The organism is Kitasatospora sp. NPDC056446, assembly GCF_042796115.1.
Taxonomy (GTDB): domain Bacteria; phylum Actinomycetota; class Actinomycetes; order Streptomycetales; family Streptomycetaceae; genus Kitasatospora.
In genome coordinates this window covers 1-51,776 of the sequence record NZ_JBHTRF010000064.1, presented here as the reverse complement: position 1 = coordinate 51,776, position 51,776 = coordinate 1, and the positions used below count along the sequence as shown (strand labels likewise).

The following is a 51,776-nucleotide window of genomic DNA, read 5'->3' as shown; positions in this document are numbered from 1 at the left end:
GCCGGGTGCCCCGGTGGCGCCGTTCGCTGCTCCGCCGGTGGCGCCCGGTGCTCCGGTGGACCATGCGGCGACCATGCTGGCCCCGCCCGGTGGCCTGCCCGGCCTCGACGGACTGCCGGGTGCCCCGGTGGCGCCGTTCGCTGCTCCGCCGGTGGCGCCCGGTGCTCCGGTGGACCATGCGGCGACCATGCTGGCCCCGCCCGGTGGCCCGCCCGGCCTCGACGGCCTGCCGGGTGCCCCGGCGGCCGTCCAGCCCGTGGGCGGGACGCCGCAGGGCGGGCTCGGCCGTGCCCCGGCCTCGGCCCCGCCGCCGCCCCCGCCGGGCGCGCTGCGCGGCGGCCCCGCCGGTGCCCCCGCTGCCGCCCCTGGTGCCGCCCCCGGCGGGATGGGCCGTGCGCAGGCCTCGGCCCCGCCGCCGCCTCCGCCCGCCGGGCTGAAGCCCACCCCGGGCTCCGGCACGCCGGCCGGTGCTCCCGGCGCCCCCGGTGGCCGGACGGCCGGTTCGACCCCGCCGCCCCCGCCCCCGGCGGGCCTGCGCGGCGGTGACGCCCCGGCCCCCCAGGGCGCTCCGGCCGGTGGCGCGCCCTCCTCCGGGGTGGCGTACGAGGCGACCCAGCTGGCGAGCGCGATCGATCCGGCGCTGCTGGCGGCCCCGGCCGCCCCGGCGGACCCGGGCACCCCGCCGTCCGGCGGCCCCGCCGTCCCGCCGCCGCCCGGTGCCCCGGGCGCGCCCGCCGCGCCCGCCGCCGGGTACGGCTACCCGAACGCGGGCGGCGCCGGGGTCGTGCCCCCGGCGGCGGTGACCGGTCCGCCGCAGCCCGCGGCGGTGCCCCCGGGGGTGCCGGTGGTCGGCCCCGGCTACTTCGCCGCGCTCAGCTACCGGGGCCCGGACGGCTCGGAGCAGAAGCTGCTGCACCGCAGCGAGCCCGGCACCCCGCACCCGGAGTGGAAGATCCTCCAGGACCTGCGGCGGCTCAACGTGCCGCCGGAGCAGGTGCTGGAGCTGTACACCGAGCTGGAGTCCTGCGACCTGCCGGGCGGCTACTGCAACCGCATGATCGCCGCGTCCTGGCCGAACGTCCGGCTCACCCACACCGCCCCGTACGGCCGCGACCACGCGTCCCGGCAGGCCGGGATGGCCGAGCTGCTCGACCACCTGGACGAGCTGCACCAGCTGGCCTCCGGCGCCCAGCGGGTCCGCCCGCTCCGGGTGCCGCTGCCCGCGCCCGGGACGGTCCAGGCGCTGCCCCCGCTCCCGCCGCAGCAGCTCGCCCAGGAGATCGGCGCTGCGTTCGGGCAGAACCTGTTCCGCTACGAGCAGCGCGCCGTCTCCCGCCAGGGCGTGCCCGAGCCGGTGTCCCAGAGCCTGATGTGGGCCGGGCTGCCGCGCGACTTCGGGCCGTTCTTCTGGGGGCAGGGGCAGGAGGGCCGGCCGATCCCGACGCTCGCCGAGCTGGCCGCCGAGCGCGGCCTGCCGGGCGGTCCGGACTTCGGCGGCTACCTGGTCCTCGGCAACGACTACGGGCGCCAGCTGTGCGTCCAGTACGGCACGGCGAACGTGGTCGCCGTGGACATCGACGGAACCGGGCAGCCGCCCCGGTTCGTCAACACCGGTGTACCGGAGTTCGTCCGCGCGCTGGCCCTGCTGGGCCGGATGTGGCGGCTCCGGTACGGGCTGACGCCGGACCAGGCCGGTCGCTGGACGACCGACTTCCAGGCCCAGCTCGCCGTGATCGACCCGGCGGCCCTGCAGAACGCGGACACCTGGTGGGCCGTGCTGCTGGAGCAGTTCTGGGACGGTCTGCTGTAGCGGACCGTCGCGGATCCTCGCAGGTGGGGAGGGGTCGTTCCGGTGTCCGGGACGGCCCCTCCGGCATGCCGTGGTGGCTGTGCCTCGTTGGGGTTTCGCCCGGATCTGCGCAAAATAGGTCAAGAGGATGGGTCTATTCGTCCGGTCCTCGACGTATTCAGGTCCGCAGGACGACTGAATCCGGCCCCGGTCTCCGAACCGGTTCCGGATCCGACCGTTCCGTCCGATCATGGGCTCCGCAGCCCGCGAAACGAGGGGAAGAGCCCATGAGCGATGCCGTCCCCCAGTACGGCTTCACCCAGGCCCGGCGTGGTTACGCGCCCGAGCAGGTCGAGCGCGCACTCGACGCGCTCACCGTGCAGCGCGACGAGGCGTGGGAACGGTTGAGTGTCCTGGGTGCCGGGATCCGGCAGATGGAAGCCCGGCTGGCCGACATCCGCCGGGCCGCCGAGGAGGCACCGGAACCCGACTACCAGGTCCTCAGCGAGCAGGCCTCCGGACTGGCCGTGATGGCCGGGAACGAGGCGCGCGCGGTCCGGGACAAGGCCGAGCGCTTCGCCGAAGACCTGCGGGACGAGGTCTACGAAGCCGGGCAGACGCTCGACCGGGAGGCCAAGGAGTACGGCACCACCACCCGTACCGAGGCCGACGCGGCGGCCCGCCGCACCGACGAGCGCACCCGGGCCGAGGCCGAGGGCCTCCGGGCCGAGGCCGACCGGGAGAGCCGCGCCGCCCGCGACGCCGCCACCGCCTACGCCGCCAAGGTGCGGGTCGCCGCCGCCGAGACCAGCGAGCAGGGCGAGGCCGAGCTGGCCACCCGGCGCCGCAAGGCCGACGAGACCTTCGCCGAGGCCCAGGCCAAGGCCGACGCCGAGGACACCGAGGTCTCCGCGACCGCCGAGCGCCGGGTCAAGGAGGCCGAGCAGCACCGGGAGACCGTGCTGAACCGGATCAAGCAGCTGGAGACGGACGCCCAGGCCAAGGCGGACCAGCTGATCGAGCAGGCCCGCCGGGAGGCCGAGAAGGTCAACGCGGCGAGCGAGCGCGAGCAGCGCGAGTTCGACACCCGGCTGGAGACGGTGCAGCAGCACCTGGACCACATCAAGGCCACCCTGGCCTCGCTCACCGGGGCGGCGGTCGGCCAGATCGACCCCGCGGCCGCGGCGGCCCTCTCGGCCTCGGTCTCCGCCTCGGGCGCGACGCCGGCCCCGGTCGCGACGCCGACGCCGGTTCCGGTTCCGGCGGAGGCTGTCGCCGACGCGGTCACCGATGCCGTCGCCGACGTGGTGCCGGTCGACTCGGAGGCGGACACCGGAGAGATCCCGGTGGCGAGCCTTCGGAAGGCCTCGGCGCGGGTCACGGCGCCGGTGCGGGACGCGTCCGGGGCCCCGGACGGTGCGCAGGCTCCCGACGGGCCGCAGGAGGACGCTGTGGTGCCGCGGACGCCGGTGGTCGGGGGCGGCGCCGCCAGGGCCGCCGCCGAGGCCGTCGCGACCGGCCCGGTGCGGCCGGCCGCCGTCCCGCCGAAGCCCGCCTCGCCGCCGGTGGAGGCGGTCCCCGCCGGGGCCGCCGGGGGCGCGGGGGACACCGGGGACGCGGGGGACACCGGGGACGCGGGGGGCGCCGGTGCCGGGACGGAGCCGGAGGACGAGACCCGAATCGTTCCCAAGATCATCATCGTGGACGACGGCGCCGGCTACGCGACCCCCAACACCGTGAGCTACCGCCGCCGCTGACCGGCTCGAACCGCTGAGCGGCTGACCCGCTCGACCTGCTGGCCGGCTCGACCCGCTCGACCCGCGCGCGGCGGCCCTACCCGGCCGCCTCGCCCGCGAGCAGCCGGGTGAGCTTCGCGTCCTGGGCCCTGACCGCCTCCCGCTGGGCGGTCAGGGCCTCCGCGTTGCGGTCGATCAGTCGGCGCTGGTAGCCGGCCAGCACGGCGAACCAGACGCCCGCCAGGTTGCTCCGCGCGGTGCAGTCCGCGTCGGCGCGGGCGGCGGCCAGCTCGGCCGGGGTGGTCTCCGGGGCGGCCTGGTACCTCCGCGGCAGCTCCTGCGGCGCGGTGGCCGCGAACCCGGCGGCCGTCATGCAGCCGCTCCACTGCCGGGTGGCCGCCATCACCCGGGCGTCCCCGGCGGTGGCCGTCATCGACTCGTCGAAGAGCCGGTCGACCAGGTCGCCGCCCGCCGCGGGGGGCGAGCCGAGTTGCTCCGTCGCCTGCCGGTCGCAGTCCACCCGGGCGGTGTCGTACACCTCGCCGGAGCCCGCCGGGGCGGTGGCCGGCCGGGGGAGCGGCCGTTTCGGCGGGTGGAAGCCCAGCGAGGCGGCGGCCTCCGGCCCGAGGTACCCCCAGGGGCCGGCCGGCAGCGCGGTCGCGTTGTCCGGGAGCTGCGCGGACTGCAGCCCGTCCCCGTCGAACGCGGCGAATCCGGCCCGGCGCATGCACGAGACGACCAGCACATTCCGCGCCTGAATCTCCTTGACGGAACTCCGGTCGTCGGCCCGATAAGCGGAGAGGGGGAGTCCGGTCATTCCGCCCCGACCGGATTCCGGAGCGGTCGGCGTACCGATCTCCGGCGGGGCCTGACCGGATTCGACGGAAATCGTGCCGGAGTTGCCCGAACACGCCGTGGACAGCACCGAAAGAACAGCCGTGAGGGCAAAGGCGGGGAATCGTCCGAATCGGGCTGGAGATGGCAATCGTCTGCTCCGATCCTCAATCAGGGCAAGGGTGTTCGGACCCTAGCGCATGCCGTCTCCATACGTTCCGGATTCGTTCCCGGGGCCGCCTCCGGGGTTCGGCTTGGCCGGAAAACAGCTGTCCGGCGCTGCCCGCTCGTGCGAATCTCTGGAGTCGCAACCGCCACTGTTGGAGGGGTTACATGATTCGCCGCACGAATCCTCGGACCAACCTTCGGAACAGAAATGCGAAGGCCCGTCGACTGGGCGCCCCGGTTCTTCTCGCGGCGGTCGCCGCGACCCTGCTCCCGGTGTCCCTGGCCCATGCCGTGGACCGGGTCGGCTGCGGAAACCGGGACGATTTCGCGAAGGTGTACAACTACGGCTACAGCGGGCAGCTCTGCTTCGCGAACGACGGCTGGATGGCCGTGCGCGTCTACAACGTCGACCGGATCGACGCCGGCAACAACAAGGTCGTCACCTATCTGGGCGGAGGTCTGGGCTCCTGGACCGTCTTCGCCTGGGACCGCTACGACTTCAACGCCGGCCAGGGGCGCGAGGTGATGATGTACGACATCAACCTGTCCCGCTGGTAGCAGCCCCCGCCGGAAGGGCGCGCGGGCCTCGCGGGGCGCAGGAGCCGGACGGGTGCGGACGTCCGGCGGAGCGGCCGGGAGCGCGCGGGTGACGAAGGCAGGGCGCGAAGGCAGGGCGCGAAGACGGGGACCGAAGGCAGGGAACGAGGGCGGGAAACGAAGTAGGCCGAGACCCGTGGCGCCCTCCAGGAAAGGGCGCCACGGTTCCCGGCGCTTGGGCGGGCGCCCCCACCCAGGGTCGCCCGGCCTCGCACCTCCGACCCCCATCGGGGGTGCGACAGTGCCGCCACAGCCATCCCCCACGGTTGGGTGCGGCGGGCACGTTCACCATGGTGCGCGATCTCCATGGACGGCCAGTGACAGGAGTATGTCCAGTTCGTGGCGGATGGCCGTGCCCGGATCGGCGCGTCGTCCGGCTGGTTCGTCCACCGGTCGGTCCGGTGTTCCGTCCAGTGGTTCGTCCCCGGCCGTGTCCCCGCCGGCGGGGCGCCCGACGACGGAGGTTCGTCCCCGCCCGGCCCCGCCGACGCGGTACGCCGCGTGCGTGTCCGTGGCGCGGCGTAGGCTGGAGACCCCCGGCCGCTCGGCGCGCCGGGCCGTTCGCGTTGCCCCGGCGGGCCTTCGACGCCCCGGGACAGCACCAGCCACGGGACGAAGAAGAGACCCCAGATGAGCCTGACCGGACTGCTCGATGTCGTCGCGCGGGACTCGGCGCTCGCCGAGGCGATCGAGGCGGCCACCGCCACCGGAGCCGCGGCCGGAGGACGCCGCCACCTGGACCTGGTCGGACCGCCGGCCGCCCGGCCGTTCGCCATCGCCGCGCTGGCCCGGGCGCTCGCCGGGGAGGCCGCCGGGGACCGGGGCCGTCCGGTGCTCGCCGTCACCGCGACCGGCCGGGAGGCCGAGGACCTCGCCGCCTCGCTGCGCTCGCTGCTGCCCGCCGACACCGTCGCCGAGTACCCGGCCTGGGAGACCCTCCCGCACGAGCGGCTGTCGCCCCGCTCGGACACCGTCGGCCGCCGGCTCGCCGTGCTGCGCCGGATCGCGCACCCGCGGGCCGACGACCCGGCGGCCGGTCCGGTGCAGGTGATCGTCGCCCCGGTCCGCTCGGTGCTCCAGCCGCAGGTCAAGGGGCTGGCCGAGCTGGAGCCGGTGGCGGTCCGGCGGAGCGAGTCGCACGACCTGGAGGAGGTGGCCCGCCGGCTCGCCGCGGCCGCCTACGCGCGCGTCGAACTGGTCGAGAAGCGCGGCGAGTTCGCCGTCCGCGGCGGCATCCTCGACGTCTTCCCGCCGACCGAGGAGCACCCGCTGCGGGTGGAGTTCTGGGGCGACGAGGTCGAGGAGATCCGCTACTTCAAGGTCGCCGACCAGCGCTCGCTGGAGATCGCCGAACACGGTCTGTGGGCGCCGCCCTGTCGCGAGCTGCTGCTCACCGAGGAGGTGCGGGCGCGGGCCGCCGAGCTGTCCGTCGAGCACCCCGGGCTGGCCGAGATTCTCGACAAGATCGCCGAGGGCATCGCCGTCGAGGGCATGGAGTCGCTGGCACCGGTGCTGGTGGACGACATGGAACTGCTGGTCGACGTGCTGCCGCTCGGCTCCGTCACCGTGGTCTGCGACCCCGAGCGGGTCCGCACCCGGGCCGCCGACCTGGTGGCGACCAGCCAGGAGTTCCTGCACGCCTCCTGGGTCGCGGCCGCCGCGGGCGGGGACCGGCCGATCGACCTGGAGACCATCGACGTCTCCGCCGCCTCGCTGCGCTCGCTCGCCGAGGTGCGCGAGCACGCCGCCGAGATCGGGCTGCCCTGGTGGTCCGTCAGCCCGTTCGCGACCAGCGAGTCCGCCGTCGACGGACTGCTGGAGTTCGACGCCAACACGCTGACCCTCGGCATGCACGCCGTCGAGGCCTACCGGGGCGACACCGCCCGGGCGATCGCCGACGCCAAGGAGCGGCTGGCCTCCGACTGGCGGGTCGTCATGGTGACCGAGGGGCACGGCCCGGCCTCCCGGCTCGCCGAGGTCCTCGGCAACGAGGGCATCCCGGCCCGCCTGGTCGCCGACCTCGCCGAGGCGCCCACCCGGGACGTCGTCCACGTCTCCTGCGGCTCCATCGAGCACGGCTTCGTCGACGAGGCCCTGAAGCTCACGGTCATCACCGAGACCGACCTGTCCGGCCAGAAGTCCTCCACCAAGGACATGCGCCGGATGCCCTCGCGCCGCCGCAACGCCATCGACCCGCTCGCGCTCGCCGCCGGCGACTACGTCGTCCACGAGGCGCACGGCGTCGGCAAGTACGTGGAGATGGTGCAGCGCACCGTCCAGGGCGCCACCCGCGAGTACCTGGTGCTGGAGTACGCCCCGGCCAAGCGGGGCCACCCCGGCGACCGGCTGTTCGTGCCGACCGACCAGCTCGACCAGGTCACCAAGTACGTCGGCGGCGAGGCCCCGACGCTGCACCGGCTCGGCGGCGCGGACTGGGCGAAGACCAAGCAGCGGGCCAAGAAGGCGGTCAGGGAGATCGCCGCCGACCTGATCAAGCTGTACTCGGCGCGGATGGCCGCCCCCGGCCACACCTTCGGGCCGGACACCCCGTGGCAGCGCGAGCTGGAGGACGCCTTCCCGTACGCGGAGACCCCGGACCAGCTGACCACCATCGCCGAGGTCAAGTCCGACATGGAGAAGTCCGTCCCGATGGACCGGCTGATCTGCGGCGACGTCGGCTACGGCAAGACCGAGATCGCCGTCCGGGCCGCGTTCAAGGCGGTGCAGGACGGCAAGCAGGTGGCGGTGCTGGTGCCGACCACGCTGCTGGTGCAGCAGCACTTCTCCACCTTCGCCGAGCGGTACGCCAACTTCCCCGTCGTGGTGAAGGCGCTGTCCCGGTTCCAGACCGACAGCGAGGCCAAGGCCGTCCTGGAGGGGCTGTTCGAAGGCTCGGTGGACGTCGTCATCGGCACTCACCGGCTGTTCTCCTCCGAGACCAGGTTCAAGGACCTCGGCCTGGTCATCGTCGACGAGGAGCAGCGGTTCGGCGTCGAGCACAAGGAGCAGCTGAAGAAGCTGCGCGCCAACGTGGACGTGCTCACCATGTCCGCGACGCCGATCCCGCGCACCCTGGAGATGGCGGTCACCGGCATCCGCGAGATGTCCACCATCACCACCCCGCCGGAGGAGCGGCACCCGGTGCTGACCTTCGTCGGGCCCTACGACGAGAAGCAGATCTCGGCCGCGATCCGGCGTGAACTCCTGCGCGAGGGCCAGGTGTTCTACATCCACAACCGGGTGGAGTCGATCGACAAGGCCGCCGCCCGGCTGAAGGACCTGGTGCCCGAGGCGCGGATCGCCACCGCGCACGGACAGATGGGCGAGACCCAGCTGGAGAAGGTCGTCGTCGACTTCTGGGAGAAGGAGTTCGACGTCCTGGTGTCCACCACGATCGTCGAGTCCGGCATCGACATCTCCAACGCCAACACCCTGATCGTCGAGCGCGGCGACACCTTCGGCCTCTCCCAGCTGCACCAGCTGCGCGGCCGGGTCGGGCGGGGCCGCGAGCGCGGCTACGCCTACATGCTGTACCCGCCGGAGAAGCCGCTCACCGAGACCGCGCACGAACGCCTGGCCACCATCGCCCAGCACACCGAGATGGGCGCCGGCATGTACGTCGCGATGAAGGACCTGGAGATCCGCGGCGCCGGCAACCTGCTCGGCGGCGAGCAGTCCGGGCACATCGCGGGCGTCGGCTTCGACCTCTACATGCGGATGGTCGGAGAGGCGGTGGCCGAGTTCCGCGAGTCGCTCGCCAACGGCGGGGAGCCGGAGGAGGAGCCGCTGGAGGTGAAGATCGAGCTGCCCGTCGACGCGCACGTGCCGCACGACTACGCGCCCGGCGAGCGGCTGCGGCTCCAGGCGTACCGCTCGATCGCGGCGGTCAACTCGGAGGAGGACATCCAGCAGGTCCGGGACGAGCTCGTCGACCGCTACGGCAAGCTGCCCGAGCAGGTGGAGAACCTGCTGATGGTCGCGGCGCTGCGGCTGTACGCCCGGCGGTGCGGCATCTCGGACATCACGCTGCAGGGCTCCAACGTCCGCTTCGGGCCGGTGGAGCTGCGGGAGTCCCAGCAGCTGCGGCTGAACCGGCTCTACCCGCGCAGCCAGGTCAAGGCGGCGGCCCAGCAGCTGCTGGTGCCGCGCCCGAGCACCGGGCGGATCGGCGGCAAGCCGCTGGTCGGCCGGGAGCTGCTCGGCTGGTGCGGCGAGTTCCTGTCGGCCATGTTCGACGACCTGGCGGGGTCGAAGAAGTAGGCGCCGGGGCGAAGGCGTAGACGGAGGAACGACAGCCGCCCTCGGGCGGTGGACGGCGGTCTCGGGCTCTGCCCGGGGCCGCCGTTTTCGTGTGGGCGGCCCCGGGGAGCGGGTCTGGCGGCGCCGGGGCCGGGTGGGGTGTGCCGGGGCGGATGCCGGGTGGGGTGCGCCGGGGGCTGGGTGCCGGGTGCGCGCGCCCGGAGGGGTGCGGCGCCCGGTCAGCCGAGCTTCCACTGGCCGGTCTGCGGGGCGAAGCCGCTGTCGAGGCCGAACTGGGCCTTGTCGAGCTTGACGTCCTTCGGGACCTCGAAGGTGACGAAGCCGAGGGCGCTCTCGCCGGGGGCGATGTTGGCGGGGACCTGGAAGCTCGGGCCGGCCTTGGTGTCGGCGATCGTCGAGCCGTAGGCCTGGCCCTGGGCGTCCAGCACCTTGGCGCCGTTGCTCGGGGCGTCGCTGTAGGCCTTCTTGCCGCTCGCCTTGATCCGGAACTGGACCGCGACGAAGCGCTTGCCGTCGGCCGGGTGGGTGAACTCGTTGTCGCCCTCGGCGTTGTCGACCACCTTCACCAGCGTCACGTCGGCGGTGTCGGCCGGGTTGCTGCCCTTGAGCCCGATGGTGTCGCCGACCTGGGCGGCGGCCTTGGGGGCGTCGGCGGCCTTGGTCTCGGCGGGCTTGGCGGCGTCGGAGCCGCCGGTGGCCGCGGTCTGCTTCGCCTCGGTCGAGACCGAGCTGCCGGCGGTGGAGTTGCAGGCCGTCGCGGAGAGCGTGACCAGTGCGGCGCCCAGCAGCAGGGCGGCGGTGCGGCGGGTCGTGGAACGGCGGACGGCGGTGCGGCGGGCGGTCGCGGACATGGGTGTCTCCCGGTGATCGGTGGTCTTCCCCGTATCGCCCCCGTTCGGTGGCGACGGAGAGATCACACCACCCGGCCGTGAACCATGTCAACGGCAATTCACAAAAGAGCTCTGTTCACATGTGAACTCGGATCGGAGGGTGCGTCGCTATGCTGTGCGGTCACAGCGACCCGCTGAGCGGTCACAGACCCACCGAAGGAGCCCCCGTGCCGGACCGTCCCGAAGTGACCGCCGTCGAGATCGCCCGGCTGGCCGGCGTCGGCCGGGCCGCCGTCAGCAACTGGCGCCGCCGCCACCCCGACTTTCCCCGCCCGGTCGGCGGCACCGACGCCAGCCCGGCCTTCGCGCTCGCCGAGGTCGACTCCTGGCTGCGCGCCCAGGGGAAGATCGCCGAGCTCCCGCTGCTGGAGAAGGTGTGGCAGCTCGTCGAGACCCTCCGCGACCCGGCCGGCCACCCCGCCGCCCCGCTGGTCGAGGCGGGCGCCCAGCTCCTGCTGCTGCACCGTGCGCCCGAGCGCTGGGCCGAACTCGCCGACCAGCCCGACACCCGGCTCGCCCTCGCACTGCCCCGGGCCGTGGCCGACACCGCCGTGCACGCCTTCGGCCCGGACGGCGCCCGCCTCCTCGGCCTGCCGGGCCTGCTCGGCAGCACCCAGCTGGACCTCGCCCGACTGCTCGCCGCGCTCGCCGCCGACACCGGCCCGACCGGCGCGTACGAGCAACTGCTCACCCGCCACGGCGAGGCCAACGCCCGGCAGTACAGCCCCACCCCGCCCGAGGCCGCCGAACTGCTCGCCGCCGTCGCCGGGGTCCCCGCCACCGTGCTCGACCCGGCCGTCGGCCTCGGCGCCGTCCTGCTCGCCCACCCGCCGACCACCGGCCGGTACGGCCAGGACGCCGACCCGGTCGCCGCCGCCCTCGCCCAGCTGCGGCTCGCCCTGCACACCCCGGCCGACGAGCCCGGCCCGCTCCCGCTCGAACTGCGCGCCGGCGACGCCCTGCGCGCCGACGGCTACCCCCGGGACACCTTCGAGGCCGTGCTCTGCCAGCCCCCCTACAACGAACGGGACTGGGGTCACGACGAGTTGCAGTTCGACAGCCGCTGGCCCGGCGGGCTCGTCCCACCGCGCGGCGAGTCCGAACTCGCCTGGGTGCTGCACTGCCTCGCCCACACCCGTCCCGGCGGCCTCACCGCCCTGCTGCTCCCGCCGACCGTCGCCGTCCGCCGCTCCGGCCGGCGCGTCCGCGCCGAACTGCTCCGCTCCGGCGCGCTGCGCGCCGTCATCGCCCTGCCGGCCGGGGCCGCCCCGCCGTACGGCGTCCCGCTGCACCTGTGGGTGCTGCGCGCCCCCCTGCCCGGGGACGACTTCCGCCAGGTGCTGCTGCTCGACGCGGGCGCGACGCCCCCGGCCGGGGCCGCCGGGGCACCGGCCCCCGAAGGCGGCCGGGACAGGGTCGACTGGCCCGGGCTGCGCCGCACCGTCCTGGACGCCTGGCGCGGCTTCGACCTGGCCGCCCGCGAGGGCCTGCCGGTCCCCGCCGACCGCCCCGGAGTGCACCGGGCCGTGGCCGCCATCGACCTGCTCGACGACGAGACCGACCTCTCCCCGGCCCGGCACGTCCCGCCCGCCGCCCCGCTCGGCGGCGCGGCCGAACTCTCGCACCTCGGCAGCCGGTTGGCCGAACTCCTGGCCGACCTGGCCGACCCCGCCACCCTGCTGCCGCAGCCCGGCGCCGAGCCCGGCGCCGACGCGGGCGCCGCGCCGGTCGGGGTGGTCACCATCGGCGAACTGGTCCGCGCCGGCGCGCTGGAGGTGTACTCCTCCGGGACCGGCGGCGGGACCGGCGGCGGGGCCGGTGCCGGGGTGAGGGCCGGTGCGGGAACGGGCGGCACCCCGGTCGTCACCGACCAGGACCTCGCCACCGGCGCCGCGCCCAGCGCCGTCCTCGCCGTCGGGCCTGGCGCCGCCGGGGACGTCCGCACCCGGCCCGGCGACGTGCTCGTCCCCGCGCTCGGCGGCGGCACCGCCCGGGTCGTCCCCGCCGAGGGCCCGCTGGTCGGCGCCGCCCTCGGCCGCCAGCTCCACCTGCTGCGGCCCGACCGGGCCGCGCTCGACCCCGAGTTCCTGGCCGGCCAGTTCCGCTCCACGGCCGGCACCCGGCGCGCCGCCAGCCACGCCACCACCACCGCCCGCCTCGACATCCGCCGGGTCGAGCTGCCCCGACTCCCGCTGCCCGCCCAGCGCCGGCTCGGCGCGGCCTTCGCCCGGCTCGCCGCCTTCGACACCGCCCTCGGGCAGGCCGCCGCCCTCGGCCGCACCCTCGTCCAGGGCGCGACGGACGCGCTGGCGACGGGCACCCTGGCACCGCCGACGGACTGAGCTGACCCGGGCTCAGCGGCCGCCCCCGGCCGCATCGGTACCGGCCCGGAGCGAGGGCGGCGCACGGGCGGGTGCCGCCCCGGTACCGATGCGGAACCGAGCGGACGGAAGGCCTCCGGGCCGACCGGGCCGGGCGGTACGGTGTGCTGACCGTCCGCACCGCCACGGTGCCGGTCCTCACCAGCTCAGGAGCGCGCATGTCAGGGCAGTACCCCGGGCAGTTCGGACCGCCGCCCGGCGGCACGCCGTACGGGCCGGGGCCGGCACCCGGTCCGGCCCCGGTGCCCGGCCGGTTCGGGACGCCCGCGCGAGTGCTGTGCGCGCTGGCCCCGCTGGTGACCTTCGGCCTGCTCGGGGTGCTCCCGCCGCTGCTGCTGGCGGTCCGGCGCAGACGGGCGTACGACATCCTCGGCGCGGCCGTGTTCTGCGCGCTGCTGCTGGTCATGTTCGTCTCCGCGGGGATCGCGGGCACCCTCAAGAACTCGACCGCCGACATCACCGGCCAGATCACCCTGGCCGTGCTGTGGCTGGCGCCGACCGCGTACTTCCTGCTGATGGACCGCCGCGCGGTCTGGGAGGCCGGCCCGCCCAGGCCGCACAAGACCCCGCTGGCCGCCCCGCCGTACGGCCCGCCGGTCGCGGCGCCGTACGCGGCGACCGTGCCCGGGTACGGGGCCCCCGTCCCCGTCGCCGCCCCCGCTGCCACTCCCGTCGTACCCGCCGCCCCCGCTTCCCCCGCCGCTCCCGAGACCGGCCACGACCTGCGCGAGCTCGGCGAGTTGCTGCGCCGCCAGGTCCGCGAGGACCGGCGGTGACCGCCGCCCGACTCATCGCCGGCCGCTACCGGCTCACCGAGAAGATCGGCCACGGCGGCATGGGGCAGGTCTGGGCCGGCCAGGACGAGCGCCTGCACCGCCAGGTCGCGGTCAAACTGCTCCGCCCCGAGCACCTGCTCCCCGGCACAACCCGCGCCGGAACCGGACCCGGCGGCGAACGCGACCGCCACGGCGACGAGTTGAGCCGCCGCTTCCTGCGCGAGTGCCGGGTCACCGCCGTGCTCGACCACCCCGGGCTGGTCACCGTCTTCGACGCGGGCGAGGACGAGGGCGAGTTGTACCTCGTCATGCAGCGGATCCCCGGCGTCAGCCTGGCCGACCTCATCGCCGAGGACGCGCCCTTCCCCGTCGAGCGCGCGGTGGCCGTCGCCGCCCAGCTCTGCACCGCGCTCGCCGCCGTCCACGCCATCCCGGTGGTCCACCGCGACCTCAAGCCCAGCAACGTCATGGTCCGCGAGGACGGCCGCACCGTCCTGCTGGACCTCGGCATCGCCACCGCCCTCGACACCGAGACCACCCGCCTCACCCTCACCGGCGTGCCCGTCGGCAGCCCCTCCTACATGGCCCCCGAACAGGCCCTCGCCGCCACCACCGACCCGCGCAGCGACCTCTACGCGCTCGGCTGCCTGCTGCACGAGATGCTCGCCGGCGAGGAACCGTTCCGGGCCCCCACCGCGCTCGGCGTCCTGCGCCGCCACGTCGACGAACCACCCGTCCCGCTCCGGGAGTTGCGCCCCGAGGTGCCGCAGCCGCTGGAACGGCTCGTCCTCGACCTCCTCGCCAAGCAGCCCGCCGGCCGCCCCGCCGACGCCCAGACCGTGTACGCGCGGCTGCTCCCGCTGCTGCCACCGGCCCAGGGCACCCCGCAGCCCCGCTACACCCCGCTGCCCGACCCCGTACGGCCGTACCGCTTCCCGCACCAGCCCCAGCCCGGGACCGTCACGGCGGCGGCGCACCCGTCGGCGGTCCGCTCGGAACCGCGCCCCTTCCTGCGGACGCCGGTCCCGGCAGTCCCGCCGGCTCCGCCCGCGCCCGCGCCCGCGCCCGCGCCCCCGCCCCCGCTCCCCGACCTGGGCGCCGAATGCGCCCGCCTCTCCGACCTCGTGGACGCCGGCCGCCACTCCGAGATCCTCGGCCTCGCCGCCCGGCTGCTGCCCCGCGCGGAGGCCGAACTCGGCGACGCCGCACCCCTGGTGCGCACCATCCGCACCATCTACGCCCGCACCCTCCTGCACGAGGGCCACCCCGGGCAGGCCCTCCCCGAGTACCGCCGCCTCGCCGCCACCGCCGACGGCGGCCCGCACGGCCCCCAGGGCCTCGACCACCGCTACCGCGCCGCCATCTGCCTCGACCGGCTCGGCCACGGAGCCGAAGCCCTCGCCGAGTACCAGGCCCTCCTCACCGCCCACACGGCCCGCCTCGAAACCGGCCTCGACACCGACCCCGAGCGCGGCTACGACCTCCGCGAACGCATCGGCCTCCACCTCGCCGCCGCCGGCGACCCCCAGAACGCCTGGCAATGGCTGCTCCCCGTCCTCCTCGAACGCGAACGCCGCGACGGCCCCCACCACCCCACCGTCCGCCGCCTCCGCGAATCCCTCTCCACCCTCCACCCCCAAACCCCCTGGCCCCCCACCCCCCACTGACCCCGCCACCGGCACCTCTGCCACCCCTCCCCGCCCCGGACCCACCCCGGACCTCAGCTCCCGCCGGCCCCGCCCGGCCCGGCAGCGCTCCGCCCGTCACCCGCTCTCCCCCGCCTCGGCTCCTGCCGGCCTCGTTCGGCCCGGTGGTGCTTGGCCGCCGCGTGGGTGTGGGAAGTCGGCTGGTTCGACTTCCTGTGCTGCGGGTCCGCCGGTTGGGGTGGGGTTTCTGACGGGCCCCGCCCGGCTGTGCTTGGCCGCCGCCCCTCTCCACCCCGCCCCAACTCCCGCCGGCCCCGCCCGGCCCGGTGGTGCTTGGCCGCCGCGTGGGCGTGGGAGGTCGGCTGGTTCGACTTCCTGTGCTGCGGGTCCGCCGGTTGGGGTGGGGTTCCTGACGGGCCCCGCCGGGCTGTGCTTCGCCGCCACCCGCTCTCCACCTCGGACCTCGGCTCCCGCCGGCCTCGTTCGGCCCGGTGGTGCTTGGCCGCTGCGTGGGCGTGGGAGGTCGGCGGGTTCGACTTCCTGTGCCGGCGAGGGTGGGCGTTTTGGTCGGTGTCCGCCGCTGTGGTGGGTTGCCGTTCGCGCGCGGGAAATCGGCGGGGCCGACTTCGTTTGTGGATGGTTGGCGCTCAGGTGGGGGGAGTCGGCTGGGCCGACTTCCGGTGCTGCGGGCCCTGCGAGCTGGGGGTTTCGCCGGGTGGGCCCGTTCCGCTGTGACCGGCCGCCGGTGGGGGTGGCTTCCCGTGGCGCGGCCGGGGTGGGGGTCGGCGGGTAGGTTCGGGGTGTGACGACGAATGTTCCCGGCGCGAAGTTGATCCTGCTGACCACCACCCACCGGGTGGCTCCCGGGCTGCTGGCGTGGCCGGCCTGGGAGGCCTTGCGGTCGGCCGGGCGGGTGCTGGTGGGTGACGAGGGGCATCCGCAGGTGGCGGCGGTTCGGCAGGCCGGGGTGGCGGTGGAGGTGGTGGCCCCAGGGTCGGCGCCCGCGTTGGCGCGGCTGTTGACCGGGCAGCCCGCCGGGGCCGGGGCGACGGTGTGGCTGGGTGGTCCGGACGGGGATCCGGGGCTGACCGACGCGTTGGCGCGGCTCGCGGTGGAGCGGGCCGGTGAGGTGCCCGAGATCGAGGTGCTGCCGGGCTCGTACGACCTGCCGGGCTCGCGGCTGCTGGACCTGGTGACGGTGATGGACCGGCTGCGCTCGCCGGGCGGCTGCCCGTGGGACGCGGAGCAGACGCACGAGAGCCTGGTGAAGTACCTGGTCGAGGAGGCGTACGAGCTGGTCGAGGCGATCGAGGAGGGGGACCGGGGGACGCTGCGCGAGGAACTGGGCGACGTGCTGCTCCAGGTGTTCTTCCACTCCCGGATCGCCGAGGAGCACCCGACCGAGCCGTTCACCGTGGACGACGTGGCCGGTGACATCGTCGAGAAGCTGATGTACCGGCACCCGCACGTGTTCGGGGACGTCGAGGCCGAGGGCGCCGCCGAGGTGGAGGCGAACTGGGAGCAGTTGAAGGCGGCGGAGAAGGCGGACCGGGAGTCGGTGCTGGACGGTGTGCCGGCCGGGCTGCCCGCGCTGGCGTACGCGGCGAAGCTGGTGTCCCGGGTGCGCCGGGCGGGTTTCACCGAGGTGTCGGACGAGTCGTACGAGCTGCCCGCGGAGCTGACTCCGGCGTCGGCGGGCCGGCTGCTGCTGGCGGTGGCGCAGCGGGCGCACGACGCCGGGGTGGACGTGGACGCGGCGCTGCGTTCGGCCGCGCGCGGCTACCGGGACGCGGTGCGCGCGGCCGAGGGCCTCAAGCCGGACGGCGAATCCGACGGCGGACCCGACGGCGAATTCGACGACGAGCCGGACGGCGAAGCGGCCGGCGAGTAGTCGCTCAGGCCGCCGTGGCGGTGTGCGTGACCGGGCGCCGCTGCGGCGGGACGAGTTCCCCGATGGCCTCGCCGACGAGGACGACGAGTTCGGCGAGCCGCTCCAGGTCGAGGTGGGCGGGCAGGTCGGCGAGGGAGACGATCCGCTCGCCGTCCGGGCCGGCGACGGCGAAGAGGTCGATCGGGCCGAGGTGCTTCTCCGCGGTGTCGACGAGGGCGGCGACGTCGCTGGGTCGGCGGATGTCGCCGGAGACGCCGACGACGGGGCAGCCCGGCCGGTCGAGTTCGGCGGCGAGGTCCTCGGCGATGCCGACGTGCTGGTCGGCGATCAGCATTCCGGCGGTGCCGGCCGCGGCGAACCGGCGGGCGAGGTCGGCGCCCGACCCGCCGTCGAGTACCGCGATGACGACGACTGATCCGCTGACCCGCATGGTCTGCTCCTCCCTGTGGGCGGCACCGCACCGGCGCCCACGCGTACTGCGGAGGATCGTAGGCAGGTCCTGATCCTCCGCAACAGGGATTACCCCTCAGGTGACCAGGCTCACGCCCGCCGCCCGGCCAAGAGCTGTCCAAGAGCTGTCCACGGACCGTCCACGGGTCGTCCACGGAGTGTTGGCGTCCGGGTCGCACGCCGTTGACGCGGGCGGCGCGGGCCGCCGGGGGAAGGGGGCGGGTGCGCACCGGATACGGTCGAACCATGCCAGCTCAGCCCGACCCCGCGCAGCCCGCCGCCGTGCGGCCAGAAGCCCCCGCCCAGCCCGAATCCGCGCCCGACCCCGTGCCGGAAGCCGCCCGGCCCGGAGCCGAGCCCGACGGCACGCCCGGAGCCCCCGGCCGGCCCGCGGCCCCGCAGTTGTTCACCTGGGAGTTCGCCTCCGACCCGTACCCCGCCTACGCCTGGCTGCGGGAGCACTCCCCGGTGCACCGCACCACGCTGCCGAGCGGCGTCGAGGCCTGGCTGGTGACCAGGTACGCGGACGCCCGGCAGGCGCTGGCGGACGGCCGGCTGTCGAAGAACCCGGCGCACCACAGCGGGCAGGCGCACCGCACCGGCCGGGTGGGCATCCCGGGGGAGCGGCAGGCGGACCTGATGACCCACCTGCTGAACATCGATCCGCCGGACCACACCCGGCTGCGCCGGCTGGTGTCGAAGGCGTTCACGCCGCGCCGGGTGGCGGAGTTCGAGCCGCGGGTGCAGCAGCTCACGGACCGGCTGATCGACGGTTTCGCGCAGCGCGGTTCGGCGGACCTGATCCACGAGTTCGCCTTCCCGCTCCCCATCTACGCGATCTGCGACATGCTCGGCGTGCCGTCCGAGGACCAGGACGACTTCCGCGACTGGGCCGGGATGATGATCCGCCACGGCGGCGGCCAACGCGGCGGTGTGGGGCGGGCGGTGAAGCGGATGCGGGCGTACCTGCTGGAGCTGATCCACCGCAAGCGGGCGGACCTCGGGGACGACCTGATCTCGGGCCTGATCCGGGCGAGCGACCACGGCGAGCACCTGACGGAGAACGAGGCCGCGGCGATGGCCTTCATCCTCCTGTTCGCCGGTTTCGAGACAACCGTGAACCTCATCGGCAACGGTACGTACGCGCTGCTGCGCAACCCGGGGCAGCGCGGGCTGCTGCAGGAGTCGGTCGTACGCGGGGAGCGCGCGCTGCTCGATACGGGGATCGAGGAACTCCTGCGCTACGACGGGCCGGTGGAGCTGGCGACCTGGCGGTTCGCGACGCAGCCGCTGACCATCGGCGGCGTGGCGATCCCGGTCGGCGACCCGGTGTTGGTGGTGCTGGCGGCGGCGGACCGCGATCCGGCCCGGTTCGCGGACGAGAACACCTTGGACCTGGCCCGGGCGGACAATCCCCATCTGGGTTTCGGGCACGGCATCCACTACTGCATCGGTGCCCCGCTGGCCCGCCTGGAGGGGCGTGCCGCGCTGTCCACCCTGCTGTCCCGGCTGCCGGATCTGCGGCTGGCGGAAAGCCCGGAGAATCTGCGCTGGCGCGGCGGTCTGATCATGCGTGGCCTGCGGGAACTCCCGGTCGAATTCACTCCGGAGAGCCGCTCCCCGCATACGCCTCCGCATACGCTTCCGCACACCCCGTCCGCGCCCTCGACAAACTGACGCGAGCTGACGAAACGCCGACAATGCGCCGGCGACACGCCGGGCGGCGCCCTGACGAAACGTCGCCCGGCGGCCCGTGGGCGGGGGTTGAACACCCATCAATCCGGACATATAGCCGCCGTTGGTAGGCGATCGGACACGGGCCGTAATTTCTGTGTGATATCGGTGATATGAGCTTGTGATCGGTCTGATGTTCTGTCTACTCTCCCTGGAGTTCGCAGCTGCGGACCTCGTGCGCGGAACGCCGAATCCTGCCCGCCGCGCCACGGGAAACCGACCAGAACCCTGGGCAGGGGCGGGGGAACCAGGTTTGTTGCCGTTTCCCGACGGCTTGGGGTGAAGCCGCCCGAGCGGAATCGTTTCCGCGCACGGCGGCCGGGCCACCTCCCGGTCCGAACCCGACAGCTCACCTCGCAGGCGTACGGAGAGGGACCCTTCATGCTGTTCGTCGGAACCGGCCGTCACCGTCGTCGCACCCAGACCGAGAAGGCCATCGCCGTCGCCGGTGTGGCCGGCGTCGGACTCGCGATGCCGCTCCTCACCGCCACCGGCGCCTCCGCCGCCCCGGCCTCCACCTGGGACGCCGTCGCCCAGTGCGAGAGCGGCGGCAACTGGGGCATCAACACCGGCAACGGCTTCTACGGCGGCCTGCAGTTCACCTCCAGCACCTGGAAGGCGTACGGCGGCACCGCGTACGCGCCGCAGGCCAACCAGGCCAGCAAGGGGCAGCAGATCTCGGTCGCCGAGAAGGTCCTCGCCTCGCAGGGCCCGGGCGCCTGGCCCGTCTGCTCGCAGAAGGCCGGTCTGAGCAAGGGCGGTGCCCCGGCCTCCGTCGACACCTCCTCGGACGCCAAGCCGCAGTCCGCCCCCGCGCAGGCCCCCAAGCAGCAGGCCCAGAAGCCCGCCGCCCCGGCCCAGAAGCCGGTCGCCCAGAAGCCCGTGCAGAAGCCGGTCCAGAAGCCGGTGCAGCAGAGCGCCCCGCAGCAGCAGGCGCAGCCGCAGACCCCGGGCTTCTCCGGCCAGGCCGGGTGGGACGCGACCGCGAAGGTGTACTGGTACCAGAACAACGGCGCCTGGTACTGGACCAGCCACCAGAGCGTCTACCAGCAGTACGCCGGCCAGGCCGCCCAGCCGCAGTACGCCCCGCAGGCCGCGCAGCAGGCCCCGCAGGCCCCGCAGGCCGCCCCGGCGTCCGGCCACGACTACACCGTCCGGGCCGGCGACACGCTGTCGACGATCGCCGCTGCCCAGGGCGTGTCCGGCGGCTGGCACGCGCTGTACGACCAGAACCACGGCACCGTCGGCGGCGACCCGAACCTGATCATGCCCGGCCAGGTGCTGCACTTCGGCTGAGCCGAACCGCCGTGCGTGCGAAGGGGTCCGGCGCTGCCGGACCCCTTCGTCCGCATTCGCCCGCCCCGGTGGGACAAGGTGGGACAAGCAGGTGAACTACCGGTGGGTAGCCGGGCCACACGCTGAGACGGAAGCGAGGTCGACGTGGCCCCGGGAGCACGGGCGGTTAGGCTCTGGTCCGTAACGACTCCGTAATCGTCCCGCTGGCAGCACCACCGTCAGCCGGACCTGCTTCCGCAAGGAGATGCATCGTGCCGTCCATCGATGTCGTCGTAGCCCGTGAGATCCTCGACTCGCGTGGCAACCCCACGGTCGAGGTCGAGGTCGGCCTCGACGACGGCAGCACGGGTCGTGCCGCTGTCCCGTCGGGTGCCTCCACCGGTGCCTTCGAGGCCCTGGAGCTGCGCGACGGTGACAAGAACCGCTACTTCGGCAAGGGCGTCGAGAAGGCCGTCCTGGCCGTCATCGAGCAGATCGGCCCGGAGCTGGTCGGCTACGACGCCACCGAGCAGCGCCTGATCGACCAGGCCATGCTCGACCTGGACGCCACCCCGGACAAGTCCTCGCTCGGCGCCAACGCCATCCTCGGCGTCTCGCTCGCCGTCGCGCACGCCGCCTCCGAGGCCAGCGACCTGCCGCTGTTCCGCTACCTGGGCGGCCCGAACGCGCACGTCCTGCCGGTCCCGATGATGAACATCCTCAACGGCGGCTCGCACGCGGACTCCAACGTCGACATCCAGGAGTTCATGATCGCTCCGATCGGCGCGGAGTCCTTCTCCGAGGCCGTCCGCTGGGGCGTCGAGGTCTACCACACCCTCAAGGGCGTGCTGAAGGAGCGCGGCCTGTCCACCGGCCTCGGCGACGAGGGCGGCTTCGCGCCGAACCTGGACAGCAACCGCGAGGCCCTGGACCTCATCACCGAGGCCATCCAGAAGGCCGGCTACGTGCCCGGCCGCGACATCGCGCTGGCCCTGGACGTCGCCGCCTCCGAGTTCTACGAGGACGGCGCCTACCAGTTCGAGGGCAAGGCGCTCACCGCCGCCGAGCTCATCGAGTACTACGCCGACCTGGTCGCCTCGTACCCGCTGGTCTCCATCGAGGACCCGCTGGACGAGTCGGACTGGGACGGCTGGAAGGCCATGACCGTCAAGCTGGGCGACAAGGTCCAGCTGGTCGGTGACGACCTGTTCGTCACCAACCCGGTCCGCCTGGCCAAGGGCATCGACACCGGCACCGCCAACGCGCTGCTGGTGAAGGTGAACCAGATCGGCTCGCTGACCGAGACCCTGGACGCCGTCGAGCTGGCCCAGCGCAACGGCTACCGCTGCATGATGTCGCACCGCTCCGGCGAGACCGAGGACGTCACCATCGCCGACCTCGCCGTCGCCACCAACTGCGGCCAGATCAAGACGGGCGCCCCGGCCCGCTCCGAGCGCGTCGCCAAGTACAACCAGCTGCTGCGCATCGAGGAGATCCTCGACGACGCCGCCGAGTACGCCGGCCGCGGCGCCTTCCCCCGGTTCCGTTCCGCCGAGTGACGAGCAGGCCCGCTCCGCCGGGTGACCGGCACGGCCGCCCCGCCGAGTGCCGACCGGGACCGCTCCGCGGACCGGTGGGCACAGCGGGCGCGGGTGCCGGGCGTCCCCGGTAGCGCCAGCCTGACCGGTGCCCCGCCGTTCACCCCGTAGGGTGGACGGCGGGGCACCGTCGCGACCAGGAGGGGATACGGGAGATGGCAGGCTTGCGGATCCCGGGCTTGGCGGCCCGGCCTCGGTTCACGAGCCGGGCGACCGTCCTCGTCCTGGTGCTCTGCTCACTGGTGGCGATCCTCGCCTACCCGACGCGGCAGTTCATCTCCCAGCGCGCCGAGATCTCCGCCCAGCGGGCGAAGGCCGACCACGCGCGCCAGCAGGTCGAGCAGCTGCGCCGGGACAGGGCCCGCTGGCAGGACCCGGAGTACGTCAAGGCGCAGGCGCGCGCCCGGCTGCACTACGCGGTGCCGGGGGAGACCCCGTACATCGCGGTGGACCCGGCCGGCCAGGCCTCCGCCAAGCCCTCCCCGGCGGCTGCCGGTACCCCCGCGACCGGTTCGGCCACCGGTCAGGCGAAGGCGGCCAAGCCCTGGTACGCCAGCATCTGGGACTCGGTGGACGCCGCCGACAGCGCCGCGCCGCCCCCCGCCACCCCCGTTCCGCTCCCACCGTCCTCCGTTGGAGACAGCTCCCCCCATGACCACTGAGAACCACCCCGCCGTCTCCGACGCCGACGTCGCCGCCATCGCCGCCCAGCTCGGCCGGGTCCCGCGCGGCCTGCGCGGAGTCGCGCACCGCTGCCCCTGCGGCAACCCGGACGTCGTGGAGACGGCCCCCCGGCTGCCCGACGGCACGCCGTTCCCGACGCTGTACTACCTGACCTGCCCCAAGGCCGCCTCGCTGATCGGCACCCTGGAGGCGGACGGCGTGATGAAGGAGCAGTCCGCCCGGCTCGCCGAGGACCCGGAGCTGGCCGCCGCCTACCAGAAGGCGCACGAGGACTACATCGCCCGGCGGGACGCGATCGAGGTGCTGGAGGGCTTCCCGAGCGCCGGCGGCATGCCGGACCGGGTGAAGTGCCTGCACGTGCTGGTCGGCCACTCGCTGGCGGCCGGCGAGGGCGTCAACCCGCTCGGCGACGAGGCGATCGGCATGCTGGAGGACTGGTGGGCCAAGGGCCCGTGCGTCTCCCCGGCCGAGGTCGACGCCGCCGGCGGGCGGGTCGCCCGCAACCGGGCCAAGGCGCAGGACCACGACGCCGTGATCGCGGCCAAGCAGCAGAAGACCGCCGAGCGCGCGGCCAAGAAGCGTGCCGCGGACGCCGGCCAGGACCACGCGGGCCAGGGCGAGGCCGGCCAGGGCGAGGCCGGACAGGGCGAGGCCGGGCAGGAGTCGCGGTGACCATGACCCGGGTGGCCGCGATCGACTGCGGCACCAACTCGATCCGGCTGCTGGTCGCCGACCTGGACCCGGAGACCGGCGAGATCACCGACCTCGACCGCCGGATGATCGTCAACCGGCTGGGTCAGGGCGTGGACCGGACCGGCCGGCTGCACCCGGACGCGCTGGCCCGCACCTTCGCGGCCTGCCGGGAGTACCAGGAGATCATCTCCGGCTTCGGCGTCGGCCCGGAGCGGGTCCGCTTCGTCGCGACCAGCGCCTCCCGGGACGCCGAGAACAGCGACGAGTACGCCAAGGGCGTGCAGGACATCCTGGGCGTCGGGCCCGAGGTGGTCAGCGGCGAGGAGGAGGCCCGGCTGTCCTTCCTGGGCGCCACCAAGGAGCTGACCGGCGACCGGTTCCCGGCCCCGTACCTGGTGTTCGACCTGGGCGGCGGCTCGACCGAGTTCGTGCGCGGCACGGACGACGTCGAGGCGGCGCGCTCGGTGGACATCGGCTGCGTGCGGCTCACCGAGCGGCACTTCGGCGGCGCCGAACTGCCCTCCGCGGAGCAGGTCGAGGAGGCCCGGGCGCATGTGCGGGCCGAGCTGGACAAGGCCGAGGAGGCCGTCCCGCTGACCGGCGCGGCCACCCTGGTGGGCCTGGCCGGGACGGTCACCACGGTGTCCGCGATCGCCCAGGGCCTGTCGGCCTACGACTCGGAGGCGATCCACCACTCGCGGGTCAGCCGGGAGCAGGTCGCCCGGATCGCCCGCGAGCTGCTGGCCGCGACCCACGCCGAGCGCGCGGCCATCCCGTCGATGCACCCGGGCCGGGTGGACGTGATCGCGGCGGGGGCGCTGGAGCTGCTGGAGATCATGGAGCGGACCGGCGCCGCCGAGATGGTCGTGAGCGAGCACGACATCCTCGACGGCATCGCCTGGGGTATCGCCCCCTGACCTGTCGCGGGGCTTACCGAACCGGCCCCGGCACCCCTTTCGGGGAGCCGGGGCCGGGGCGCGCCCGGGCCCGTGCGGGAAAGTTCGTGAATTTCTTCACATGGCGATCCGGCCATTCGTCCTACCTGGTCGCCCGCTACGTCCGAATTGTGGGACCGAAGGTCGGTCGGCGGTGCGGCCCGCTGGATCGCAGGTCAGGGATCGTTCGAGGTTTGAAAATCGAAATCACGCGCGGGAACCCGGGCCCCGTACGGATCGTTGCTGCTCAGCAGGGTGGTGCTCCGGCGCGCGTTTCCGAGGGGGTGCGGAGGGTGGTGAGCCCCCGTGCCGGGGCCGGTTTTGCGGCCGCGCAGTGTAGCACGGGGTGTCCATGAGCTTGTGACCGGGCTCACGAAGGCTGCTCCGAACGGTGCTGGATACTTTCGGATATGAGCACCACGGAGCGTCCTCGCATCCTCATTGTCGGCGGTGGTTACGTCGGCCTGTATGCCGCGATGCGCATCCTCAAGAAGATGCGCTACGGCGAAGCGACCGTCACGGTCGTGGACCCGCGGTCGTACATGACGTACCTGCCCTTCCTCCCCGAGGCGGCCGGCGGCAACGTCGCGCCCCGCAACCTCGTCGCGCCGCTGCGCAGCGCCCTCAAGCAGGCGGAGGTGCTGACCGGGTCCGTCACCGGCGTCGACCACGCCCGTAAGGTCGCCACCATCCAGCCGGCGGCCGGCGACAGCTACGAGCTGCCCTTCGAGTACCTGGTCGTCGCGACCGGCTCGGTCTCCCGCACCTTCCCGATCCCGGGTCTGGCGGAGAACGGCATCGGCATGAAGACGGTCGAGGAGGCCATCGGCCTCCGCAACCACGTCATGGCCCAGCTCGACAAGGCCGAGTCCACCGCGGACGAGGAGGTCCGCCGCAAGGCGCTGACCTTCGTCGTCATCGGCGGCGGCTTCGCCGGCATCGAGACGATCGCCGAGATCGAGGACATGGCGCGCGACGCGTCGAAGCTGTACCGGACCGTCAGCCGCGAGGACATGCGCTTCGTGGTCGTCGAGGCCGCCAACCGGATCCTCCCCGAGATGGGCCCGGACCTCGGTCTGTGGACCAAGGAGAAGCTGGAAGAGCGCAACATCGAGGTCTACATCGAGACCTCGATGGACTCCTGCGTCGACGGCCACGTCATGCTGAAGAACGGCATGGAGATGGACGCCTCCACCATCGTGTGGACGGCCGGCGTGAAGCCCAACCCGGTGCTGGCCGAGTTCGGCCTGCCGCTGGGCCCGCGCGGCCACGTCGACACCGCGCCGACCCTCCAGGTCCAGGGCCTCGACTACGTCTGGGCCGCCGGCGACAACGCCCAGGTCCCGGACCTCGCCTCGGGCGAGGGCGCCTGGTGCCCGCCGAACGCGCAGCACGCCTGCCGTCAGGCCGTCGTCCTCGGCGACAACGTGATCTCCGGCATGCGCGGCTTCCCGCAGAAGGAGTACAAGCACAAGAACCTGGGTGCGGTCGCCGGTCTGGGCCTGCACAAGGGCGTGGCGATCCTCTTCGGCAAGTACAAGCTGAAGGGCCGTCCGGCCTGGTGGTTCCACCGCCTGTACCACGGTGCGATGGTGCCGACCTTCAACCGCAAGGTCCGCGTCTTCACCGACTGGACGCTCGCGATGTTCCTCAAGCGCGAGATGGTCGGCCTCGCCCAGATGGAGAAGCCGCAGCTGCCCATCCAGGAGGTCACTCCGCCCACCAAGCCCGTCGAGGCCGCCAAGCCGGTCGCCGACAAGGCACTCGCCAGCAAGTAAGCGACTGAGACCCCGGTGTGGGAGCGCCGGGGTATGAGTCGGAGGCCCTCCGCCCGGCAGCGTTGCCGGACCACGACCTCCGTGGTGCTCAGCCGGCCGTGCGACCGGGCGGAGTACAGCAGTAGCAGAGCCCCTGCCGAAGTACCGGCAGGGGCTCTCCTGTTGCCCGACCCGTACGCCCGGTCCGTACGCCCGGGGCGGGCGCACGGACCGGGTGCGGGTCAGTCGGTCTTGATGCTCGACAGGATGTCCAGCTTGGCGGCCCGGCGGGCCGGCCAGATCGCGGCGACCAGGCCGACCGCTCCGGCCAGGGCCAGGAACACCGCCAGCTGGCCGTACGGCAGGACCGTGGTCAGGCCGCTCAGGCTGGACTTCAGGGTGCCGTTGATCGCCCAGGCGATGAAGCAGCCCAGCAGCAGGCCGATGCCGGCTCCGAAGAGCGAGATCACCACGGACTCCAGCCGGACCATCCGCTTGATGCCCCCGCGGTCCAGGCCGATCGCCCGCAGCATCCCGATCTCGCGCTTGCGCTCGAAGACCGACATCGCCAGCGTGTTGATCACGCCCAGGACCGCGACCAGCACGGACATCGCCAGCAGGCCGTACATCATGTTCAGCGCGAAGGAGATGGTCTGGCTGAAGTCGTCGCGGACGTCCTGCATGGACTTGACCTCGATCACCGGGTTGGCGCCGGTGGCGTCCTTCAGCGACTGCTTGAGGGCGTCGGTGGCGCCGTCCTTGCCCTTGACCAGGACGCCGGAGACGTACGGCTTCGGCTCGTGCTTGACGATCTCGCTGTTGGCCAGGACGACCGGGCCGAGCATGCCGCCCCCCCGGTAGACGCCGCCGACGGTGAGCGGGCCGGTGGAGCCGTCCGGGAAGGTGACCGTCACCGTCGAACCGGTGGCGACCCCGGACTTCTTGGCGACGTCCTCGTCCACCAGCAGCTGGCCCTTGCCGAGCGCGGCGGTCGAGCCGCCGGTCAGCTGGACCGCGACCAGCTGGTCGAAGCTCGCCGCGTCCAGGCCGGTGATCGCCTTGGTGCTGCCGTTGAGCTCCCAGTACACGGTGGTCTGGGCCGAGGAGGCCGCCACCCCGGGCGCCTTGGCGATCTGCGCGGGCACCTGCTCGGAGAGGCCCATGCCGTTGGCCGCGTCGACGGTGTAGTCGGCCCTCATCGAGCTGGTGACGGCCCGGTCGATGGTGTCGGTGACCGAGGCGCCGATCACCGTCAGGCCGCTGACCAGGGTCAGGCCGATGGTGAGCGCGGCGGCGGTGGCGGCCGTGCGGCGCGGGTTGCGCACCGCGTTCTGCTGGGCGAGCCGGCCCGGGGTGCCGCCGAGCCGCAGCAGCGGGCCGGCCAGCGCGACCACCGGGCGGGACAGCAGCGGCAGCAGGACGAACACGCCGATCAGGGCCAGGACGGCGCCCAGGCCGACCGGCATCCGGCCGCTGTCGTTGCCGGTGGAGGCGCCGTAGCCGATCAGGGCCAGGCCGCCCGCGGCGAACAGCGAGCCGATCGTGTTGCGGACCACCAGGCTCTTCTGGGAGGTCGGCTGGTCGCCGCTGCTCATCGCGGCCACCGGTGCGATCCGGGCCGCGCGCAGGGCGGGCAGCAGGGCCGACAGCACCGTCACCACGACGCCGACGACGAGGGTCACCGCGACGGTGACCGGCTTGATCACCAGTGCGCCGCTCGGCATGTTCTCGTTCAGCGAGCCGATCAGGGACTGCATGCCGGCACCGATCCCGACGCCGGCCGCCAGACCGGCCACGGCCGACAGGGCGCCGATCACCAGGGCCTCGACCAGCACCGAGCGGGTCACCTGCTTGCGGCTGGCGCCGATCGCCCGGAGCAGGGCGAGCTCCTTGGTGCGCTGGGCGACCAGCATGGTGAAGGTGTTGGCGATGATGAAGATGCCGACGAAGAGCGAGATGCCGGCGAAGACCAGGAGCATGGTGCGCATGCTGCCGGTGCTCTTGGTGATCATGTCCTGCTGGTCGGCCTTGAGCTTGGCGCCGGTCTCGACGTCGAACTTCTGGACGACCGGCACCTGGGACTGGGCCTGGGCGAGCAGCGCGTCCTCGGTGGTGCCGGGCTTGGCGGTGAGCACGACGCCGCTGTAGCGGCCGGGCTCCAGCAGCAGCTGCTGGGCGGTGGCCCGGTCGAACAGGGTGAGCGTGCCGCCGGTGTTCACCACCGGGTCGTCGGTGGTGAAGATCCCGGTGAGCTTCGCCTCGACCACCGGGCCGTTGGCGGCGACGCGCACGGTGTCGCCGACCTTGTAGCCCGCCTTGTCGGCGGTCTTGCGGTCGAGCGCGATCTCCTTGGCGTTCTTCGGGCCCTGGCCCTCGGCCATCGGGTAGCGCGGGTCCTTGCCGTCCTTGCCGGGCGCGAAGTTGGCGCCCTTGGCGGCCCAGACCTGGCCGATCAGGCTGCCCTTGCGGTCGGCGACGCCGGTGAAGCCGCTCACCACGCCGCGGGCGTCGGCGGTGCCCGGGAGGGCGGCCAGCTGCCCGACGGTGGCGTCGGTGAGCGCGGCGGAGCCGCTCTCGCTCTTCTGCCTGGCGCTGGCGCCGGAACCGGCCGCGCGGTCCACCACCTGGACCGAGACGTCGGAGTAGCTCTTGGAGTTGCTGTCCCGCATGGCCTTGCCGAAGGTGTCGGAGAAGACCATGGTGCCCGCCACGAAGGCGGTCCCGAGCATGACGGCGAGCGCCGTCATCAGCAGTCGGCCCTTGTGGGCCAGCACGTTGCGCAGTGCGGTGCGATACATGGGGTGTCCTGGGAAGGGTCGGAGACGGGCAGCGGACTGTCGCCGGGTCAGCTGGTGCGGCCCTTGGCGTCGAAGCGGCGCATGCGGTCCAGGACGGTGTCGGCGGTGGGGTGGTGGAGTTCGTCGACGATGCGGCCGTCGGCGAGGAAGACGACGCGGTCGGCGTAGGCGGCGGCGACCGGGTCGTGGGTGACCATGACGACGGTCTGGCCGAGTTCGCGGACGGAGTTGCGCAGGAAGGAGAGGATCTCGGCGCCGGAGCGGGAGTCGAGGTTGCCGGTGGGCTCGTCGGCGAAGATGATGTCGGGCTTGCCGGCGAGGGCGCGGGCGCAGGCGACGCGCTGCTGCTGGCCGCCGGAGAGCTGGGACGGGCGGTGGCCGAGCCGGCCGGAGAGGCCGACCGTCTCGACGACGCGGTCCAGCCAGGGCTTGTCGACCTTGCGGCCGGCGATGTCCATCGGGAGGGTGATGTTCTCCAGCGCGGTCAGCGTCGGCAGCAGGTTGAAGGCCTGGAAGATGAAGCCGATGTGGTCGCGGCGCAGCTGGGTGAGCTGCTTGTCCTTCAGGCCCACGAGCTCGGTGTCGCCGATGGTGGAGGAGCCGGAGCTGACGGTGTCGAGGCCGGCCATGCAGTGCATGAGGGTCGACTTGCCGGAGCCGGACGGGCCCATGATCGCGGTGAACTCGCCCTGGGGGAAGGTGACGCTGACGTCGTCGAGGGCGACGACGCGGGTCTCGCCCTCCCCGTAGACCTTGTTCAGGCCGGTGGCGCGGGCGGCCGCCCGGCCGGTGCGGACGGCGGTTGCGGTCGACGTGGTCACGGGGGGCTCCTAGTGCTCGTGGGCTTGTACCTCCATGCTCCGCGACGTGATCATGGTCCGGCGTCGCTCCGCCGGACGGTTGGGCCTACCACCGCTGGGCGTACGGGAGCGGGTTCCCCTCCTCCTGCGGGATGACGGGAACCCTGAGGACCGGGCGGTGGCCGGAACCGCTATCCTTCGTGGCCGAATCCCGGACAGTTCGTCAGATGGCAAGGAAACATGACAACTTCCGGGGCTGGGAACATGCGAAAGAGTGATCCGGGAGACTAGGCTCAGGGTGGTTTCGCAGGACGCCCGGATGGTGGAACGCAGACACGGGCAGCTTAAAACTGCTTGGCCGCGAGGCCGTGCCGGTTCGAGTCCGGCTCCGGGCACCGCATCGACCGGCGGGGGCGTCGACGGCGTCCCCGCCGGGTGTCGTTCACCGGATCCTCCTCGCGGCGTATCCCGGAATTTTTGCCAAGCCATTACCCTTGTGCATGGGCGGTGCAGTGCCGCCACGGAGGGAATGAGCAATGAGAAGCAGTAACCCGGTCTTCTCGCGGGAGGGGTCCTTCACCCGCGACTCCGGCTACGCGGGGTTCGGCAACACCGCGCAGGCCGGGGGCCAGCCCGGCGGCAACCCCTACGCGGGGACGCCGTACGCCCAGCAGCCGCAGCAGGGCCAGGCCCCGCTCAGCGACGAGCAGCTGTACGAGATGTACAACGGGCCGTCGGCCGGCCCCGCGGCCACCGGGCGGATGACGCTCGACGACGTGGTCGCCCGTACCGCCATGACGCTGCTGACGCTGGTCGTCGCCGGCGCGGTGGCCTGGTTCACGCTGCCGTTCGACAAGTACGGCTATGCGGTCGGCGCCAGCGTGGTGGCCATGGTCGTCGGCCTGGTGGTCTCGTTCAAGCGCAGCGTCAGCCCGCCGCTGATCCTGACGTACGCGGCCCTCCAGGGCTTCGCCATGGGCGCCGTCTCGCACGTGTTCAACACCGCGCTGAACGGCATCGTGATCCAGGCGGTGCTGGGTACGGCGGCGGTCTTCGCGGCGATGCTGTTCGCCTACAAGAGCGGCCGGATCCGGGTCACCGCGCGCTACCAGCGGATCGGCATCGCGATCGCCCTGGGCTTCGTGCTGCTGATGCTGGTCAACGTGATCGCGTCGGCCTTCGGCGCGGAGATGGGGCTGCGCTCCGGCCCGCTGGGCATCGTGGTCGGCCTGGTCGGCATCGGCCTGGGCGCCTTCTTCCTCTCGCTGGACTTCGCGTCCATCGAGGAGGCCATCGCGCAGGGCGCCCCGCAGCGGGAGTCCTGGCGGGCCGCCTTCGGGCTGACCCTGTCGCTGGTCTGGATCTACATGGAGATGCTGCGGCTGATCGCGATCCTGCGGGGCGACGACTGACGGTCCCTCCCGAGGTGAACCACTGCCGCCGGGCCCCGGAGCGACTCGCTCCGGGGCCCGGCGGCTTTTCGCCTAGGCTCGCTGCCATGCATGACGTAGAGCCCCTGGTCGAAGCCGTCGACGCCCTGGCGGATCGTTTCCGCTCCCTGCCGCAGAGCAAGCTGCTGGGCGCCGTGCCCGGGTACGGTTCGCGGGCCGCGGCCGCGCTGGACCTGGCCCGGCGGCTGGCCGCGCTGGCGCTGGCGGCGGAGGGCGGGCCGCAGCGGGACTTCCCGGAGGCCGGGGCCTTCGCCGTCGGGGACCAACTGGCCGTCGCCGGGCACGACCTGGCCGCCGTGCTCGCGGCGCTGCCCGAGGGCGCGGAGGTGGCGCTGCCGGACGGCCCCGAGGCCGCGGCCGGGGTGCTGGCCGGGGCGGTCGCGGCGGTGCGCGCGACGGCGGCGCTCTGCGTCTGAGCGCCCGCGGGGCCGGACCTGCCGTGGGGTGCCGCGGAGCCGGACAGGCCGAAGGCCGGCCGGATCGGTAACCCCGCGATCCGGCCGGCCTTCGGCGTGCCGTGCTGCTGCTGTGCCCGTGTCGTCCCGGTGAGCCGGTGTCAGGCGTCGGAGGTGTCAGATGCTGGCGACCACCCGGTCGGCGAGCACGTAGACGGCCTCCTCGTCGGTGGAGAAGGTCAGCGAGTACGAGCCGGAGAAGCGCGAGCCGCCGAGCAGTCGGACGTGCTCTCCGGCACGGACCGCGTCGATCAGCCGGTAGGCGGCCTCCCGGTCGCCCGGGGCCACGCAGAGCGTGGTGCCGTCGGCGAAGGCGTACACGTCCAGGGTGCCCAGCGGGCCCGGGCGGACGTCGATCAGGGCGACGCCCTCCTCGGCGAGGGCGGCCAGCCGGGTGTCGGTCCACTCGCGGGACGGCGCCTGGCTCGGCACGAAGTCGGGGTGGGACGGGTGGCGGCGCGGGTCGGGCGCGGCGACCGGGGCGTCCTCGACGGCCGGGTCGGTGTCCAGCAGCCCGGCCTCCAGGCCGGTGGCCAGCAGGTCGGCCTCGCGCCGGGCCCGGGCGTCCTTCGCGGTCTCGCCCACCGGGTGGCCGGGGCGCAGCGGCGCGCCGCCGTCGGTGCCGGGCTCGACGGGGCCGGTGCCGCCCTCGATGACCAGGTCCTCCAGCGCGGAGCGCAGCGCCTCGCCGAACTCCGGGTCCATCGTCCCGGCGTTGTCGGCGGCGTCCTGCGGGCCGGTGGGGCGGGGGAAGAAGAGCGGCCACTCGTCGGTGCCGGAGAAGACGCCGGTGAACGGGGAGTCGAACAGTGGCGCGTCCTCGGCCGCGCGGGCCTCCTGCTCGGCCCAGAAGGCCCGGGCCTCGGTGATCTCCCGCTCGCGGTCGGCGGCGAGCGCCTCGGCGACGGCCCGGCGTATCGCGGCCTCGTCGACCGGCGCGGGCACGGCCGGTGCCGCCGCCTGTGCGTCCAGCCGGCGGGAGAGCCCGCGGAGACGGAGCAGGACGGCGGTCGACACGGTGATCAGGATCAGCAGCAGGACGGTGTAGACGGCGCTCACGGAACGTACTCCTAGCGAGGAGCGGAACGGGGTTACACGTCCACACTGCCCCATCCGGGGGTGTTACCGCAGTGGCGAATGTCCAATTCGTCCGGGACTTAGGCTCTTGTCCCCAAATTGTTAGGTAACACCGTTCTACGCAGTGGAGTTGATCCGCTCCGCAGTGTCGATTTCCGGGCCGGAAACGACCGGAAAGAGGGCCGGATCGACCTCGCGGTGTGATCCGGCCCTCAATTACGCTCGGTCACTCCAAATGGGTGGTCCAGACCCTTTCGGAGGGGCGGGGAGGGTCAGCTGAGGCGCTCGATGACCATCGCCATGCCCTGGCCGCCGCCGACGCACATGGTCTCCAGGCCGAACTGCTTGTCGTGCCACTGGAGGGAGTTGATCAGCGTGGTGGTGATCCGGGCGCCGGTCATGCCGAAGGGGTGGCCGACCGCGATGGCGCCGCCGTTGACGTTCAGCTTGTCCAAGTCGACGCCGAGATCGCGGTAGGAGGGGATCACCTGGGCCGCGAAGGCCTCGTTGATCTCGACCAGGTCGATGTCGCCGATGGTCAGGCCGGCCCGCTTGAGCGCCTGCTTGGAGGCCTCGACCGGGCCGTAGCCCATGATTTCGGGGGAGAGCGCGCTGACGCCGGTGGAGACGACCCGGGCGAGCGGGGTGATGCCGAGCTCGCGGGCCTTGGTGTCGGACATGACGACCAGCGCGGCCGCGCCGTCGTTCAGCGGGCAGCAGTTACCGGCGGTCACGGTGCCGTCCGGACGGAACACCGGCTTGAGGCCGGAGACGCCCTCCACGGTGACGCCGGCGCGCGGGCCGTCGTCCGCGCTGACCACGGTGCCGTCGGGGAGCGTCACCGGGGTGATCTCGCGCTGCCAGAAGCCGGCCTTGATGGCGGCCTCGGCGAGGTTCTGCGAGCGGACGCCGAACTCGTCCTGCTCGGCGCGGGTGATGCCCTTGAGCGCGGCGAGGTTCTCGGCGGTCTGGCCCATCGCGATGTAGGCGTCCGGCAGCAGGCCGTCCTCGCGCGGGTCGTGCCAGGAGCCGCCGCCCTCCTCGGCGCGCTTGGCGGTGCGGGCCTGGGCCTCGTCGAAGAGCGGGTTCATGGTGCCCGGCATCCCGTCCGAGGTGCCGTGGACGCTGCGCGAGACGGTCTCCACGCCGGCCGAGAGGAAGACGTCGCCCTCGCCCGCCTTGATCGCGTGCAGTGCCATCCGCGTGGTCTGCAGCGAGGACGAGCAGTAGCGGGTGATGGTCGTGCCGGGCAGGTAGTCCATGCCCATCTGGACCGCCACGATGCGGGCCAGGTTGTGGCCCTGCTCGCCGCCGGGCAGGCCGCAGCCCAGCATCAGGTCGTCGATCTCGCGCGGGTCGAGCTCGGGCACCTTGGCCAGGGCGGCCTGGATGATGTGGGCGGTCAGGTCGTCCGGGCGGACGTCCTTGAGGGAGCCCTTGAAGGCCCGGCCGATCGGCGAACGGGCGGCGCTGACGATGACGGCTTCGGGCATGGCGGGCTCCTCGCTGGGTGGCGGCGGCGGACCGGAGGTCCGGGAGGAAAGTTACCGCCTGGTAGATCAGGCGTCACCCGCCCCAGCGTGTGAGCTGGCCGACGTATTCCCCGGGCCCCCCGGCCGGTCCCCGTCCGGGGCCGGACCGGCCTGCCCGGCCGCGTCCGAGCCGGGCAGGCCGACCCGCAGGCGCCGGCGCAGCAGGGCCCAGCGCCGGCCCGCGCCGTCCGCCTCCACGGCCGCCACCTCGGTGCCCGCGCGGCCCGCCGCCGCGGCGGCGGCCATCGCGACCGGCAGCACCGTCTCACCCGGGACCGGCGCGTTCGGGCGCTCCTCCTCCGGCCAGAGGCCGAGCGCGGCGCAGACCGAGGGCAGCACGGCCATCGCGGCGGTCGCGTAGCCCTGGGCGGAGGGGTGGTAGCGGTCCGCGGCGAACATCTCCGGGCGCGCCGCGAACTCCGGTCCGAGCAGGGAGCCCAGCGAGACCGTCCGGCCGCCCGCCTCCACCACCGCGATGGTCTGCGCGGCGGCCAGCTGCCGGCTCAGCCGGCGGGCCACCCAGCGCAGCGGCGGGCGCACCGGCTTGATCGTGCCGAGGTCCGGGCAGGTCCCGACGACCACCTCGCAGCCGTTGGCGCGCAGCGCGGCGACGGCCTCGCCGAGCTGGCGCACGGACAGCTGCGCCGGGCTGTGCCGGGTCACGTCGTTGGCGCCGATCATGACCACGGCGACGTCCGGGTGGTGCGGGAGGGCCTGCTCCAGCTGGCCGGAGAGGTCCGCCGAGCGGCCGCCGGAGCGGGCCACGTTGACCAGCCGGACCGGGCGCTCGGCCACCGAGGCCAGACCGGCGGCCAGCAGGGCGCCGGGGGTCTCCCGGGCGCGGGCCACACCCAGCCCGGCGCCGGTGGAGTCGCCGAGGACGGCCAGGACGAGCGGCGGCTGCGGGGCGGCGCCACCGTCGGCGAAGGCCTCGCCGTAGACCCCGTCGGCCTTGGGCGGGACGGTCTCCAGCATGCCGATGGCCTGGACGGCGAGCTTGCTCTCGGTCACCAGCAGGCCCACCAGGCCCACGCCGATCAGCCCGAGCCCGCCGCCGCCGTACGCCGCCGCGGTGGCGATCCGGCGGGCCACCCGGGCCCGCGAGTCGTGTGCGCCTGGCATCCGGCACCCCCTTCGCGTCCTCCTGCCGCCCCCCGGCGGGGCCGTACACCCCTCCTACCCGCGCGGGGGGCACGAGTACCGGCGGGCCGACGGGGGTGGGCCATTGGGGGAGGCGGGCGGCGCGGTGCGGAGCGCGGGGGCGTGCGGGGTGGGACGGAAGGGCGGCCCGGGGTGCGTGGCACGCCCTACGCTTTGCAGTACCGAAAGCACACGCACGCCCACAGACCGGGAGGACCCCCGTGCGGTACCACAACTCGATCATCGACCTCGTCGGCAACACGCCGCTGGTCAAGCTCAACAAGGTCACCGAGGGCATCAGCGCGACAGTGCTGGCGAAGGTCGAGTACTTCAACCCCGGCGGCTCCGTGAAGGACCGCATCGCGATGCGCATGATCGAGGCCGCCGAGGCCTCGGGCGCCCTCAAGCCGGGCGGCACCATCGTCGAGCCGACCTCCGGGAACACCGGCGTCGGCCTGGCGATCGTGGCCCAGCAGAAGGGCTACAAGTGCATCTTCGTCTGTCCGGACAAGGTCTCGACCGACAAGATCAACACCCTGCGCGCGTACGGCGCCGAGGTGGTCGTCTGTCCGACCGCCGTCGCCCCGGAGCACCCGGACTCGTACTACAACGTCTCCGACCGCCTGGTCCGGGAGACCCCGAACGCCTGGAAGCCGGACCAGTACTCGAACCCGGACAACCCGGCCTCGCACTACCACTCCACCGGCCCGGAGCTCTGGGAGCAGACCGACGGGAAGATCACCCACTTCGTGGCGGGCGTCGGCACCGGCGGCACCATCTCCGGCACCGGCAACTACCTGAAGGAGGTCTCCGGCGGCAAGGTCAAGGTGATCGGCGCCGACCCGGAGGGCTCGGTCTACTCGGGCGGCACCGGCCGGCCGTACCTGGTCGAGGGCGTCGGTGAGGACTTCTGGCCGACCGCCTACGACCGTGCCGTCGCGGACGGGATCGTCGCCGTCTCCGACAAGGACTCGTTCCAGATGACCCGCCGCCTGGCCAAGGAGGAGGGCCTGCTGGTCGGCGGCTCCTGCGGGATGGCCGTGGTGGCCGCGCTGGAGGTCGCCCGCGGGCTGGGGCCGGACGACATCGTGGTGGTGCTGCTGCCGGACGGCGGCCGCGGCTACCTGTCCAAGATCTTCAACGACGACTGGATGGCCGACTACGGCTTCCTGCCCTCCTCCACCGACGAGGCCCACATCGGCGAGGTGCTGCTCCGCAAGGAGGGCATCGCGCAGGGCGGCGTGCCGCAGTTCGTCCACATGCACCCGAACGAGACCGTCGCCGAGGCGGTCCGGGTGCTGCGCGAGTACGGCGTCTCGCAGATGCCGGTGGTCTCCCCGGGCGCCGGGCACCCCGACATCATGGCCGGCGAGGTGATCGGCTCGGTGGTGGAGAAGCTGCTGCTGGAGGGCATCTTCGCCAAGGAGATCGAGCTGACCGACACGCTGGACAAGGTGATGTCCAAGCCGCTGCCGGTGGTCGGCTCGGGCGAGACGGTCACCAACCTGATGACCGTGCTGGAGAAGGCCGACGCGGCCGTCGTGCTGGTCGAGGGCAAGCCGCAGGGCATCGTCACCCGCCAGGACCTGCTCGGCTTCCTGACGGTCCGCGCCGCGCACTGACCCATGGTCACGGCCCTTCGCCCGTGGACGGATCCGCAGGATTCGCCCACGGGCGAAGTGGTACACCGGCGTCACCTGCCCGCAGCACGTGGTTAACAAGGGTCCGGCATCGTGGTGGTCAACGGCAGGACGCCGAATGAGGCGACGGCAACCGTCCGGGAGCGGCTCCCCGGCGACCGCGGTCGGCTCGGACACATCGGGCGGCCCTGACCCGGCCGCTGTGTCCTCCCTCCGTGGGAGGCGCCGTCGTCCCGCCCCTGCTCCGGCTCCGGCCGGTCGCAGGGTGTGGCGGCTCCCGCGGCCGCACCGCGCTTCGCGGCGCGTCCCCGCGGCTCCCGGGTGGGGGAGCCCATGCGGGGAAACGGTGGGGCCGGTCCTTCTCCAGAAGGGCCGGCCCTTTCCGTTCCCTCCGATTCTTCCGGACGGAGTCCGGAGCGGCGGTGCCCCGGACTCCGTCGGGGTTGCTCCGGGCGGCCCGCCGTTCCCGTACGCTCGCACGCATGACCAGCACTGAAACGACCGACCAGGACGCCCCGCGCTACGTCCGGGTCAAGATCGAGCTCATCGCGGAGATCACCGACGAGGGCGCGCTCAAGGCGGCGGCCCTCCAGGCGGTGTCCGAGGACGAGTACCTCGACGACGAGGAGCGCACCCAGTCCGTCGAGGCCATCGAGGTGGACCCGTCGGGCTCGCTCGCCCACTTCATCGACCCCGTCGCGCTGCTCGGCGACGTCCCCGGGGTGGAGCTCGCCTCGGCGACCTGGGAGTCGGCGCAGACCGAGTTCGACCCGGAGAGCGAGGAGTGGGACGAGTACGCGGTGGACGGGCCCGCCGAGTAGCGGCGCAGCGCCGTGCCCGCTCGTGAACGCCCGGTCTGCCACGGCAGACCGGGCGTTTTGTCCTGTTCGGCGGCAAGTTGGGTCATCTCATACGATCGCTTACCCTTCGGTGATGGAACCGTGAACGGGCGGATTGCGTTTCTGTATCCGTAAATGCCCGGGATGATCAGCAGGGAGACGCGACGTGACGGCACGGGACGGTCAGGGGCGGGCGGCCGGAGGAAGCTGGAGCCGACGCGGTGTCCTTGCAGGACTGATCGGGGCACCCGTCCTGCTGCTGGCGGCCTGCAACGACAACAGCGGCGGCAACGGCGGAAGCGGCGGAAACGCCGGAAACGGGTCCGGCGGCAGCGGCACCCCGGGCAGCGGTGGCGGCAGCAGCGCACCGAAGACCTCGACCGCCGTCATCACCGTCACCCCCGCCGACGGGGCCACCGCCGCGAGCTTCAGCGACCCGGTCAAGGTCGCCGTCACCAGCGGCACCCTGACCAGCGTCAAGGTCACCGACTCCACCGGCAAGGAACTGGCCGGCCAGCTCTCCGCCGACAACACCGGCTGGACCTCGGCCGCCGCCCCGGCCAGCGGCACCAAGTACACCGTCGCCGCCGTGGCCGTCGACAAGGACAAGCTGGAGGCGGACTCCAACGCCGTCTTCACCACGGCGACCCCGGCCAACACCTTCGTCGGCTACTTCACCCCCGAGGACGGCTCGACGGTCGGCGTCGGCATGCCCGTCTCGATCAACTTCAGCAAGCCGGTCACCGACCGCAAGGCCGTCCAGCAGGCGATCACCGTGACGGCCGAGCCGGGCGTCGAGATCGTCGGCCACTGGTTCTCCAGCACCCGCCTCGACTTCCGGCCGCAGGCGTACTGGGCCAAGGGCACCAAGGTCACCCTGAAGCTGCGGCTCAAGGACGTCGAGGGCGCCAAGGGCGTGTACGGCACCCAGTCCAAGGACGTCGCCTTCACCGTCGGCCGCGCCCAGACCAGCGTCGCGGACCTCGGTACCAAGAAGCTCACCGTCACCACCGACGGCCAGGTCAGCGCCGTGTACAAGATCTCCGGCGGTTCGCCCGAGCACACCACCTGGGCCGGCAAGATGGTGATCTCCGAGCAGTACACCCAGACCCGGATGAACTCGCAGACCGTCAACCTGGGCAGCGAGTACGACATCGCGGACGTGCCGCACGCCCAGCGCCTCACCACCTCGGGCACCTTCATCCACGGCAACTACTGGTCCTCGTCGTCGATCTTCGGCGGCCAGAACACCAGCCACGGCTGCGTGGGCCTCCAGGACGCCAAGGGCGCGCAGGACAGCAGCACGGACGGCTACAAGTTCTACAAGTCCTCGATGGTCGGCGACGTGGTCGAGGTCGTGAACTCCGGCGACAAGACGGTCGCCCCGGACAACGGCCTGAACGGCTGGAACATGGGCTGGGCCGATTGGAAGGCCGGCAGCGCCGTCTGACGCCGCACCCCGGGACTCCCCGGGCCGCCCGGTCCACGGGCTGCCAGGCTCACGAGCCGGGTTGCCAGGCTCACGGGCCGTCCGGGAGTCCGGGCGGCCCGGTGGGTTGCGGCCCGGGCTCAGCGCTTCGCGTAGTCCGCGAAGCCCTGCCAGTCGACGACCACGCACCGCTCGTCGCCCAGGATCCAGGCGTCGTGCCCGGGCGGGCAGACCATGTAGTCGCCGGGGCCGAACTCGTCCGCCTGGCCGTCGTCCATCACGATCTTCATCCGGCCGGAGACCACGTACCCGCGGTGGGCGGCCCGGCAGCTGTCGGTCCCGGCGATCGGCTTCACGTGCTTGGACCACTGCCACCCCGGCTCGAACACGGCCCTGCCGACCGGGCCGGTGTCCAGGTCGACCAGGCGCAGTTCGCCCGTGCCGTCCTCGAAGGGGCGGACTTCCTCGGGCTCGTCGAAGCTCTTGCGGACCAGACCGGACATGGCGCACTCCTCTCCACGAGGAGCGGCCCGGGCCCGCCAGTGGGGCCGGGCCGCCCCTGCTGGCCCTTCCAGTCTGCGCCCCGATCGGGGAGCGGTCACGTTGGGTGGCCGCCCCCCGGGGCCCGCCCGGCCCGCCGGTCAGCCCTCGGTGCGGGCCACGCCGATCGGGCAGGAGGCCCCGGTGCCGCCCAGACCGCAGTAGCCGTTGGGGTTCTTGGCCTCGGACAGGTACTGCTGGTGGTACGGCTCGGCGGCGAAGAACGGGCCGGCCGGGGCGATCTCGGTGGTGATCGGGCCGTGACCGAGCGCGGTCAGAGCCGGCTGGAAGGCGTCCCGGGTGGCCGCGGCGGCCTCGGCCTGGGCGGGGGAGTGGGTGTACACGGCGGACCGGTACTGGCTGCCCACGTCGTTGCCCTGGCGGTTGCCCTGGGTCGGGTCGTGCGCCTCCCAGAAGGTCTTCAGCAGGCGCTCGTACGACACCACCGCCGGGTCGAACACCACCCGCACCGCCTCGGTGTGGCCGGTCAGCCCGCTGCACACCTCCTCGTACGTCGGGTTCGGGGTGAAGCCGCCCTGGTAGCCGACCAGCGTCGTCCAGACGCCGGGCAGGCGCCAGAACGTGCGCTCGGCGCCCCAGAAGCAGCCGAGCCCGAAGTCGGCCACCTCCAGGCCCTCCGGGTACGGGCCGGCCAGCGGGTGGCCGAGCACGGTGTGCGGCTCGCGCAGCTCGAAGGCCGGGGTCGGCCGACCGGGCAGCGCCTGGTCGGCGGGGACGAGCGAGGTCTTGTGGCGGTTGAACAGCACGGCCTGCTCCAGCTGGTCGGGAAACGTGGCGAACTGTCCAACGCGGACGGCCGCCCCCGGATTCCGGGGACGGCCGTCGGTGCCGTGGCGTGCGCCGCTGCGGTCAGGCCTGCTGTGCGGCCTCCTTCGCGGCCTCCTTGGCCGCGACGGCGCCCTGCACCGCGTCGACCCGCAGGTCGATGAAGGACTGCCGGGGGTCGTTGAAGTTGGTGAACGGCGGCGGGATGAACCGGCCCAGCGCCTGGAACTGCTCCAGCGCCTCCGTCGGCCGACCGGCCCGGGTCAGGCCGTAGGCCAGCCAGCCGCGGGTGTACACGACGCGGGGGTGCTCCGGGTCGGTGGCGGCGAGGTCGGCGAGCGCGGCGTCCAGGGCGGCACCGACCTCGGGCCGCTGCCACGCGGTGGTCTTCTCCCGGTCCCGGGCGAACTGCTCGAAGTACGCCTCCAGCCTCATCGGCGCGAGCAGGCTGCCGGCCGGGGCGGCGGCGACCGCCCCGTCGATGAAGCCGTGCATCAGCTCGTGGCTGCCGCGCCACTTCGCGCACCAGTACTGCAACGCCCGGCTGTGCGCGCCCCAGTGGTGCGGGTCGCGCTCGGTCAGCTCGGCCCAGTGCTGCCGGAACCGGTCGTTGGACCAGCCCAGGCCCATGGCGATCGGGATCCGGGCGACCCACGGGTTGGGGTCGTCGGCGGGAGCGAGCGCGACCGCCTCCGCGAACGCCTCCTCGGCCTCCCCCAGGACCCGGTGGAAGCCCGCGAACTGCTCCGAACTGACCTCGGTGGCCCGGGCGCTGCTCCGGATGTTCCAGGCCACGGAGATCAGCGCGTTCGCGTGCAGCAGCGCGGCGGTCGGGTCCTGCGGCCGCTCCGCGCGCCAGGCGCGCAGCCAGGTGTCGTCCTCGGCCGCGAGGTCGGTCAGACCGTACATCCGCCGCCAGCGGAGGTCCGCGGTGCCCTCCCCGGCGAGGAAGGCGGCGGCCGGCCGCCAGTCGCCCGCCTTCGCCGCGGTGAGAGCGGCCTCCTCCTCGGGGCCGGGCTCGTCGGACCGGACCAGGTCCTTGCCGAGCAGCAGCCCGTGGTCGGTCGGGTAGATGGTGTTCTTCTTCCGCTCCTCCGCGGCGACCCGCGCCTCGTGGCCGGCGATGGTGGCCTTGGCCCGCTCCAGCTGGGCCAGCTTGCGCTTGGCCAGCCGGGTCATGACGACCGGGAACAGCAGGACGAGGCCGACGACGGCGAACACGATGATGCCGATCAAGGGAGCTCCCTCCGGGGGTGCGATGCGGTGTGTTGTGGTGGGCGCTGCGATGCGGTGGGCGGTGCGGTGCGGGCGGCTCAGGCGGTCGGCACGGCGGGCGCCGGGAGGCCGGCCCCGGCGAGCAGCGCCCGCAGCGGCGCGGTGTCGGCGCCGTCCGCGCAGGCGGCGTCGAGGGCCGGGTCGAAGCCCTCCTCGAAGCCGTCCGGCAGGTGGAGTTCGGCGGGCCCGGACCAGGAGAGCTCCCAGCCGGCCAGGCCGGCCCCGGCCAGCGCGACGACGGTGGCGTGCCCCAACTCCTCGCGCAGCGCCGGGCGGGCGAACTCGCGGGCGGCCCGGCCGGTGGCGGCGGCGGCCTGCTCGCTCTTCGGCAGCCGGTCGGTGAACTCCCAGGCCCGGCCGCCGTCGATGGCGTCGAGCAGGCCGTGGACGCCGGCCGGCAGGCCCAGCCCGGCCAGCGCCCGGTCGGCGTCGGCGGCCGCTTCGCGGGCGTGCGTCAGCATCGCCCCGCGGACCAGCTCCGGCCACTCCACCCGCTGCTTGCCGGCCGCCTCGGGGATCAGCGAGACGACCTCCAGCTCGGTCAGCACCCGCTCGGCGTCGTGCAGCAGCGCGAGGGCGGGGCCGGCGGCGCCCGGGCCGCGACCGTCGTCGGCCAGCGCCTCGATCGCCGCGACCCGGCGGTCGATCGGCGGGTGCGAGTCGTACGGGTCGGGCTGCTCCTCGGGCAGTTCGAGCGCGTGCTCGGCGAGCTCCGCCCGGCGCTTGGGGTCGCTCAGCAGGTGGAGCAGGCCGCCGTAGACCTGGCCGGGTGGCGGGAGCAGGCCCGCGTCCCAGCCGATGGTGGCGTAGCGGCCGAGGTAGAAGTCCTGGGCGGCGACCAGCACCGGCATCTTGCGCAGCGCGGCGGCGGTGGCGTCCCGGCCCGCCAGCTGGGCGGCGACCTGGTCGGCGGCGTACTCCTGGCGGCGGCCGACCGCCTCGGAGACCCGGAAGTAGAGCTTGGCGTAGAGGGTGAAGAGCTTGGCGAGGACCCGGTCGACACCGCCGGAGGCCTCCTCGCCGGAGGGCTTGCGGCCCTTGGCCAGCCGCTTCTCGGCCTTGGCTGCGAGCTTGGCGGCCTCGTCGGCCTGGTGCTGGTCGGCGCGCTGGTGGAGCCCGCCGATGGTGTGCAGGACGGCGCGGCGCCCGGCGACGGTGACGGCGGCCAGCCGTACGTCCCGGTTGCTGTAGTGGCCGAACTCGTGCGCCAGGACGGACTCCAGCTCGCCCTCGGTGAGGCCGATCAGCAGCGGGGCGCCGATGACGAGGTGGCGCTTGCCGGGGACGAGGCCGAGCAGCCTGGTCTCCTCCAGCACGCCCGCGTTGACCTCGGGCACCAGCCGGATCTCGGCCGGTCCGCGGACGCCCGTCCGCTCGGCGATCCGGTCGACCATGGCCCAGATCTCGGGCTGCCGCTCACGGGTGAGGAGCACGCCGGGCAGCTCCCCGTCGGCGGAGCGGCGGCGGGTCAGGAACACCACCCGGACCACCGGGTAGGCGATCACGGCGGTCAGCGCCCAGATCTTGAGCAGGCCCGGGCGCAGCTGGCCGGACGCCTGGTAGAGGGCGACGTCGAGGGCGAGCAGCCCCACGACGATGCCGACGGCGAGCAGGTAGAAGCCGGCGAGCAGGGCCACGGCCGTGACGGCCCGACCGGATGTGCTCATGCCAGTGGAACGCTGGGGCGCGCCCATGCGGTGATCCTCCCCCGGGGCGCGGCGACAGCGCGACGCGCGATTGTTGCATGGTGAACAGGTGTGCGGCAGGTGGAGATCGTAGCGGCACCGGGGGACCGGCGCACCGGGGTTCCCACCCGCCGTCCCACGGCTCCCACCTGCGGGTTCGTCCGGCCTTCCGATTCGGGAGGGCTTGACGGCATTCGGCCGTTAGGCTCGGAGGCATGACCGAGCACCAGCTTCCCCAGGGCTTCGAGACCCTCGCCATCCACGCGGGTCAGGAGGCAGACCCCCAGACCGGGGCCGTCGTCACGCCGATCTACCAGGTGTCCACCTACAAGCAGGACGGGGTGGGCGGCCTGCGGGGCGGCTACGAGTACAGCCGTAGCGCCAACCCGACCCGCACCGCGCTGGAGGAGTGCCTCGCCGCGCTGGAGGGCGGCGCCCGCGGCCTCGCCTTCGCGTCCGGCCTGGCCGCCGAGGACACCCTGCTGCGCACCATCCTCAAGCCGGGCGACCACATCGTGATCCCCAACGACGCCTACGGCGGCACCTTCCGGCTGTTCGCCAAGGTGCTGACCCGCTGGGGCGTCGAGTTCTCCGTCGCCAACACCCAGGACCTGGCCACCGTCCGCGCGGCGCTGCGCCCCAACACCCGCGCGGTGTGGGTGGAGACCCCGTCCAACCCGCTGCTGGGCATCACCGACCTGACCGCGCTCGCCGAGGTCGCGCACGGCGCCGGCGCGCTGCTGGTCGTCGACAACACCTTCGCCAGCCCGTACCTCCAGCAGCCGATCGCGCTCGGCGCGGACGCGGTCGTGCACTCCACCACCAAGTACATGGGCGGCCACTCGGACGTGGTCGGCGGCGCGCTGGTGCTGGCCGACGCGGCCCTCGGCGAGGAGGTCGCGTACCACCAGAACGCGATGGGCGCGGTGTCCGGCCCGTTCGACGCCTGGCTGGTGCTGCGCGGCATCAAGACGCTGGGCGTCCGGATGGACCGGCACAGCTCCAACGCCGAGAAGGTCGCCGAGCTGCTGGCGAGCCACCCCAAGGTCAGCCAGGTGCTCTACCCGGGCCTGCCCGAGCACCCCGGCCACGACATCGCCGCCAAGCAGATGAAGGCCTTCGGCGGCATGGTCTCGTTCCGGGTCGCGGGCGGCGAGGAGGCGGCCGTCGAGGTCTGCAACCGTGCCGAGCTGTTCACCCTCGGGGAGTCGCTCGGCGGCGTCGAGTCGCTGATCGAGCACCCGGGCCGGATGACCCACGCCTCGGTGGCCGGTTCGGCGCTGGAGGTGCCGTCCGACCTGGTGCGCGTCTCGGTCGGCATCGAGTCGATCGACGACCTGCTGGCGGACCTCAAGCAGGCGCTGGGCTAAGGGGTTTCCTAGGGCCGGTCGGGGTTCACCGCCCCGGCCGGCCCGCCGTTGTACGACTCCATCGCGTGGTTGAAGCGGGCCAGCAGGTCGCAGAACGCGCGCTGCTCCTCCGGGGGCCAGTCGGCCAGCAGGCGGCGGGTCAACTCGGCGCGGCCGTCCCGGACTTCGTCGAGACGGCCGGAGCCGTTGGAGGTCAGCGCGAGCCGTACGGCGCGGCGGTCGGCCGGGTCCTGCACCCGGCCGACCAGCCCGGCCGCGACCAGCGGGGCGACCTGGCGGGTCACCGTGGAGGAGTCCACGCCCAGGGACTCGGCCAGCGCCTTGACGTTGGCGGGTCCGTGCCGTTCCAGCCGGTCGAGCAGCAGGTAGGCGGCCCGGTCCAGCGCCCCGACCCCGCCGTCGGAGGTCCGGACCTGTTCCATGCGGCGCGCGAACAGCGCGAGTTGGTACTGGAGTCGGGCGTGCACGGGGTCGGTGCGGTCGGTGGCCTGGGGCGAGGTCGTCGTCATCGCGGCTCACGATCGTCGTGCGGTGAGGGAGGCTCAGAACCAGCAGCGTACGCGGGCTCGGCGGACCCGGGAACAGGCCCGGCGTCCCGGATTGCCACCGGCCGGACCTCTAACCTTGGCGGCATGCACACCTGGCCGATCACCCTCGACGACGTCCGCGGCGCCCAGAAGATGCTGGCCGGCATCGCCCGGGTGACCCCGATGGAGGGCAGTCGGCACCTGTCCCGGCTGATCGGCGCGCCGGTCCACCTGAAGTGCGAGAACCTGCAGCGGACCGGTTCCTTCAAGCTGCGCGGGGCGTACGTGCGGATCGCGGGGCTCTCGCCGGTGCAGCGGGCCGGCGGGGTGGTGGCGGCGAGCGCCGGGAACCACGCCCAGGGCGTGGCGCTGGCGGCCTCGCTGCTGGGGGTGCGCTCGACGGTGTTCATGCCCGTCGCGGCGCCGCTGCCGAAGGTCGCGGCCACCCGGGAGTACGGCGCTGACGTGCGGCTGCACGGCGCCACCGTGGACGAGGCGCTGCAGGCCGCGCAGCGGTACGCGGACGCGACCGGCGCGGTGTTCATCCACCCCTTCGACCACTGGGACGTGGTCACCGGCCAGGCGACCGTCGGGCTGGAGATCCTGGAGCAGTGCCCCGAGGTGCGCACCATCCTGGTCGGGGTGGGCGGCGGCGGGCTGCTCGCCGGGATCGCGGCGGCGGTCAAGCCGCTGCGGCCGGACGTCCGGGTGGTCGGGGTGCAGGCGGCCGGTGCCGCCGCGTACCCGGCCTCGCTGGCGGCCGGGCGGCCGGTGTCGCTGGAGCACTTCGCGACCATGGCGGACGGGATCATGGTCGGGCGGCCGGGCGACATCCCCTTCGAGGTGGTCAACACGCTGGCGGACGGCATCCGCACGGTCTCCGAGGAGTCGTTGTCGCGGGCGCTGCTGCTCGGTCTGGAGCGGCTGAAGCTGGTGGTCGAGCCGGCCGGGGCGGCCCCGATCGCCGCGCTGCTGGAGCAGCCGGACTCCTTCGAGGGGCCGGTGGTGGCGGTGCTGTCCGGCGGGAACATCGACCCGCAGCTGATGCAGCGGGTGCTGCGGCACGGGCTGGCGGCGGCCGGGCGCTACCTGTCGCTGCGGGTGCGGCTGGCGGACAAGCCGGGCTCGCTGGCGGACCTGCTGGGCGCGCTGACCAGGGTGGACGCCAATGTGCTGGACGTGGCGCACGTCCGGATCGACCCGAAGCTGGGGCTGACCGAGGTCGAGGTGGACCTGCACCTGGAGACCAAGGGGCCGGAGCACTGCGCGGTGGTGCTCGGCGAGCTGCGGGACGCGGGGTACGTCGTCTCCGGCTGAGCCGTCCCCGGCGGGCCGGCGGGCGGTCGGTCGGTCGGCCGCCCGCCCCCTGCTGCCTGTCCCGCCCCTGGCCCTGCCCCGCCCCCGCCCCCGGCCTCGGTTGCCGGGTGGGCCGGGCGGATTGCCGGTCGTCGCCCCGGTGCGGTGTCGGTCCCCCCTGGAACGATGGCGGAGCCGTGTCCCTTGACGCGATATATCGCGTACTGGGAGACTCGCGATACATCGCGTCTGAGTCCCGCGGGTCGAGAACCGAGTCGCCCGTATGCCCGAAAACGGGGCAGAGTGGGACAGATCACTCCATACGTCCGAGGAGATGAGGCAGGCCATGGCGCCAGCCATCCAAGCCGAGAACCTGGTGAAGACCTTCGGCGACGTCCGCGCCCTGGACGGCGTCAGCCTGGACGTCCCCGAGGGAACGGTGCTCGGGCTGCTCGGCCCGAACGGTGCCGGGAAGACCACCACCGTGCGGGTCCTCACCACCCTGCTCCGCCCCGACTCCGGCCGAGCCGTGGTCGCCGGCGTCGACGTGCTCAAGCACCCCGACCGGGTCCGCAGCCTGATCGGCCTGTCCGGCCAGTACGCGGCGGTCGACGAGTACCTGACCGGCTTCGAGAACCTCACGATGGTCGGCGAGCTCTACCAGATGACCACCCGCGCCGCGAAGGCGCGCGCACTCGAACTGCTGGAGTGGTTCAACCTCACCGAGGCCAAGGACCGCACCGCCAAGACCTACTCCGGCGGCATGCGCCGCCGCCTGGACCTCGCCGCCGCGCTGGTCGTCCGGCCGCCGGTGATGTTCCTGGACGAGCCGACCACCGGCCTCGACCCGCGCAACCGGCTCGCACTCTGGGGGGTCATCGAGACCCTGGTCGAGCAGGGCACCACGCTGCTGCTCACCACCCAGTACCTGGAGGAGGCCGACCGGCTCGCCCACGACATCGCGGTGGTCGACCACGGCCGGGTGATCGCCCGCGGCACCGCCGACCAGCTCAAGGCGCAGATCGGCGGCGAGCGGATCGAGGTCGTGGTGCACGAGCCCGGCCTGGTCGCCGACGCCGTCGCGGCGATGTCCGGCTACGCGCTGAGCGAGCCGACGGTCGAGAAGAACACCCGCCGGATCACCCTGCCGATCAGCGGCGGCGCCCGGGTGCTCGCCGACGCGATCCGCGAACTGGACTCCCGCGGCATCGAGATCGACGACATCGGGCTGCGCCGCCCGACCCTGGACGACGTCTTCCTCACCCTCACCGGCCACGTCGCCGAGCAGGGCGACGAGGAGGGCGGCGCCGACCCCAAGGCGCGCGGCCGGGGCGGCCGGGGCAAGGGCAGGCCCGGCGGCGCCGAAGGCGACGAGGACCAGGGGCCGGACAAGCAGGCCGTCACGGCCGGAAAGGAGCGCTGAGATGAGCGCCGGCACCGAGCACGCCATCGGCGGGGCCGTGCCCAGGCAGCGCCGGGGGCTGTCCGCCGCCCTGCACGACTCCTGGGTGGTCGCCAAGCGCAACCTGCGCCGGATGACCCGCATCCCGGAGATCGTCGTCTTCGGCCTGATGCAGCCGGTCATGTTCGTGCTGCTGTTCTCGTACGTCATGGGCGGGGCGATCCGGATCCCCGGGACGGACTCCAGCTCCCACACGTACATCCAGTACCTGATGGCCGGCATCTTCGCCCAGACCGTCACCTTCGCCACCGCCGGGGCCTCGGCGGGCATCGCGGAGGACATGACCAAGGGCCTGGTGGACCGGTTCCGCTCGCTGCCGATGGCCCGCTCGGCGGTGCTGGTCGGCCGCACCCTCGCGGACCTCGTGCAGACCGCGTTCATCCTGGTCGTACTGGGCCTGGTCGCGCTGCTGGTCGGCTGGCGGATCCACGACGGGGTGCTCAACGCGCTCGGCGCCTTCGGCCTGCTGCTGCTGGTCGGCTACGCCTTCTCCTGGATCGGCGCGCTGATCGGCCTGTCGGTGCGCAGCCCCGAGGCGGCCACCTCGGCCGGGCTGATCTGGCTGTTCCCGCTGACCTTCGTGTCCAACGCCTTCGTGCCGGTCACCTCGATGCCGTCCTGGCTCCAGGGGGTCGCGTACTGGAACCCGTTCAGCGCCACCGTGCAGGCCTGCCGGGGGCTGTTCGGCAACCAGGTCGGGCCGGTGGACAGCGCCTGGCCGATGCAGCACGCGGTGCTGGTGTCGGTGCTCTGGTCGGTGCTCATCACGGCGGTGTTCTCGTGGCTGGCGGTGCGCAAGTACCGGGCCTCGGCCGGCTGAGACCAAGCCGGCGTCCGGCCGGAACGCGGAAGGGCGGCCGAGGAGTCAGGGACTCCTCGGCCGCCCTTCCGGTGCGTCGGGCCGGATCAGCCGGCGTGCGGCACGACCTTGACGATCTTCACCATGGCCGGCCTGCCGTTCGGCAGCTCGTAGGTGGCCTGGTCGCCGATGGCCTTCCCGTCGATCGCGCGGCCCAGCGGCGACTGCGGCGAGTAGACGTCCAGGTCGTCGGAGCCCGCGACCTCGCGGGAGGCGAGCAGGAACTCCATCAGGTCGTCCTCGTCGCCGTCGAACGCGACCGTGACGACCATGCCCGGGGCCACCACGCCCGAGTCGGCCGGGGCCTCGCCGACCTTGGCGCGCTCCAGCAGCTGGGTCAGCTGACGGATGCGCAGCTCCTGCTTGCCCTGCTCCTCCTTCGCCGCGTGGTAGCCGGCGTTCTCCTTGAGGTCACCCTCCTCGCGCGCCGCCTCGATCTTCTGGGCGATCTCGATGCGCCAGGGCCCGGTCAGGTGGTCCAGCTCGGCCTTGAGCTGGTCGTAGCCGGCCTGAGTGAGCCAGGTCACGTTCTCGCTGGTCTGGGTCACGGGTGCTCCTCGTAGGTGCTGGGGGCTGAGCTGAGGGTGTGAGTCGTCAGCAGGGGGTCGGTGGTGATATCGGTCTCAACTACAAAGCAACGCCCGCTCCCGTACCATCCGGTGCGGAAGGGGCGAAACCACGAGCCTAACAAGTCCTGCCGACGAGCGGGAGAGGCGTTGGCGCGGCATTGACGACGGCGTTACGCCAGGGTGTACGGGACGGGGCTCGACCCCCTACGGATGCCCGTTCCCCCGGTCGGATATGCCCCCTACTTGGCGGGCGTGCAGCCCAGCAGTTCGGCGGTGGTGCCGCGGGACGTGGTGCGCAGGGTGACCACCGCGTCGTAGCTGGAGCCGGCCGCCGGTACGGGGAAGTCGGCGACCCCGACCACCGCGTGGTCGTCGCCCTGCGAGCGGACCGTGCAGGTGCCGGCCTGGCCGTCGCTCTTGCTCACGGTGAGGTGCAGCTGGACCTCGGAGTCGGAGAGCACCTGGAAGGTCGGCACCGAGCCGTTGATCTTCGTCTCGCGCAGCAGGTAGGAGGTGCCCAGCCAGGCGATCAGAGCCAGCCCCAGCACACCGCAGACCGCGCCGACGACCTTGAGGCGGCGGTCCGAGTCGCGGTCGCCGCCCCGGCCGTAGCGGCCCTCGGGCAGCGCGGTGGCGGTGGTCTCTGAAGTCATCGGACTCCGTCCTCTCCTGGGGGAGGGGCCGCGCGGGTGGTACGGGGGAATGCGACGCTCCTCCAGTCCGTCACTATAGGAGGGACATGCCCGCGGCCGGTCCGGCGGGGGCAGGGCTCGGCCGGGTCGGTGGCATCCGGAGGCCGGCCCCGCGGTGACGCGGTCCCGGAGTGAGCGGTTCGTACGGTGGGCAGACCCGGACTTCGCGGAACGCCCGATGATGTGGAAGGAACGCAAGGCGTTGACTGAGCAGTTGCGACTGATGGCGGTGCACGCCCACCCGGACGACGAGTCCAGCAAGGGCGCGGCCACCATGGCCATGTACGTCGAGCAGGGTGTGGACGTGCTCGTGGCCACCTGCACGGGGGGCGAGCGCGGGTCGGTTCTCAACCCCAAGCTCCAGGGGGACCCGTACATCGAGGAGAACATCCACGAGGTGCGGGCCAAGGAGATGGACGAGGCGCGCGCGATCCTCGGCGTCAAGCAGGCCTGGCTGGGCTTCGTGGACTCCGGCCTGCCCGAGGGGGACCCGCTGCCCCCGCTGCCCGAGGGCTGCTTCGCGCTGCAGGACGTGAAGGAGGCGGCCGAGCCGCTGGTCCGGCTGATCCGCGAGTTCAGGCCGCAGGTCGTCACGACCTACGACGAGAACGGCGGCTACCCGCACCCGGACCACATCATGACCCACAAGATCACCATGCTGGCCTTCGACGCCGCGGGCGACCCGGACGCCTACCCCGAGGCCGGCGAGCCCTGGCAGCCGCTCAAGCTCTACTACAACCACGGCTTCCCGATGGGCCGCATCCGCGCCCTGCACCAGTACCTCACCGAGCACGGCCACGAGTCGCCGTACGGCGAGTGGATCGAGGGCTGGGAGAAGAGCGGCCGCAAGGAGCGCGAGATCACCACCCGGGTCCGCTGCGACGACTGGTTCGAGACCCGCGACCGCGCGCTGATCGCCCACGCCACCCAGATCGACCCGGACGGCCCGTGGTTCCGGGTCCCGCTGGAGGTCCAGCGCGAGGTCTGGCCCACCGAGGACTACGAGCTCGCCCGTACCCTGGTCGACGTGGACCTGCCGGAGGGCGACCTGTTCGCGGGCCTGCGGACCCCCTCCCTGGCGGCCGAGGCCGCCGACACGCGCGACTGAACCACCCCCCGATGGCCCGGCTCCCCGTGAGCCGGGCCACCATAGAGATATGAGCGCCCCCGTGAACCTCCTCAACCTCGCCGCCGACCTCGCCGTCGACGACGCCAAGGTCACCCCCGGCCTCCTCGGCTTCGTCGTCTTCGCCGCCCTCGGCGTCGCGACCTGGTTCCTGGCGAAGTCGATGAACCGGCAGTTCAAGAAGGTCGACTTCGCGGAGGAGCCGGAGGCCCCGAAGGAGTGAGCCGGCGCCCCGCCGAGGCGCGGGGCACGCGGGTCCGCCCGGCGGGAGCCGGCCGGGGAGCCCGGGCAGTGCGGAGCATGCGCGAAGGCCGCTCGCGGCGGCCTTCGGTGC

At 73.5% G+C, this 51,776-nt stretch carries 40 protein-coding genes, 1 tRNA gene, 1 pseudogene and 1 riboswitch; of the genes and pseudogenes, 27 read left to right on the top strand and 15 right to left on the bottom strand.

Annotated elements, in window-relative coordinates:
* Positions 1–1,810: SUKH-4 family immunity protein (locus ACFQ6N_RS30345; RefSeq protein WP_380655851.1), on the top strand; the 1,810-nt coding region annotated here is incomplete at its 5' end.
* 266 nt (positions 1,811–2,076) lie between these two features.
* Positions 2,077–3,546: a hypothetical protein gene (locus ACFQ6N_RS30340; protein WP_380655848.1), complete on the top strand. Its 1,470-nt coding sequence runs from the start codon at positions 2,077–2,079 to the stop codon at positions 3,544–3,546.
* Positions 3,547–3,622: 76 nt separating this feature from the next.
* Here ACFQ6N_RS30340 and ACFQ6N_RS30335 read toward each other — a convergent pair whose 3' ends face one another.
* A complete protein-coding gene (locus tag ACFQ6N_RS30335) occupies positions 3,623–4,270 on the bottom strand; it encodes a hypothetical protein (RefSeq protein WP_380655845.1) in 648 nt (215 codons plus the stop codon).
* A 530-nt stretch (positions 4,271–4,800) separates the two neighbouring features.
* Between ACFQ6N_RS30335 and ACFQ6N_RS30330 the strand changes: the two genes are divergently transcribed.
* Both ACFQ6N_RS30330 and mfd read left to right on the top strand, forming a co-directional pair.
* A complete protein-coding gene (locus tag ACFQ6N_RS30330) occupies positions 4,801–5,085 on the top strand; it encodes a beta/gamma crystallin domain-containing protein (RefSeq protein WP_380655842.1) in 285 nt (94 codons plus the stop codon).
* Between the two features lie 669 nt (positions 5,086–5,754).
* Positions 5,755–9,384, top strand: coding sequence for a transcription-repair coupling factor (gene mfd / locus ACFQ6N_RS30325; protein WP_380655840.1), 3,630 nt, complete (start codon positions 5,755–5,757; stop codon positions 9,382–9,384).
* A gap of 218 nt (positions 9,385–9,602) precedes the next feature.
* Here the strand turns inward: mfd and ACFQ6N_RS30320 are convergent, their stop codons facing one another.
* Entirely contained in the window at positions 9,603–10,235 is a 633-nt protein-coding gene (locus ACFQ6N_RS30320; RefSeq protein ID WP_380655838.1) for a DUF4352 domain-containing protein, read from the bottom strand.
* Between the two features lie 206 nt (positions 10,236–10,441).
* Between ACFQ6N_RS30320 and ACFQ6N_RS30315 the strand changes: the two genes are divergently transcribed.
* The 4 genes from ACFQ6N_RS30315 (at position 10,442) to ACFQ6N_RS30300 (ending at position 16,968) form a co-directional block, all read left to right on the top strand.
* Entirely contained in the window at positions 10,442–12,616 is a 2,175-nt protein-coding gene (locus ACFQ6N_RS30315) for an N-6 DNA methylase (protein ID WP_380655835.1), read from the top strand.
* Positions 12,617–12,813: 197 nt separating this feature from the next.
* Positions 12,814–13,431, top strand: a complete 618-nt coding sequence (locus tag ACFQ6N_RS30310) for a hypothetical protein (protein WP_380655833.1) — start codon at positions 12,814–12,816, stop codon at positions 13,429–13,431.
* Positions 13,428–15,098: a protein kinase gene (locus ACFQ6N_RS30305; protein ID WP_380655831.1), complete on the top strand. Its 1,671-nt coding sequence runs from the start codon at positions 13,428–13,430 to the stop codon at positions 15,096–15,098. Before ACFQ6N_RS30310 ends, ACFQ6N_RS30305 begins: the two co-directional genes overlap by 4 nt.
* 781 nt (positions 15,099–15,879) lie before the next feature.
* Complete coding sequence (locus ACFQ6N_RS30300; RefSeq protein ID WP_380655829.1) at positions 15,880–16,968, top strand: MazG family protein; 1,089 nt, start codon at positions 15,880–15,882, stop codon at positions 16,966–16,968.
* Positions 16,969–16,972: 4 nt separating this feature from the next.
* Here the strand turns inward: ACFQ6N_RS30300 and ACFQ6N_RS30295 are convergent, their stop codons facing one another.
* Positions 16,973–17,398, bottom strand: coding sequence for an SDR family NAD(P)-dependent oxidoreductase (locus tag ACFQ6N_RS30295; RefSeq protein WP_380655826.1), 426 nt, complete (start codon positions 17,396–17,398; stop codon positions 16,973–16,975).
* 266 nt (positions 17,399–17,664) lie between these two features.
* Here ACFQ6N_RS30295 and ACFQ6N_RS30290 point away from each other — a divergent pair, with 266 nt between their 5' ends.
* From ACFQ6N_RS30290 to ACFQ6N_RS30260, 7 genes and pseudogenes are all read left to right on the top strand, one after another.
* The gene (locus ACFQ6N_RS30290) at positions 17,665–19,095 is read left to right on the top strand and encodes a cytochrome P450 (protein ID WP_380655825.1); all 1,431 of its coding nucleotides are present in this window, start codon (positions 17,665–17,667) and stop codon (positions 19,093–19,095) included.
* Positions 19,096–19,360: 265 nt separating this feature from the next.
* A riboswitch (cyclic di-AMP (ydaO/yuaA leader) is annotated at positions 19,361–19,529 on the top strand.
* A gap of 4 nt (positions 19,530–19,533) precedes the next feature.
* On the top strand, positions 19,534–20,448 hold the full coding sequence (locus ACFQ6N_RS30285; RefSeq protein ID WP_380655823.1) for a transglycosylase family protein: 915 nt from the start codon (positions 19,534–19,536) through the stop codon (positions 20,446–20,448).
* 251 nt (positions 20,449–20,699) lie between these two features.
* Positions 20,700–21,986 carry a phosphopyruvate hydratase gene (gene eno / locus ACFQ6N_RS30280; RefSeq protein ID WP_380655821.1) on the top strand — a complete coding sequence of 429 codons (1,287 nt, stop codon included), beginning with the start codon at positions 20,700–20,702 and terminating at the stop codon, positions 21,984–21,986.
* Between the two features lie 194 nt (positions 21,987–22,180).
* Positions 22,181–22,687, top strand: a complete 507-nt coding sequence (locus ACFQ6N_RS30275; protein WP_380655818.1) for a septum formation initiator family protein — start codon at positions 22,181–22,183, stop codon at positions 22,685–22,687.
* Positions 22,659–23,192 (top strand): annotated as a pseudogene (locus ACFQ6N_RS30270) (DUF501 domain-containing protein); the annotation flags it as partial. The gene ACFQ6N_RS30275 and the pseudogene ACFQ6N_RS30270, both read left to right, overlap by 29 nt.
* A gap of 191 nt (positions 23,193–23,383) precedes the next feature.
* Positions 23,384–24,319, top strand: coding sequence for an exopolyphosphatase (locus ACFQ6N_RS30265; RefSeq protein ID WP_380655853.1), 936 nt, complete (start codon positions 23,384–23,386; stop codon positions 24,317–24,319).
* Positions 24,320–24,747: 428 nt separating this feature from the next.
* Positions 24,748–26,115: an NAD(P)/FAD-dependent oxidoreductase gene (locus tag ACFQ6N_RS30260; RefSeq protein ID WP_380655816.1), complete on the top strand. Its 1,368-nt coding sequence runs from the start codon at positions 24,748–24,750 to the stop codon at positions 26,113–26,115.
* A gap of 221 nt (positions 26,116–26,336) precedes the next feature.
* On the opposite strand, the gene ACFQ6N_RS30255 is transcribed toward ACFQ6N_RS30260, so the two are convergent.
* Positions 26,337–28,892: an ABC transporter permease gene (locus tag ACFQ6N_RS30255; RefSeq protein ID WP_380655813.1), complete on the bottom strand. Its 2,556-nt coding sequence runs from the start codon at positions 28,890–28,892 to the stop codon at positions 26,337–26,339.
* A 47-nt stretch (positions 28,893–28,939) separates the two neighbouring features.
* Positions 28,940–29,713, bottom strand: a complete 774-nt coding sequence (locus ACFQ6N_RS30250; protein ID WP_380655811.1) for an ABC transporter ATP-binding protein — start codon at positions 29,711–29,713, stop codon at positions 28,940–28,942.
* Between the two features lie 292 nt (positions 29,714–30,005).
* Between ACFQ6N_RS30250 and ACFQ6N_RS30245 the strand changes: the two genes are divergently transcribed.
* The 3 genes from ACFQ6N_RS30245 (at position 30,006) to ACFQ6N_RS30235 (ending at position 31,559) form a co-directional block, all read left to right on the top strand.
* A tRNA-Leu gene (locus ACFQ6N_RS30245) sits at positions 30,006–30,087 on the top strand.
* 141 nt (positions 30,088–30,228) lie between these two features.
* The gene (locus tag ACFQ6N_RS30240) at positions 30,229–31,104 is read left to right on the top strand and encodes a Bax inhibitor-1/YccA family protein (protein ID WP_380655808.1); all 876 of its coding nucleotides are present in this window, start codon (positions 30,229–30,231) and stop codon (positions 31,102–31,104) included.
* Between the two features lie 86 nt (positions 31,105–31,190).
* A complete protein-coding gene (locus tag ACFQ6N_RS30235) occupies positions 31,191–31,559 on the top strand; it encodes a hypothetical protein (protein WP_380655806.1) in 369 nt (122 codons plus the stop codon).
* 156 nt (positions 31,560–31,715) lie between these two features.
* Here the strand turns inward: ACFQ6N_RS30235 and ACFQ6N_RS30230 are convergent, their stop codons facing one another.
* From ACFQ6N_RS30230 to ACFQ6N_RS30220, 3 genes are all read right to left on the bottom strand, one after another.
* Positions 31,716–32,657, bottom strand: coding sequence for a hypothetical protein (locus tag ACFQ6N_RS30230; protein ID WP_380655804.1), 942 nt, complete (start codon positions 32,655–32,657; stop codon positions 31,716–31,718).
* Positions 32,658–32,947: 290 nt separating this feature from the next.
* Complete coding sequence (locus tag ACFQ6N_RS30225) at positions 32,948–34,168, bottom strand: acetyl-CoA C-acetyltransferase (RefSeq protein ID WP_380655801.1); 1,221 nt, start codon at positions 34,166–34,168, stop codon at positions 32,948–32,950.
* Between the two features lie 66 nt (positions 34,169–34,234).
* A complete protein-coding gene (locus tag ACFQ6N_RS30220) occupies positions 34,235–35,329 on the bottom strand; it encodes an SGNH/GDSL hydrolase family protein (RefSeq protein ID WP_380655798.1) in 1,095 nt (364 codons plus the stop codon).
* 239 nt (positions 35,330–35,568) lie between these two features.
* Here ACFQ6N_RS30220 and ACFQ6N_RS30215 point away from each other — a divergent pair, with 239 nt between their 5' ends.
* From ACFQ6N_RS30215 to ACFQ6N_RS30205, 3 genes are all read left to right on the top strand, one after another.
* Positions 35,569–36,969: a cystathionine beta-synthase gene (locus tag ACFQ6N_RS30215; protein WP_380655796.1), complete on the top strand. Its 1,401-nt coding sequence runs from the start codon at positions 35,569–35,571 to the stop codon at positions 36,967–36,969.
* Between the two features lie 500 nt (positions 36,970–37,469).
* Positions 37,470–37,808, top strand: coding sequence for a hypothetical protein (locus tag ACFQ6N_RS30210; protein WP_380655794.1), 339 nt, complete (start codon positions 37,470–37,472; stop codon positions 37,806–37,808).
* A gap of 184 nt (positions 37,809–37,992) precedes the next feature.
* The gene (locus ACFQ6N_RS30205; protein ID WP_380655791.1) at positions 37,993–39,276 is read left to right on the top strand and encodes an Ig-like domain-containing protein; all 1,284 of its coding nucleotides are present in this window, start codon (positions 37,993–37,995) and stop codon (positions 39,274–39,276) included.
* A gap of 119 nt (positions 39,277–39,395) precedes the next feature.
* Here the strand turns inward: ACFQ6N_RS30205 and ACFQ6N_RS30200 are convergent, their stop codons facing one another.
* From ACFQ6N_RS30200 to ACFQ6N_RS30185, 4 genes are all read right to left on the bottom strand, one after another.
* On the bottom strand, positions 39,396–39,758 hold the full coding sequence (locus ACFQ6N_RS30200) for a cupin domain-containing protein (RefSeq protein WP_380655788.1): 363 nt from the start codon (positions 39,756–39,758) through the stop codon (positions 39,396–39,398).
* Between the two features lie 138 nt (positions 39,759–39,896).
* A complete protein-coding gene (msrA, locus tag ACFQ6N_RS30195; protein WP_380655785.1) occupies positions 39,897–40,562 on the bottom strand; it encodes a peptide-methionine (S)-S-oxide reductase MsrA in 666 nt (221 codons plus the stop codon).
* A 103-nt stretch (positions 40,563–40,665) separates the two neighbouring features.
* Positions 40,666–41,817, bottom strand: a complete 1,152-nt coding sequence (locus ACFQ6N_RS30190; protein WP_380655782.1) for a hypothetical protein — start codon at positions 41,815–41,817, stop codon at positions 40,666–40,668.
* Positions 41,818–41,894: 77 nt separating this feature from the next.
* Positions 41,895–43,523, bottom strand: coding sequence for a M48 family metalloprotease (locus ACFQ6N_RS30185; RefSeq protein ID WP_380655779.1), 1,629 nt, complete (start codon positions 43,521–43,523; stop codon positions 41,895–41,897).
* A 233-nt stretch (positions 43,524–43,756) separates the two neighbouring features.
* Between ACFQ6N_RS30185 and ACFQ6N_RS30180 the strand changes: the two genes are divergently transcribed.
* Entirely contained in the window at positions 43,757–44,911 is a 1,155-nt protein-coding gene (locus ACFQ6N_RS30180) for a cystathionine gamma-synthase (protein ID WP_380655776.1), read from the top strand.
* Between the two features lie 8 nt (positions 44,912–44,919).
* Here ACFQ6N_RS30180 and ACFQ6N_RS30175 read toward each other — a convergent pair whose 3' ends face one another.
* Positions 44,920–45,420, bottom strand: a complete 501-nt coding sequence (locus ACFQ6N_RS30175) for a MarR family winged helix-turn-helix transcriptional regulator (RefSeq protein WP_380655773.1) — start codon at positions 45,418–45,420, stop codon at positions 44,920–44,922.
* A 123-nt stretch (positions 45,421–45,543) separates the two neighbouring features.
* Here ACFQ6N_RS30175 and ilvA point away from each other — a divergent pair, with 123 nt between their 5' ends.
* The 3 genes from ilvA (at position 45,544) to ACFQ6N_RS30160 (ending at position 49,016) form a co-directional block, all read left to right on the top strand.
* Positions 45,544–46,755, top strand: a complete 1,212-nt coding sequence (gene ilvA / locus ACFQ6N_RS30170) for a threonine ammonia-lyase (protein ID WP_380655770.1) — start codon at positions 45,544–45,546, stop codon at positions 46,753–46,755.
* 325 nt (positions 46,756–47,080) lie between these two features.
* On the top strand, positions 47,081–48,157 hold the full coding sequence (locus ACFQ6N_RS30165) for an ATP-binding cassette domain-containing protein (protein WP_380655767.1): 1,077 nt from the start codon (positions 47,081–47,083) through the stop codon (positions 48,155–48,157).
* 1 nt (position 48,158) lies between these two features.
* Positions 48,159–49,016 (top strand): ABC transporter permease, encoded by an 858-nt coding sequence (locus ACFQ6N_RS30160; protein ID WP_380655764.1) that lies wholly within the window; start codon positions 48,159–48,161, stop codon positions 49,014–49,016.
* Between the two features lie 86 nt (positions 49,017–49,102).
* Here the strand turns inward: ACFQ6N_RS30160 and greA are convergent, their stop codons facing one another.
* Together greA and ACFQ6N_RS30150 are read right to left on the bottom strand one after the other, a co-directional pair.
* Entirely contained in the window at positions 49,103–49,603 is a 501-nt protein-coding gene (greA, locus tag ACFQ6N_RS30155) for a transcription elongation factor GreA (RefSeq protein WP_380655761.1), read from the bottom strand.
* 260 nt (positions 49,604–49,863) lie between these two features.
* Positions 49,864–50,277, bottom strand: a complete 414-nt coding sequence (locus tag ACFQ6N_RS30150; RefSeq protein WP_380655758.1) for a DUF4307 domain-containing protein — start codon at positions 50,275–50,277, stop codon at positions 49,864–49,866.
* A gap of 241 nt (positions 50,278–50,518) precedes the next feature.
* Here ACFQ6N_RS30150 and mca point away from each other — a divergent pair, with 241 nt between their 5' ends.
* The gene (gene mca / locus ACFQ6N_RS30145; RefSeq protein ID WP_380655755.1) at positions 50,519–51,424 is read left to right on the top strand and encodes a mycothiol conjugate amidase Mca; all 906 of its coding nucleotides are present in this window, start codon (positions 50,519–50,521) and stop codon (positions 51,422–51,424) included.
* A gap of 49 nt (positions 51,425–51,473) precedes the next feature.
* Complete coding sequence (locus ACFQ6N_RS30140) at positions 51,474–51,665, top strand: hypothetical protein (RefSeq protein WP_380655752.1); 192 nt, start codon at positions 51,474–51,476, stop codon at positions 51,663–51,665.
* The last annotated feature ends 111 nt before the right edge of the window (positions 51,666–51,776 follow it).

Excerpts from the sequence above, each read along its gene's own strand:
- ACFQ6N_RS30320 (WP_380655838.1), bottom strand. The coding sequence starts at position 10,235 with ATGTCCGCGACCGCCCGCCGCACCGCCGTCCGCCGTTCCACGACCCGC.
- ACFQ6N_RS30175 (WP_380655773.1), bottom strand. The coding sequence starts at position 45,420 with ATGACGACGACCTCGCCCCAGGCCACCGACCGCACCGACCCCGTGCAC.
- ACFQ6N_RS30295 (WP_380655826.1), bottom strand. The coding sequence starts at position 17,398 with ATGCGGGTCAGCGGATCAGTCGTCGTCATCGCGGTACTCGACGGCGGG.
- ACFQ6N_RS30225 (WP_380655801.1), bottom strand. The coding sequence starts at position 34,168 with ATGCCCGAAGCCGTCATCGTCAGCGCCGCCCGTTCGCCGATCGGCCGG.
- ACFQ6N_RS30310 (WP_380655833.1), top strand. The coding sequence starts at position 12,814 with ATGTCAGGGCAGTACCCCGGGCAGTTCGGACCGCCGCCCGGCGGCACG.
- ilvA (WP_380655770.1), top strand. The coding sequence starts at position 45,544 with ATGCACACCTGGCCGATCACCCTCGACGACGTCCGCGGCGCCCAGAAG.
- ACFQ6N_RS30160 (WP_380655764.1), top strand. The coding sequence starts at position 48,159 with ATGAGCGCCGGCACCGAGCACGCCATCGGCGGGGCCGTGCCCAGGCAG.
- ACFQ6N_RS30220 (WP_380655798.1), bottom strand. The coding sequence starts at position 35,329 with ATGCCAGGCGCACACGACTCGCGGGCCCGGGTGGCCCGCCGGATCGCC.
- ACFQ6N_RS30340 (WP_380655848.1), top strand. The coding sequence starts at position 2,077 with ATGAGCGATGCCGTCCCCCAGTACGGCTTCACCCAGGCCCGGCGTGGT.
- ACFQ6N_RS30185 (WP_380655779.1), bottom strand. The coding sequence starts at position 43,523 with ATGAGCACATCCGGTCGGGCCGTCACGGCCGTGGCCCTGCTCGCCGGC.
- ACFQ6N_RS30140 (WP_380655752.1), top strand. The coding sequence starts at position 51,474 with ATGAGCGCCCCCGTGAACCTCCTCAACCTCGCCGCCGACCTCGCCGTC.
- ACFQ6N_RS30255 (WP_380655813.1), bottom strand. The coding sequence starts at position 28,892 with ATGTATCGCACCGCACTGCGCAACGTGCTGGCCCACAAGGGCCGACTG.
- ACFQ6N_RS30240 (WP_380655808.1), top strand. The coding sequence starts at position 30,229 with ATGAGAAGCAGTAACCCGGTCTTCTCGCGGGAGGGGTCCTTCACCCGC.
- ACFQ6N_RS30165 (WP_380655767.1), top strand. The coding sequence starts at position 47,081 with ATGGCGCCAGCCATCCAAGCCGAGAACCTGGTGAAGACCTTCGGCGAC.
- ACFQ6N_RS30210 (WP_380655794.1), top strand. The coding sequence starts at position 37,470 with ATGACCAGCACTGAAACGACCGACCAGGACGCCCCGCGCTACGTCCGG.
- ACFQ6N_RS30260 (WP_380655816.1), top strand. The coding sequence starts at position 24,748 with ATGAGCACCACGGAGCGTCCTCGCATCCTCATTGTCGGCGGTGGTTAC.
- ACFQ6N_RS30200 (WP_380655788.1), bottom strand. The coding sequence starts at position 39,758 with ATGTCCGGTCTGGTCCGCAAGAGCTTCGACGAGCCCGAGGAAGTCCGC.
- mfd (WP_380655840.1), top strand. The coding sequence starts at position 5,755 with ATGAGCCTGACCGGACTGCTCGATGTCGTCGCGCGGGACTCGGCGCTC.
- ACFQ6N_RS30150 (WP_380655758.1), bottom strand. The coding sequence starts at position 50,277 with ATGACTTCAGAGACCACCGCCACCGCGCTGCCCGAGGGCCGCTACGGC.
- ACFQ6N_RS30180 (WP_380655776.1), top strand. The coding sequence starts at position 43,757 with ATGACCGAGCACCAGCTTCCCCAGGGCTTCGAGACCCTCGCCATCCAC.
- ACFQ6N_RS30290 (WP_380655825.1), top strand. The coding sequence starts at position 17,665 with ATGCCAGCTCAGCCCGACCCCGCGCAGCCCGCCGCCGTGCGGCCAGAA.
- ACFQ6N_RS30285 (WP_380655823.1), top strand. The coding sequence starts at position 19,534 with ATGCTGTTCGTCGGAACCGGCCGTCACCGTCGTCGCACCCAGACCGAG.
- ACFQ6N_RS30235 (WP_380655806.1), top strand. The coding sequence starts at position 31,191 with ATGCATGACGTAGAGCCCCTGGTCGAAGCCGTCGACGCCCTGGCGGAT.
- ACFQ6N_RS30275 (WP_380655818.1), top strand. The coding sequence starts at position 22,181 with ATGGCAGGCTTGCGGATCCCGGGCTTGGCGGCCCGGCCTCGGTTCACG.
- ACFQ6N_RS30265 (WP_380655853.1), top strand. The coding sequence starts at position 23,384 with ATGACCCGGGTGGCCGCGATCGACTGCGGCACCAACTCGATCCGGCTG.